The sequence below is a fragment of the Pseudomonas koreensis genome, from assembly GCF_024169245.1.
GTDB classification, from domain to species: Bacteria; Pseudomonadota; Gammaproteobacteria; order Pseudomonadales; family Pseudomonadaceae; genus Aquipseudomonas; species Aquipseudomonas koreensis_F.
Genome location: NZ_JALJWP010000001.1, coordinates 4,759,337 through 4,814,145, shown reverse-complemented (window position 1 = coordinate 4,814,145; position 54,809 = coordinate 4,759,337). Strand labels below are relative to the sequence as shown.

The following is a 54,809-nucleotide window of genomic DNA, read 5'->3' as shown; positions in this document are numbered from 1 at the left end:
CGCCGCCGAACTGGTGCCGCTGTTCCTCCATGCCTTGAAAGACGCCGGTATTGCGCGCGGCCAGGGCTGCAAATTGCACATCGTCGAAGGCAGTGAAAGTTGCCTGCCAAGCGAATGGCAGAACGCAACGGTCGAGGTGTATCGCGCCGAGGGTTACCGGACCGAGGCGCTGGCCGAATCCTTGCCCGAGGCGGATCTGGGTCGTGAGTGGGAATGGGAAGAAACCCCGGAAGTCAGCCTGATGGTTGTCGATGATCTGGATCAGGCGATTACGCTGTTCAACCGTTACAGCCCGCAATTCACCGTGTCGTTGATCAGCGAGGATGCGGCGGTTCAAGAGCGCTTTTATAACGCAGTGAATGCGCCGTTCGTGGGCAACGGCATCACCCGTTGGGTCGATGGCCAGTACGCGTTGAACAAGCCGGAACTGGGCCTTTCGAATTGGGAGAGCGGGCGCCTGTTTGCGCGCAGTGCGATTCTTTCCGGTGACGGCGTGTTCACCGTGCGCAGCCGAATGACTCAGGTAGATCTCACGGTAAAACGCTGATCTGTTGATCGTTCCCACGCTCCGCGTGGGAATGCAGCCCGTGACGCTCCGCGTCACTGGACGCAGAGCGTCCCTAGAGGCATTCCCACGCAGAGCGTGGGAACGATCACGGTGGGGAGTCAGGCAGCGTGGCTGGCTTGCGCGCTGATCGCGCAAGTCTCAGGCCGCTCGGCCAGCGGCACAAAGGTACGACGATCAGAAGAGAGCGCGTCGATCGAACCGCTCTCGATGTCATACACCCAACCATGCAGATTCAGTCGGCCTTGCTCCTGGGCCAGGCGCACGCTTGGATGCGTCTGGATATTGGCCAGTTGCGCAATCAAGTTCTCGCGCACCATTGAGCTCAACTTCGCCGCATCGCTGCCATGCGAGCGAGCTTCGTTCATCACCTTCGCCGACTCGGCATGCTGCAGCCAGCCACTGACGGCGGGCAGGTGATCCATGCATTTGCACTGGGCAATCGCGGTCATCGCACCACAATCGGAGTGGCCGCAAATCACGATATCGCTCACACCCAACACCGCTACCGCATATTCCACGGTCGCTGAGACACCACCCGGATGCGGGCTGTAGGACGGCACGATATTGCCGGCGTTGCGGATCACGAACAGCTCGCCGGGTTCTTGCTGGGTCAGCAGCTCGGGCACCACACGGCTGTCGGAACAGGTGATGAACAGCGTGCCGGGTTGCTGAGTAGTGGCCAGATGTTTGAACAGTTCACTGCGTTGCGGGAAGGCTTCGTTCTGGAATTTCAGGAAGCCATCGATCAGGGCTTTCATGGGCGTGTCCTCTTTGCAGAAATCGGCTGGCCCGCACGCAAGGCGCGGGCCGGGCGTATCAGAACGGGCGCAGCGGCAGGAACTTGCCGTCGAGGGTGACCACGGCGCGGGAGCCGCCTTCCGGGTCTTCGACTTTTTTGATGTCCAGTTTGAAGTTGATCGCGCTGATGATGCCGTCACCGAACTGCTCATGCACCAACGCCTTGAGCGTGGTGCCGTAGATCTGGATCATCTCGTAAAAACGGTAGATGGTTGGGTCGGTGGGCACGCCGCTGAGGCTGCCACGCAGAGGAATGATCTGCAGTGCGGCGACGTCATCGGCGCTCAGATCAAGCTTGTCGCCGACCACTTGAGCAGCGTTTTCTGGCAGAGGATGCTGGCCGAGCAGGGCGGCGGTGACATAAGCCAGGCTGAGGCCGGTGTCGTCGGCGAGATCCTGCCACGACAGATCTTTTTCCGCCTTCGCGTCGAGCACTCGGGTAGTAAGGGCCAGGCTGCTGTCGTTGTAGGCGTGGGATTGTTGCATGGTGTCACTCCTTTCAAGGGTTGAATTGCTTGTGTGGGAGCAATCTTGCGCCGGGCCATCCATAGCGTCCAAGACCGATATACAATGCTTCGCATAAGCCCTGCCTATAGATGGTGTCCTCATGCTGTTGCGACATTTGCGTTATTTGCTCGCCGTTGCCGATCACGGTGGCTTCACCCGCGCCGCCGAAGCACTGCACGTGTCGCAGCCGACCCTGTCGCAACAGATCCGGCAACTGGAAGAGACCCTCGGCGTGAGCCTGTTCGATCGCACCTCACGCACGGTGAAGCCGACGGATGCAGGCGGGGCTTACATTGAATGCGCACGGCGCGTGCTGGTGGAGCTGGAGGCCGGACAGCGCGCCTTGCACGATGTGAAGGATTTGTCGCGCGGAACCCTGCGCCTGGCGATGACGCCGACGTTCATGGCGTATCTGGTCGGGCCGTTGGTGCGTGATTACAGGGCACGGTTTCCCGGGATTCATCTGGAAATCTTCGAATTGTCGATGGACGACATCGAGGCCGGGCTGGCGGATGATTCGCTGGATGTCGCGATCGCGTTTACGCCGGTGCGCAATGCCGAGATTGAATGCATACCGGCGTTTACCGAGACGCTGGGGATCATGGTCGGGCTTGGGCATCCGCTCTATGGCAGCCCTTCGGTGTTGACGCCGGCGGAATTGGCTTCACTGGATTTCGCCCTGCTGGCGCCGGGCTTCATTACGCGGTTATTGGTGGATGAGTATTTTCGTGAGCACGGGATTACGCCGCAGGTGCGGATTGCAGTGAACTCGGTGAGTACGTTGCTGGAAGTGGTGCGGCATTCCCCGCTGGCAACAATGCTGCCTGAGCCGATTGCCAGCGAAGACCGGTCATTGCGCCGGTTGCGTGTCTACGGGGAGGCGCCACAGCGGGGCGCGGCGTTGTTGCGGCGCAGGAATAATTACCACAGTGCGGCGGCGCTGGCGTTTGTGGAATTGGTGCTCGGCATGAAAAGCCCCTCACCTTAACTCTCTCCCAGAGGGAGAGGGGGCTGACCGGGGTGTTTGGCCAAATTACGCAGACCTGAACGAGCTTCGTTGAGCTCATAATCGCCACGGTCTTTCAGGTCGACGGATGGCCTGAGACAACTCGGTCGGCTCCCTCTCCCTTTGGGAGAGGGCTGGGGTGAGGGGCTAAGGTTTCACTCACGCCGCATAAGTCGAGCGAATAAAAAAGGCCTGCTCCAAATGGCGCAGGCCTTTATTAACAATCATTAACTCAATAAAACCGATCAATCACCCGAACTTCATTCTTGTTCTGCATCGAGTCCCACGCCTGTTTCAGCGTCTGCAGCACATTGCCAATGAAGTCCTTGTCGGCCGCAGCCTTCTTGCCGACATAACCATGGCCGCGGCGGTACATCTTCAGGCGGGCCAGCAGGTTCTGATGGTTGCGGTCGAATTCTTCTTCGCCAGCGTGGGGCGACAGGCAGTCGATGTGCACCTGGCCCGATTTGCTGATCCAGAGAATATGGCTGTCGTGGCTGTCTTTCTGCGCCGCGAACATACGAGCCAGTTCTTCGATGGTGGGTTGATTGTTCAGATTCATTGTTATGCCCCTTGACCAGTCTGGTGATCTTTCAAAGTTGATTCGCTAATACAGGTAGCCCATCGGTTAGTTGATCCCTGGCACCGAAACCAGGACGTCAGCGCTCGCCCGTATGAAGTACGGGGTCATGCATCTGTTGCATGTAGTCGTGTTGAATAACTGCTACGCAATAGCGTCACAACGAGGAGAAGCAGCGAAAACCGGGAGGCTCCTTGCCGACATATCCAGTGTCGGCCACAAGCATCTTGAGAATTTTCGCCAGCGCTTCTCGTCCTTGTACTGGACGTTCAGGCCAGGTCAGCTTCTTCAATCTGCCTTGTGGGCAGCGTGTATCCGGAAAAAACAACTCGGCGGTCAGACGAGTTTGCTCAAGCGTGTTACCAGTGTTCCCGATCGGGGAACGTCTTCATCATGCAAAAGCAAAACGATGCCGTCAACGCTTTTGTAGTGATTATTTTCAAGCACTACATATTGTCGGACAAAGCCGTTTTGGCATGAGAAAAGATCTGCTTCAGCAACGCAGAGAAGGGAACCGCGAGGGATTTAGCGAGTCGCCGGACGCGCTGTGCGTTTGCGCGTAACGGCGGTTTTGCTGGCCGTCGACTTGCGTTTTTTCTTCCACGGCGCAGCGGCTTTGCCGGCGGGAGGCGGGCCGCTGATGGTCAGGCTGAGGGCAGAGCAGCGGTTGACTTGCTTGCTCATCCACGCAGCCTGTTTGGTGACGAATTCTTCCAGGCTCATCTCACCGCTTTGCACCATGTCGAGCGCCTGCTCCCAGATCGCTGTGGTGCCGGGGTCGGCGATTGCGCGTGGCACGGCATCGATCAAGCTGAAAGCGGCAGGCGTCGCCGCCAGTGCCTTGCCGTTCTTCACCAGATATCCGCGATCAAGCAAGCCTTGGATGATCGACGCGCGGGTGGCTTCGGTGCCGATGCCGGTGGTGTCCTTGAGTTTCTGTTTGAGCAGCGGATCCTCGACCAGTTTGGCGACGTTCTTCATCGCTTTGATCAGATCGCCTTCGGTGTAGGGTTTGGGCGGTTGCGTCCACAGATCCTTGAGATTTACCCGCGACACCGCGCATTCGACGCCCTGGCTCAGTGCCGGCAAGGTTTGCGGCGCGGGCGCTTCGCGGCCCTTGGCCGGGGCAAGGGCTTCGGGCAATGCGCGCTTCCAGCCCGGTTCGATGATCTGCTTGCCCACCGCGCGTAATGCTTGCCCGTTGCAATCGAAATCGGCCTGGGTGCGATCGTATTCGTGGTTGGGCAGAAACTGCGCAAGGTAGCGCGCGCGAATCAGCGTGTAGACCGCGCGATGCTTGCCGGTCAGGCGTTCGAGGTTCTTTGCGGCGATGGTGGGGATGATGCCGTGGTGAGCGCTGACCTTGGCGTCATTCCACGCCCGCGAGCGCCGTTGCGGTTCGAGATAACCCTGCAAAGCGTCGAGGCTCGGATCGGCTTGACGCAACGCTGTGAGGATCGATGGCGCCTCACTGTGTTGGCTCAACGGCAGAAAGCCGCAATCACTGCGCGGGTAGGTGATGACTTTGTGGGTTTCGTAGAGCGCCTGGGCGATGTCGAGGGTTTCCTGCGCGCCAAGGCCAAGTTTTTTCGAGCAGACTTCCTGCAAGGTGCCAAGATCGAAGGGCAGGGGCGCCACTTCGCGCATGCGCTCGGTTTTCAGCTTGATCACTTGGGCGCTCGCGGCACTGCTGAGCGCCGCTGCCGCTTGCTGCGCCAACGTCTGATTCAGGCAGCGATCCTGATCATCACAAACGTCCGATGGCGCGCGCCATTGCGCGGTAAACGCCGTGCCGTCGTGCAGCAGCTCCACGTCGATTGCCCAGAACGGTACGGGGACGAAATCGGCGATGCTGCGGTCGCGGTCGACCACCAGTCGCAGGGTCGGCGTCTGTACTCGTCCTACCGGCAACACGCCCTGATAACCGGATTGACGGCCCAGCAAGGTGAACAGTCGACTCATGTTCATGCCGATCAACCAGTCCGCCCGCGAACGGCCCAACGCCGAGTGATACAGGCTGAACGTTTCGGCTCCCGGCTTCAGCGCTGCCAGCGCCTTGCGAATCGACGCCTCGTCGAGTGCCGACAGCCACAAGCGGCGGATCGGCCCGCGATAGCGGCAGTGTTCGACCAGTTCCCGGGCGATCATCTCGCCCTCACGGTCAGCGTCGGTGGCAATGATCAGTTCGCTGGCTTCGCCGAGCAGGCGCTTTACCGCTTTGTACTGGCTGGCAGTGCGCGGCTTGACGGTCATTTTCCACTTGTCCGGAATGATCGGCAGATCGGCCAGCACCCAGCGTTTGTAGCGCGCGTCGTAGGCGTCCGGCGGCGCGGTTTCGAGCAAGTGCCCGATGCACCAGGTCACTGTGACGTCTGTCCCCAGCCAGCAGCCGTCGCCACGACGCCTGGCGCCGAGCACGGCCGCAATGTCTTTGGCCTGGGAAGGTTTTTCACAGAGGTACAGCCGCATGTCTGCCATCGCTGGTTGGTGTGTGGAGTGGGCACAGGATGGCCGGAGTTTGCGGCCGCGGCAACTTTTATCTGTATGGATATACAGATAAAGCGTTGCTGAAAGTTTGTACCGTTCGGCTGCACGGCCAGCCGGGCCCCGGCCCATCAGCTATACCTGATCCGGTCTCTTCGCTGTGTTCAGGAGAACCTCATGAAAAGCCCCAGTCCCGTAATCAGCCTCGAACAACTGCCGGGCTGCCTGCTGGTGAAATTCCACGGCATCCAGGTCGCCGCGTCCTCCCACGCGCTGATCCTCCAGGAGGCCAACTACCCGCCGGTCTACTACATTCCCCGCGAAGACATCGACGAGAAATATTTCGCCCGCACCGACCACACCAGCTATTGCCCATACAAGGGCGACGCCAATTACTTCAGCCTTCAGGTGCCCGGTCATGAGGGCGCGAACGCGGTATGGACTTACGAGAATCCAAAGGTTTCAGTCGCATCGATCCGCGACTACGTGGCGTTTTATCCGGATCAAGTGAAATTCGAGGTGATCAAAGCGGACGCCTGAAGCAAAAAATGGCGAGAGAATCACTTCCCTCGCCATCGCTGTCAGCGCGTTTATCAGTTCTTGTCGAGATCGATATTCTTGGTCTCACGCAAGCAGATCATTCCCACCACCAGACTCACTCCGGTGATCAGCACCGGATACCACAGCCCATAGAAAATGTCCCCGGTGTACACCACCAGCGCAAACGACACGGTCGGCAGGAACCCACCAAACCAGCCGTTGCCGATGTGATACGGCAGCGACATGGAGGTGTAGCGAATGCGTGTCGGGAACAGTTCGACCATCAGCGCCGCCAGCGGGCCGTAGCACATGGCCGAGATGATGATCAGCGCCACGATCAGGGCGACGATCATCGGTTTGTTGATCTGCTGCATGTCAGCTTGTTGCGGGTAGCCGGCGAGGGTGATCGCGCCGCGCAGTGCCGCCTCATCGAAACCATCCAGTTTCACGTCGCCGACACTCACTTGCACGGCGCTACCGGCAGGCGCAGCGACGCTGGTGTAGGGCAGGCCTTGTTTGACCAGGAAGGTCTTGACCTTGTCGCACGGGCTGTCGAATTTGGCCTTGCCCACTGGATCGAACTGGAAGGTGCAAGTGGCCGGATCAGCGAGGACGGTGATCGGTGCCTGACGGCTGGCCTGATCGATCGCCGGGTTGGCGTAATGGGCCAGGGATTTGAAGATCGGGAAGTACAGCGCGGTGGCCAGCAACAGGCCGAGCATCAGCACCGGTTTGCGCCCGACCTTGTCCGACAGCCAGCCGAAAAAGATGAAGAACGGCGCGCCGATCACCACGCTGATGATCAACAGACTGTTGGCCACCGCCGGGTCCATTTTCAGGAACTGGGTGAGGAAGAACAGCACGTAGAACTGCGCGGCGTAGAAGGTCACTGCTTGCCCGGCATTGATGCTGAACAGCGCGATCAGCACGACTTTGAGGTTCTCCCATTTGCCGAAGGATTCGCGGATCGGCGCCTTCGAGGTTTTGCCTTCTTCCTTCATTTTCAGGTAGGCCGGCGACTCGTGCAGGCTCAGGCGAATCCAGGTGGAAATACCCAGCAGGACGATCGACAGCAGGAACGGAATGCGCCAGCCCCAGACTTCAAACTGGTCGCCGGTGAAGTAGCGGCAGCCGAGCACTACCAGCAGCGACAACAGCAGGCCGAGGGTTGCGGTGGATTGAATCCAACTGGTGTGGAAACCGCGTTTGCCGATCGGCGCGTGTTCGGCCACGTAGGTCGCAGCGCCGCCATATTCACCGCCTAAAGCCAGGCCCTGAAGCATGCGCAGCACCACCAGAATGATCGGTGCGGCGATGCCGATGCTGGCGTATGTCGGCAGCAGGCCCACGCAGAACGTTGCCACGCCCATCAGAATGATCGTCGCCAGAAAGGTGTATTTGCGCCCGATCATGTCGCCCAGGCGGCCGAACACCAGTGCGCCGAACGGCCGCACGATGAAGCCGGCGGCGAACGCCATCAGCGCGAAGATGAACGCCGTGGTGTCGTTGACCCCGGCGAAAAACTGCTTGCTGATCACCGCCGCGAGGGCGCCGTAAAGGAAGAAGTCATACCACTCGAACACTGTCCCGAGTGATGAAGCGAAGATGACTTTCTGCGTTGCGTTGCTGGTCTCGGCGCTGCCCGCAGCGTCCAGCGGCTGAGCGTGGTCTGACATATCGGTATCCCTCACAGTGATTGTTTTTGTTGTTCCACTGGTGTTCGGTGTCCATGAATCGAACGCATATCCCTTGTAGGAGTGAGCCTGCTCGCGAAGGCGTCGTGTCATTCAACGACTATGTTGAATGGGCTACCGCATTCGCGAGCAGGCTCGCTCCCACAGGGGAAATATTTGCAGATCTGGACAAAATCAGTTGTGCCGCCTTCTCGGCAATCATCAGCGTAGGCGAACACGTGTTGCCCGAGGTAATTCTTGGCATGATCGACGCATCGGCAACGCGCAACCCCGGCACGCCGTGCACGCGCAGTTGCGCATCGACCACCGCGTCACCGTCGTTGCCCATGCGGCAAGTGCCGACCGGATGGAAAATCGTCGTGCCGATTTTCGCCGCCGCTTCGTGCAGTTGTTCTTCGCTTTGCAGGTCGGCGCCGGGCAGGTATTCCACCGGTTTGAACGCTTGCAGGGCAGGGGCGCTGACGATGCGTCGGGTCAGGCGAATCGCATCGGCGGCGACACGCAGGTCTTGCGGATGGCTGAGGTAATTGGGCTGAATCAGCGGCGCCGCTTGCGGATCGGCCGAGCGAATCTCGATGCGCCCCCGGCTCTGCGGGCGCAGGTCGCACACCGACGCGGTGAACGCCGGGAAGCTGTGCAGCGGTTCACCAAAACGCTCCAGCGATAACGGCTGCACGTGATATTGCAGGTTCGCCGAGGTTTGCTCGGGACCGGATCGCGCAAACGCGCCCAACTGACTCGGCGCCATCGACAGCGGGCCGCTGCGGTCGTACAGATAACGCAGGCCCATGCCCATCTTGCCCCACACGCTGCCGGCGATCTGGTTCAGGGTGCGGGCGTTTTCCAGCTTGTAGATCAGGCGCAGTTGCAGGTGATCCTGGAGGTTGCCGCCAACCCCCGGCAGCTCATGAATTACGCCGATACCCAAACGATCGAGCAGCGGCCGCGGACCGATCCCGGAACGCTGCAAGATGCTCGGCGAGCCGACCGAGCCGGCGCACAGAACAATTTCCTTGCGCGCCTTGAACTGCTTGATCTGGCCTTCATGCCGCGCGCTGACTTTCGCCGCGCGGCCGTTTTCCAGCAAGACACGATCAACCTCCACGCCGGTCAACACGGTCAGGTTCGCCCGGCCTCGGAGCGGTTTCAAAAACGCTTTCGCTGCGTTCCAGCGCACCCCGGCTTTCTGGTTGACCTGAAAGTAGCCGCAGCCTTCGTTGTCGCCCTGGTTGAAGTCGTCGATGCTGGCGATGCCGCTTTGCTCGGCAGCGCTGCGAAAAGCATCGAGAATCGGCCACGACAGGCGCTGTTGCTCGACCCGCCATTCACCCTGATCGCCGTGAAATTCAGCGCCGCCGGCAAAGTGGTTTTCGCTCTGTTTGAACAGCGGCAGCACATCCTTCCAGGCCCAGCCCGGATTACCCGCCGCCGCCCAGCCATCGTAATCGTCAGCCTGACCGCGCATGTAGATCATGCCGTTGATTGAAGAGCAACCGCCCAGCACCTTGCCGCGCGGATAACTCAATGCGCGGCCATTGAGACCCGGTTGTTCTTCGGTTTTGAAGCACCAGTCGGTGCGCGGGTTACCGATGCAGAACAGGTAACCCACAGGAATGTGAATCCAGGCGTAGTTGTCGCGTCCGCCGGCTTCGAGCAGCAATACCCGATGCTGAGGGTCTGCGGATAGCCGGTTGGCCAGCAAGCATCCGGCGGGGCCGGCGCCGACCACGATGTAGTCGAATTCATCCAGGGACGTGTACATGCCCTGACCTCACTTTTTGTTTTTATTGTCGGACACTCTAGTTGTTAGCTTTCGTTAAAAGAATGTTAGTTTTTGCGCAGCCGCTGTGCGTTTTCAAACAGCGTTTAGCGACGATAGCCGACAAGGACCCGCCATGTTCGACTGGAACGACCTGCGCTTTTTTCTTGAACTGCAACGCAGCGGCCGCTTGCTCACCGCCGCGCGCCGGCTCAACACCACCCACGCCACCGTGGCACGGCATATCGAATCGATCGAGAAAAGCCTCGGTACCGCACTGTTCGTTCAGCATGCCCAAGGCTATGAAATGACCCCGGCGGGGGAGGCGCTGCTCAAACACGCCGAAGCGATGGAAAACGTCGCGCTGCTGGCGCAGGAAGAAATCACCCAGTCCACGGCGCCGCTGGGCAAGATCCGCGTCGGCGTCACCGAAGGCCTCGGCATCAAGTTTCTCGCCAGTCGCATGATCGGTCTGTTCGAACGCTATCCCGGTCTGGAAGTGGAATTGGTCGCGGTACCGCGCTTTGTCAGCATCCTCAACCGCGAAGCGGAAATCAGCATCCACCTCGAACGACCGTCCGCTGACATGCTGGTCACGCGCAAGCTCACTGACTATCGACTCGCGCTGTACGCCAGCCAAAGCTACCTCGACAAAGCGCCGCCACTGCAAAGCCGCGAAGATTTGGGTCGACATTCGTGGATCGGCTACGTCGATGATCTGTTATTCAGTCAGGAACTGATGTTCCTCAACAGCTTCTGCCGCAGCCCGCGTGTGGTATTTCACAGCACCAGTGTCATTGCTCAACAGGAGGCGGCGCGCTCGGGATTGGGTATCGCGGTGCTGCCGTGTTACATGGCCGCTTCCGACCCTGAACTGGTGGCGCTGCTGCCGGATGAAAGCATCGAACGCAGCTACTGGATCAGCACGCGGCGGGAGTTGCACAAATCGGTGCGGCTGCGGGTGGTCTGGGATTATGTAGTGGGATTGTGCGAAGCAGAGCAGGGTCTATTGCGCGGTTAGTCCTGCATCACACAAATCTCCTGTAGGAGTGAGCCTGCTCGCGATAGCGGTGTGTCTGTGAAGCAAACTTTGACTCATACAGCGCTATCGCGAGCAGGCTCACTCTTACAAGGGATCGCATTTCAAGTTGATAAGTATATGGATATCCGTATATTCGGTTTCCCGCATATGGCGAGCCGATCACCATGATCACCCCCACCGAAGTCTTCAAAAGCCTCGCTGACGAGACCCGCGTCCGTGCCATTCTGCTCATCGCCGATCAAGGTGAACTCTGCGTCTGCGAGCTGATGTGTGCGCTCGGAGACAGCCAGCCGAAAATCAGCCGCCATCTGGCGCAACTGCGCAGTAATGGTTTGCTGCTCGACCGTCGTCAGGGCCAGTGGGTCTATTACCGGCTGAACCCGGAGCTGCCGGCATGGATCGGCGAAATCCTTCAGGTGACCGCGAAGGCCAATGCCGATTGGCTCAAGGACAACGCCGCGCGCCTGCAACATATGGATGGCCGCCCCGTGCGGGAACGCGTTTGTTGCTGAACTTTCATTTTTTACGGAGCGCATCGATGCGAGTCCTGTTCATGTGCACGGCCAACAGCTGCCGCAGCATTCTTTCCGAAGGCATGTTCAATCATTTGGCGACCGGCAGCTTCACAGCGGTGAGTGCCGGCAGTTTTCCCAAAGGCCAGGTGCTGCCACGCAGCCTGACGACTTTGCAAAAGTACGGTATCGCCACCGACGGGTTGCACAGCAAAGGCAACGACGCTTTCGAAAACGATCCACCGGATATTGTCATCACCGTCTGCGACAAAGCCGCCGGGGAAACCTGCCCGGTATATTTCGGCCCGGCATTGAAAGCGCACTGGGGACTGGAAGATCCGTCCGAAGTGCAGGGCGACGAAGCTGCAATCGACGCGGCATTCCAGGCCACTCTGATGCGCATCGGCGAACGCTGTCAGGCCTTCCTCGATCTGCCGTTTCACTCGCTCAGTCGCGAACAACTGAAGGCCGAACTCGACCGTATCGGTACGCTTTAAGGAGGCCCCATGTCAGACCATCTGCCCAACCTCGACGCAACCTTGTTCGACGCGGACAAGCCATCGTTAATGGGCGAACACAAGCCGCGCATCCTCTTGCTCTACGGCTCGACCCGTGAACGCTCCTTCAGCCGCTTGCTGGTCGAGGAGGCCGCACGCCTGCTCGAACATTTCGGCGCCGAAACCCGCATCTTCAATCCGTCCGGCCTGCCACTGCCCGATGACGTCCCGGTCGACCACCCGAAGGTCCAGGAACTGCGCGATCTGGTGCTGTGGTCAGAAGGCCAGGTCTGGTGCTCGCCGGAACGCCACGGCGCCATGTCCGCCGTTTTCAAAGCGCAGATCGACTGGATCCCCCTTGAATTGGGCGCCGTCCGCCCGACTCAAGGCAAAACCCTCGCGGTGATGCAAGTCTGCGGCGGCTCGCAATCGTTCAACGTGGTCAACCAACTACGCGTCCTCGGCCGCTGGATGCGCATGTTCACCATCCCCAACCAGTCCTCCGTACCCAAGGCCTACATGGAATTCGACGAAGCGGGGCGGATGAAACCCTCGCCGTTCTACGACCGCGTGGTGGATGTGATGGAGGAATTGGTGAAATTCACCGTGCTGCTGCGAGGGCAGCAGGCGCATCTGGTCGATCGCTATTCCGAGCGCAAGGAAAGTGCTGAACAGTTGATGGCGCGGGTGAATCAGCGGTCGATCTGAGTAGCGCTTTCGCAACATGACAAGGCCGGCTGCAAATGCTGGCCGATTCACCTAGGATACCGGCGCATCACCGTGTGACGGGCAAGCTCAAGGATGTGTGTTGGCATGAAATTCAAGGAATGGGTGGATTTGACGGCGCTGTACAAACGCAGCCGCAGACAGCCAAACAAATTGCTGTTCACGTGGAAGAATGCACGCCGGTTATGGCCGATGTGGGCGGTCGCCGTGTCAACATTTCCCTTGGTTGTCATGGCCGGTTTCGGGATCAAGTACCCGTTACTCGTTCCGATCTCGTATGTTTTTCTTGGATTGTGGACGGGCGGACTGTTCTTGACTCGACTCCACGCCCTTCGCACGGTTTATCCACTTCAGTTCGCTGAACATGCCATTGACCAGCAACCTTGGAGCGAACAAGAAAACATTCTTTGCTATGCGTTCTTTTTGCAGATTGTAAAGGATGAAGGCTACAGGGCAGCCAAACTCCGGGAACTGTCGGCATATTCCGACCTGACGGTCGCGCCGGCCAAACCTGCTCTTTCACAAAATCTGGGCTTCCTTTCACTCTTGGGTTTGATGATGGGACTGTCCGCTGAGCTGATCAAAACCACGGCATTTTTTTTAGGGCCAAAGGGCGCGCTCGTCCTTGTACCTATCGTCGGTACATTGATCATCTACTGGCCTACAGCATGAACGAAGACAAAAAAGTGAAAGGCCCGGCCTCCTGCTTTCTATCGCGCTGAGCACGGCGCTTCAAATGATTCATCAACATAGCGAACAAGAATGGACACTCTGAAAGACCGACCGCGAGCAAAAGAAGTGCATGCGGCATGGCAGTCACTCGTTGACCAGATGCTCAGCGCACAGGCGGTACACCGGATCGAACATCTGGTTTCCAGACATCACGCTGTCACCGTACCGCCGAATGCCGGAGTTTACGCATTCTGGTGGGTGGGATGCCGTGAGCGACTGATGAGCGCAAATCGGCATATTATTTTGAAGGGCCCCGGAGGTTCTGATGTCGATGTGCTTTACCACGATTGGTGGCCGGCAGACGCACCGTACCCGTGTTTGTACGTAGGCAAGGGGACCAATTTGAAACGTCGGCTGAGAGAGCACCTTTTACCCGGCACCGCTGGCCGCGCGCACCCACCGTTAACCCGAAACAATAAGGCCAAGCCTCGAACAACCTCCTGCCAATTGCGATTTGGCATCGAGCACGTATTTCCTACGGAAGCTGCACCCCTGACGTTGATAAATGACAATGTCGGGTTTTCCTGGTGCGATGACTTTCCAGATAACGCAGTGGCTGAACGTTTCTTCGCCGAAGACAGACTTGTGGGGCATCTTAGGCCGTGGTTCAACATCGATTCGGAGCGCTGATGTGCGACGAGGGGCTGGATTGCTAATTCGTGCTCGAGCCCGGTTTTGCCACATTTCAAAGGTTTTGATCATGTCAGATATGCCACCGCGCCTGATCTACAGACGCCCACAACCAGCAGACCTGCCCACCGTTTTCGCTATTTTCGGCGACCCGAAAACCAACCAGTTCAACCCCGCTGGTCCAATGACCGACATCGCCCAGGCCGAGGCCCTGCTTGATCGCTGGTTGCAACACTGGACAACCCACGGCTACGGATGGTGGGCAATCAGCAGCACCCAGGCCCCCGACAACATCCTCGGATTCGCCGGCATCGCTGCCCATGACTATTTGGGCAAACCGGTTATCAACCTCGGCTACCGCTTCGCCGTCGAAGCCTGGGGCCACGGCTACGCGACAGAAGCCGCCCAAACCGCGCTGACCCACGCGTTCCACTACCTCGGTTTACCTGAAGTATTCGGGCTGGTCAGACCCGACCATGTCGCCTCGATTCGCGTACTGGAAAAGATCGGCATGCACCGCTTCGGCGATCTCGACGACGTCCCCGGCAAAGCCCCAAGCCTCGTATTCCGTATCCAACGACAAGACGCCTGATCCAAAGCCAGACGCAAACCTGTAGGAGTGAGCCTGCTCGCGATGACGCCAGCCCAATCACCCTCTATCTAAACCAGACAAAACAACTGTGGGAGCGAGCTTGCTCGCGAAAGCGTCCGCCCAGTCACCCCTCATGCGCAGTACACCTTAGCGTGGGGGGGCCTAGTTACAGGTCTACCCACCCGCGTATGGCCGCGACCTTCGTTGGTGGCGAATGTGTTCGGCGAAATCGCCAGCTACCCCCCACCCCGACGAGGGGGCACACCCTGGCTGGCACACGGCCACAGCTTGCGTCTCCCAGTCTCGGCTGTCACCCTTCGGGCCGTTCTCAAGGATCAGAACCAGGAATCACGGATGAGTGGCTACGTACCCAACCCCCCGAAAAATTATCGTTACGAAGAAGCCAAGCCCGTCGATATTCATGCCGAGCGTTGGGCGGAATATGAGAAGTACGGGAAAGAACCTGCGCGCGAACCTGAAAAAATCGGCATTGCGTTGAGGATTGGGGTTTTCTTTGATGGTACTGGGAATAATGCGAACAACTCTGCTGCTGGGTTGTTGTGTGGCGCTCAGCATCCGATTGCGCCTGAGGATATTCCCGCCAGCTGCCAGCCTTACATGAGTGACCCGGACAGTAGTTATGGTAACGATGTCAGCAATGTGAAAAAGCTGAGCGAACTGTATGGGGCGACGCGACTCGCTGAGGGAGAGGGGCCACGAAAGAAAGCTTTCGGTATGGTCTACGTCGAAGGCATAGGTACCCGTTCGGGTGAAGAAGACAGTAAGTTCGGCGCCGGTACAGGACGTGGCGAAACCGGCGTTGCAGGGCGAGTGCAATCCTCTTTCGCAGTGATCGAGCAGCGTATCACTGAGGTATTGGACAAAAATCCTGGAAGTGAAATTGCTTCTTTGACGTTCGACACGTTTGGCTTCAGTCGTGGTGCCGCAGCCGCCAGACATTTCGCCAACGAGATCGTGCGTGGCAAACAAGGGCCTTTGGGTGACATTCTCCGCAGTATGTCCGATGCTCTCAGTTCGACCTTTGTTGATCAGTATCACAGCGACATCAACGTCGGCTTCATTGGGTTGTTCGACACGGTACCGTCGATTGCTGGATGGTCCAATCTGGGCAACATCAAAAGCGCAGTCGCAACGGGGGTCAAACTCTATCTCGACCGACGTTATTTCACCGACGTTGTGCAGTTGGCTGCGCGGGATGAATGCAGGGCTAACTTCGCTCTCAATCGAGTAGCGATGGATCATCCGGAAATCGTCTTGCCGGGTGTGCATTCGGATGTGGGTGGAGGTTACCTTGAGAACGCTGAAGAGTGTGTTCTCGTTAGCCCAATGCAGACGCTAGAGGTCGGTACTTATACTGACGTCGCTACCACATCGATCTACCAGGATGCGATCAATGTGAGAGATCAATGGCTAGCCAAAGGTTGGCCGCTTGAAAATCTCGAGATCGTTACGCCACCACCGTTACTGCTACCGATCAGCCCACAGGATCGACTGAGTCCTCGAGTTAAGCGAGTCTATGCGGCCGTCCAACTCAAGCGCCCGGTGAGTGGATTACTGTCGAGAGTGAGCCTGCGTGTGATGCATCAACTCGCCAAAGCCAAAGGCGTTCGCTTCGAAGACATTCCCGAGACGCCAGACTTCATCGTTCCTGAAGAACTTCAGCCCATGTGTGATCGTTTTGTCTCCGGTGACTACAGCACCACGCCAGAGGAAGAGCAAATGCTCAAACTCAAGTACATTCACACGTCCGCCAACTGGAACCATCCGCTTGGCAGGAGAGATGGAAGTGGGATTAGAGCTGTTTACATCAACGCCCCCACGGAAGACGCAATCCGAGTAAAGCACCCACACGTACCTGACTGGACGCTTTGGTAATGAAGTTATTTACAGCACTGCTGTGCTTGCTCGTTGTGGCTGGCTGCAATGCCGACCCGCTGTCGGCAAAAAACGACCCTAAATCCCCATGGTGGGAACTCGGTTTCACCGAACCCAACTACATGAAAGTCTGGGTTGAAGACACTGCTGTGGAAGATATAAAGGGAAAAACATTTCTGCGCACTGGTGGTGGATCCGCATCGGGCGGACAGCCAGAAGACGGCACCGAATCGGCCCGAGGTTGGGACGGAGTGGGCGCATCCGCAAAAGCGGTGGTAGGCGCTGATCTCCCAAAACGAATTTTCGTTCGCTGGCAGTCCATCGTAGAGCCTCAGACCTATCGCGCATGGGTGGACATACCCGAAGAAGCCCGACAATTGATGCTGACATCGGTTAACCAACGCTGCGCGAAAACTCCAGACCAGACAGCTACCTATATATCTTCGGTCTATCTGGGTTTAGCTCCCGGCGGGGCTATCCAGGTTTGGGTAAGGGATTCATGCCACCATCCGGTCGAAGTGGCGAAAGCGCAGGCCGAAATTGAACCGTTGGGGCCAAGTCAGGGAAAAACTCAAGGGCGCTACGCATATCCCGTAAGCGAAAAGTCCAAACGGTACATCGAGAAATTCGGCATCCCATACGGCAGTTGGTAACCCGCTGAAGCCGTAAGTCGTCCATTGTGCTGCCGCGCTCAATATCGAAGCACGGCCGCCAGTGCACTGATCCACTATCGACCCTTTGGGTCAATAAACACTCCTCAAATCAAAACCTCAAACCCCGCACTACCCAACACCTCTCCATTAACCATTACCTGAACCCCATGCCGTCCGGCAAAATGCTTGCGGGTTGTAAAATCCTTGATCACCTGATTCCGCCGCACCACCTCAGCCCCGAACCCCACTAATTCCAACGTCTTCAACTTGAAAACCTTCCTCGAAACCCCGCCATTCGCCTTCACATAGTCAATCGCGTAATCAATCACCAGCCGCTGCTCATGCGCCACCGTGGACTTCACCGTAAACGACAAAGTAATAGCCTCACCCAACCTCACCACCGCCGGCTCAACCTTCACGTCCAACAACTCAACCTCAGCCTTCGCGCCCGCGCCAATCACCGTCAACGCCCGCAAATCCCCCTGTTTGATCAAACTCCGCAACGCATGCCTGGCAATCCAGGCCGTGTGCCTGTTCTCCAACGACCAACCTTCAATCGTGTCCAACACCCACTTCGGATGCACCTTGGTCACGTCATTTAAATGATTCGCCACAGACTTGCGCACGTACAAACTCTCGTCTGCCTTCAACCGATCCAGTATCCCGGCGGCCAAGTGAGGATCCGCCTGCACCGCTTCCAACCGAAACGACCAAGGCAGGCGAGGGCGGCTGCCTTCGCTGGCTAATCTTCTTACGTGGTGGTTTTCGTCGCGAGTCCAGTCATGCATCCGTTCCAGCGAGCGTTCAAGGTCGGCGCGCAGAAAGTGGCGGATGGCAAACTCGGATGAGCCGAAGGTGGTGAAGTACTTCAGCGCGTCCATTGAGGTGTCGAACGCGTGGGCGCCGTAGCTCGCGACGTAGTGCGGCAGGCACATACTGACGAAGCCGCTGTTCAGACGAGGGGCAAGTTCACGTAATACCTCGAGCGTATCTTCATAATTCAGCGGCAGCACGGCATGCAGGCTTTCGGCGACGCGGGCCATGCGTTGCATCACCGACAGCTCGGCCAGCCCATGGTTGGCATGCTTGAGAAAAGCCTGGGCTTCGAATGCCGGGTACACGACGCTCATTTCATCAGCAATGTGCTGCAAACGCTCGGCGTTGAAGATTTCCTTTAACGCCGGGGCGGCGCTGTTGGTGGTGCTCATGGTCAGTTCATCGGTGTGCTGATGAAGGCGTCGGTGCCTTCTGCGTACGCGGTGTATTGGGCAATGCGCGGGTAGCGCGCGGCGTCAATCTGATCGGGCACGACGAGGCCGGTGAAGCTCCAGGCAACGGCCAGGCTGATGCCATCCTGGGCGAGCGAGCCGTCGACGGGTAATTCACGAAGCTCGAGTTCTTTTTCCAGAGCGGTAAACGCGGCGGCGAGTTGACCTTCAACGCGTTCAACCCAAGGTTGATATTGAATCTCGGCCGGGCGCAGGTGGCGTTCGTAATACAGCTGCACGGCTTTTTCGCAGGCGGCAAGGCTCAGGCCGATCAGGCGCAGGGCCTGGGCGCGCTGAGGCAATTCTTTCGGCAGAAGGCTTTTACCGGATGCGCTTTCGAGGTAGTCGAGAATCAGCGTCGAGTCCATCAACACCAGACCGTCGTCGAGGATCAGCGTTGGCGCCTTGACCACCGGGTTGATGTGCTGGAATTGCTCGAAGTGGCGGAACACCGAGACTGACTCGTGTTCAAGGGTGATCCCCAGGCATTTGGCAGAAATTGCCACGCGGCGTACGTAAGGGGAGTCGAGCATGCCGATCAGTTTCATGACGCGTTCCTTCAAGTCGAACCGGTGGGAACGCATAACCTAGCCGAGCCTGAGGCAATTGTCAGTCGTCGAATCCGGGCTGCTCGTGAATCTCATCGACGTTCAGTCCCAACCGATACGCCACCGCCACAAATAGCGCCTGACATAAACATAGCGTTGCACTCAGCGAACGAAAGGCCAGCGCGCTGCCTTCATCGACCAACAACACGCTGTCGGCGAGTTTCGCCAGCGGTGAGAGAGGACTGTCGGTGATGATCAGGGCGTTGGCGTTTTGCTGCCGGGCGAAACGCAGACAATGCTGGGTTTCCCTGGCGTAGGGCACGAAGCTGATGGCGAGCTGATAGTTTTGCACGGGCGTGGCTTTGTGCGTCCAGGCCTGGCGGAACAGCGCCTGCATTTCGCTGAAGCCGCTGAAACCGAAGCGTTGCGAAAAACGCACAATGGCGGACGGCTGCACTTGGCACTCACGAGCGATGTCGCTGATGCGCTCGACCATGATCCGCTCGCTTTGCTGGCTAACGTAACTGGCGATGCGTTTGAGCTGGCGCGGAAGGGCGTCATATTCGTCGCTAATCGTTTGCAGCAGACGCTCGGCAGTGATCGGGGGCTGGCGAGCGAAATTTTGTCGGCGGCCGGCAGATCGGGGCGGGGCATAAGGCATCCTTCGGGCGGGTTGATCACGCGGTAAGCCTGATAATAGAAGGGCTGTGCGGGCTCTACCGGGCTGAAACGATGCACCTTGCGAGAATAATTTTCGCTGTCCGTGGCGGGATGGTTAGCCGTTTGTCTTCTATATACAGCCGCTCGACTGAATTTCTTGCTATAAACGCACTCCGATGGCCGTGTGAAGCCTGTGTCAGAGCAGTTTCCAGGTCCTGTCGGACAAATTCCCTGTATTTACAGTTGCTGAGGTCTTGATCGGGCCTTAGACTGCCGCCCCTCGTAAATTGAGTGCCGGGTGGCGTTTGCAATAAAACGATGCCTTTTCGACGGCCCGACACGGTTCGCCGAAACGCTCCCTTATTCGCCTTAATGCACGTTTTTTTATAGAGATATCAATGACAAAGGACAAGTTGCTGGCCATGCCGGCAGATGACTACATGAATGCAGAGCAACACGCTTTCTTCACTGAGCTGTTGCAGAACATGAAAGTCGAAACCCACGAGCGCATTGAGCAAAATCGTATCGCCATCGAAAGCCTGGACACCCCGGCCGACCCGGCGGACGCGGCTTCGGTTGAAGAAGAGCGCACTTGGCTGGTCAACGCGATCGATCGCGACCAGCGCATGCTGCCGCAACTGGAACAAGCCCTTGAGCGCATCAAGGACGACAGCTTTGGCTGGTGCGACGACAGCGGCGAGGCCATTGGCCTGAAGCGCCTGCTGATCAGCCCGACCACCAAGTACTGCATCGAAGCTCAAGAACGTCACGAGCAGATCGACAAGCACCAGCGTCAGGCCTGATTCCGTGGCCGCCCCCTGAACGGGGGGCGCCTGCAAAAGATCGCAGCCTTCGGCAGCTCCAATAAGAGCTGCGGCAGGCTGCGATCTTTGCTTTTGCTCGTCTGCACTTTTCCCAAGCGGTTCCATTGACCTGCCACAGACCCCACGACTAACGGACCATGGATAATGGCGTTGTAGTGGCGTTTAATGCGGGTACAACAATGAGAACAAACGTGGGGTGATGAAGATGACGAGAGATGGATCTCTGGTTGCGGCGCTGCCTGCACCAGTGCTTTTGCCGAAAAACCGCTGGATCGCGCCGACCCTGCAAAGCATCGCCCTGATGCTGTTGCTGGCCGGCATGGCCATGGCCGACTGGTCGCTGTACCTTGGCATGCCGCTGGCGGTGCTGATTGTCTGGCTGCCGCGCCTGCGGTCGCGCACCGCTCCTGCCGCTGTTGCGGTCGATGGTGCGAGCGCATTGTCCGCACTGACCCGCGATCTTTCCTACACCACCAGTCACAACGCACTATCTGCAGCCGGCGTCGCATTTTCGGTGAAGGCGCTCGCAAGCAAACTTGAATCGCAACTCGACGCGGCGGCACAGATCGTCAGCAACGCCGAAGTGATGATCGCCACCGAACAGGCTACTTCACAGCTCAGCGGGGAGGCGCTCGATGCCGCCAGCGAAGCGCATCACAGCAGCGCGGCAGGGCGCAGTGAATTGCTTGATTCAATTTCGCGCATGCAGCAACTCAGTCAGCGCGCCAATGCCAGTCGCGAGATGATCGAAGCCTTGAGTGTGCGCAGTGACGACATTCAGCGCGTGACGCTGGTGATCCAGTCGATTGCTAGCCAGACCAATTTGCTGGCCTTGAATGCAGCGATTGAAGCTGCGCGGGCCGGCGAGCATGGTCGCGGTTTCGCCGTGGTCGCCGATGAAGTGCGTGGATTGGCCGCGCGCACGGCGGCGGCAACGGGCGAGGTTGGTCAGATGGTCGCTGACATTCAGCAGCGTACGGCCCAGGTGGTGGGGCAGATTCGCGAGTTGTCGAGCGACCTGCAGACCGGCGTCGAACAGGTCGAGCACACCGGCCAGCATCTGGACAACATCGCGCGCCTGGCCGCTGGCGTAGAAACCCAGGTCAGCGAAATCGCCCGTGGGGCGCAAACCAATCGTGAACAGCTTGATGCCTTGTTTACTGCGATCGAGCAAATGCGCAGCGACCTGGCGATCAGCGATCAACAGACCCGCCGTCTCGCCGATGCGGCGGTGCAAATGGAGGGACAGGCGGAAACCATCAGCGAGCGGCTGGCCGAAGTCGGTCTGGATGACTACCACCAGCGTATCTACGACCTGGCCCGCGAAGGTGCAAGCCAGATCGCGGCGCGCTTCGAAGCGGATGTCGAGCAGGGCCGGATCAGTATCGAAGACTTGTTCGATCGCACCTACCAGCCGATTCCCGATACCGAGCCAGCCAAGTATCAGACCCGCTTTGATCGCTATACCGATCAAGTGTTGCCGACGATTCAAGAGCCGCTGTTGTTGCGTCACGAGGGGCTGGTATTCGCGATTGCCTGCACGCAGCAGGGTTATGTGCCGACGCATAATCAGGCATTCAGTCAGCCGTTGACCGGTGACGTGCAGGTCGACACGGTAAACAATCGCACCAAACGCAAATTTGCCGACCGCACTGGCATCCGCTGTGGCAGCCATCAGCAACCGGTGCTATTGCAGACTTACACCCGCGACACGGGCGAGCTTATGCATGACTTATCGGTGCCGATCATGATCAGGGGCCGGCATTGGGGCGGATTGCGTCTGGGTTATAAACCGGAGAATCCGCGTTGAGATTGTTACTGTTGACGCAATGAATCTGTGCACGGCGGTTGCTGTTTCCTCTGGATGGAAAGCTTTAACCTGACGACTTAGTTAGGTAGCTAATCATTTCGGAGGGCACATGCAGTGCAGGGTGGATGTGGCAGTGATGATCGGCAGCGGGGTGCCGGCCGGTTTACGTGCAATGGGGCGTAGCGTGTGCTGGGTTGTCTTGCTCAATGGTGAGCGTCGCGGTACGGCCTTCGCCAGTCGCGACGAGGCTGAAGAGTGCAAGGCTGCCTGGCTCGAACAATTGAACATCGAGCCCGGCGACAGCCTGCACTGATCGCCCTTATTTACCGCGATGCAGGCGTACGTTCAGCTCATCGACAATTACCGCTTCTTCACCGTCAGCACGCAGCCACTCTTTGAGTAATTGCGCCTGTTGAGGCGACCAGAAACCGGCATCAATCAGTTTGGTGTCCGAGTCCAGCGGGTGAGCCTCGACAAAATCATTGATCGACGCTTCATCGGACGGCAAGCCCAGCTGGTCGAAAAGGGTGGTCAGGTTAAGCTCGGTTGGCAGTTCCATCATCTACTCCTTGGTGGGCGCCGGTATGGCTTGTTTGTTCACTCCTCTTATCTGAGGCAGTCGTCGGCGCGGAGTTCGATTTTTGATTCAAGCGAGCGGGCGAGGGCGCACGCCTCATTGTGATTACCGCGGAAACCTCTGACGCGTCCCGTGGATATCTCCTTGATGTGAAAGAAGGCGATGCCCGCTGGCACCACTTGAAAATGCGGGGTTTGGCGATTGTTAGAAGATGTCGGAAGGTGACTGAGGTCGGCAACCTGCACCGTCAGAGGTGTGCTGATTCCTGCGTCAGCCGACGTGGCGAAATGAGTCAAAGTGCACATATGAAGTCCTTTTCATCAGTCGGCCGGGATTTAGCGGCCGTTGCGGGTAGTCGTAATAAGCATCGCTGCTCTAGAATCGCCAGTACCTGTTGACGACCGGCCTTATCTAAAGCAATTTTTCGCCCGCGATATGTCGGAAAAGTGCTTTTTTTCGTGAGAAATTTCCCTAAAGTTCGTAGTCAGATTTGCTCCAGTCATGCTTGAAGCCTTTTCCTTCAACGTTTGGCGATTTCAGAGCGGGTTTCACTAATGACAATCCAGTAGTCTACGAACCTCGCGATTCACGAGCGTTTTGCTCGCTTCGGGTTTTTGAGTGATTTGGCAGTTTCCATCGGCTTGGCCGTTTCTTTGCCGTGCGCGTTTTTCGGTGCATGGTTTTTCAAATGTGGGGATGTTTCTTTGGCAGTCAGTAACCTCGATATGCATGCTTTGTTCGTGCTGGGTGATTTGCGCGCAAAGCTGGTCAAGCAATTTCAATCACGTTTTGTTTACATCACCGAGCAAAACGCCGAAGGCATTTACGTCGCTGAAATCGACACCGAAAGCGCATTGGTGGTCGATGACAAACCCGGACTCAAGCTCAAGGTAGGCGACCATTTCATAGCGTCGGTTTTGCCCAGCCGTGAAGGCGGCAAGATGGACATTCGTTTTCGTGAAATCAAAATGACGGTTTACGGTTTGGGCGACTACGCCTTCGTGAGCACGGCAGAAGGTCATGCGATTTTGTTCAAGGAAGGCCATAGCGTCGTTACGATATTCGCCGCCAATGAGCAACTGCAGGAAGGCCTGACCAAAACCTTGAAAGCCGTCACCGCCAAGGCCGCCAAATGGCGCAAAGGCGAACTGGTGACCTTCAAGGCCAGCGAGTGAGCCGCGCGGACTTCCATTCGCAGAATTGCGGCAGCGCGCGCGAAGAGGCGCAGCGATTGTTTGTCCGAAAAGCCGAACTGCAAGGCGCCTGGCTCGGTTGGGTGGCGTCGCAGATCTATGCATTGCAACCGGCGGCTTACGCCAGCATGGTCAGACGTGAGCTGCAAAGCTTGCAGGAAAAGTCTGAAAGATAGCCTCGTGTGTGACAGCCCCCGGAAAAAGCAGGAACCTCGGCTAAAGTCAGTGGACTGAGTCATTCAGAGGCTTGCATTTCTGTCAGGCCAACTGCCATTGCTGTGAACAGCACGAGGTGCGATGCATGAACGGATTTCGACGGTTACTGGCGGCCAGCGTGGCCACGTTCGGTTTGCTGACGTCAGCGCAATCTCTGCAGGCGGCACAAGCGCCGGTCCACTTTGCCGACCTGAACTGGGAAAGCGGCAGCCTGATCACCGAGGTGTTGCGGGTCATCGTCGAGAAAGGCTACGGCTTGCCGACCGATACATTGCCGGGCACGACCATTACCCTTGAGACCGCTCTGGCCAACAACGATATCCAGGTAATCGGCGAAGAGTGGGCGGGGCGCAGTCCGGTCTGGGTCAAGGCTGAGGCAGAAGGCAAGGTCGTCGGCCTTGGCGATACCGTGAAAGGCGCCACTGAAGGCTGGTGGGTGCCGGAATACGTGATCAAGGGCGATCCGGCCAAAGGCATCAAGCCGCTGGCGCCAGATCTGCGCAGTGTCACGGATCTGAAGAAATACAAGGATGTGTTCAAGGACCCGGAAAGCCCGGGCAAAGGTCGTTTCCTCAACAGCCCGATCGGCTGGACCTCGGAAGTGGTCAACAAGCAGAAGCTCACGGCGTATGGCTTGCAGGACGATTTCACCAACTTCCGCAGCGGCTCGGGTGCTGCGCTGGATGCAGAGATCAGCTCTTCGATTCGTCGCGGCAAACCGGTGCTGTTCTACTACTGGTCGCCGACGCCGCTGCTTGGCAAGTTCAAACTGGTGCAACTGCAAGAGCCACCATTCGATGCCGAGGCGTGGAAAACCCTGACCGACGCCGATAATCCCAATCCAAAACCGACCCGCTCGCTGGCATCGAAGCTGTCGATTGGCGTGTCTACGCCATTTCAGAAGCAGAATCCGCAAATTGCCGAGTTCTTCAGCAAGGTTGATTTCCCGATCGAGCCGTTGAACAAAGCGCTGGCGGATATGAGCGATAAACACACCGCGCCTCGTGAGGCGGCGGTGGCGTTCATGAAAGCGCATCCGGATGTGTGGCAGGCGTGGCTGCCCAAGGATGTGGCCGACAAGGTGACGGCTGGTCTGAAATAACGGGGTAAACCGACGTACCGCCGACCGGTCGTGCACGCGCAAAAAATCCGACTACGATGGTTTGTTCAAATCCCTTTGAAGGATTTCAACCATGACCTTTGTGTTGGCTCAATGGCTGGTGACGGTCTTCGCGGCAATCGGCTTGATGCATGTGTATTGGGCGCTGGGTGGGCAGTGGGCGGCAGCGGTGGTGGTGCCGCAAGTGCCGGTGTCGGGCTTCGTGGCCACAGTTCGCCCGGCCTTCAAACCCTCGGGCTGGCTGACGCTGGCAGTGGCGGCTGCGCTGCTGGTGATTGCGGTGCTGGTTTGCATGCGGGTCGGTTGGGGCATGCCGGCAGTGCAGCACAAGGCATTGCAATGGGTCATCAGTGCGATTGCGTTGCTGATGTTTGCCCGAGCTATCGGCGATTCCAATCTGGTCGGTTTTTTCAAGGAAGTGAAGGATTCGCGATTCGCGCGGCTGGATACCTGGGTGTATTCGCCGTTGTGTGCGGTGCTGGGAGCGGGGTTGTTGGCGGTGGCTTGGGTCTGAGCTGATCCGGAATTCGCAATGACCCGACCGGCCTCCTCGCGAGCAGACTCGCTCCCGAATGGGCACGCATTTCAGAGATGTAGGAGTGATCCTGCTCGCGATGGCGCCATCACAGGCGCCACAGGATCATCAGTTACCACTTTCAGTCTGACGACTGCTCACCTCGGCTGGCACATCATCTCCAGCCATACGCTTGCGGAACAACGCCGCCCGCGCCAGCAACAAGGTCGTCACCGGCACAGTGATCGCCAACAGCACCGGAATCAGCCAGGCATGTACCACCAGCCCGGATTTCAGTGCGGAAAAGCAGATGATCGACGCCAGTGCCACACACCACGCTCCGATCGTCGAAGCCAGCGCTGGCGGGTGCATGCGCTGAAAGTAATCCTTCATGCGCAGCAATCCGGTTGCGCCTAGCAGCGTGAATACGCCGCTGAGCACCAGCAGAATCGCCACTGGAATCTCGACCCACAAAGACAATTCGACATTCATTCGATCACCTCGCCACGCAGCAGGAATTTCGCCAGGGCAAACGAGCCGACGAAGCCGAACAGCGCAATCAGCAGCGCCGCTTCGAAGTAGGTGTCACTGGCGTAACGAATGCCCAGGGTCAGCATCATCAGCATGGCGACGATGTACAGGTAATCCAGCGCCAGTACCCGATCCTGAGCTGACGGGCCTTTGAACAGGCGCACCAGGGTCAACGCCATCGCCAGGCAGTACAGAAACAGCGTCAGCAGAATCGCATTCGACAGCAATGGGCTCATTCGAAAATCTCCATCAACGGTCGCTCGTAAGTGCTTTTGAAGTGCTCGATGAACTGCGCTTCGTCGTCCAGATCCCAGACGTGCAGCAACAGAACGCTGCGATCCAGCGCCAGTTCCGACCATACCGTCCCGGGCACCACGGTGCAGATCATCGCCAGTGCCGCCAGGCCATGAGCATCACGCAGGTCCAGTGGCACTTTGAGGAAGCACGAGCGCGGCGGACGACGACCGGCGTTGAGTACGCCCCAGGCGACGATCAGATTGGACATGATCACGTCGCGGCCGACCAGAAAGAACAGGCGCACGATGGCGATGGGGTTGCGAATGCGCGCGCGTTTCGGCCGTAGTTTGCGCATCATCAGCGGCGCGGCGAACCCTAGCGCGGCGCCGAGCAGCAGGTTGCCCGGGCTGACCGACAGGTTCAGGGTCAGCCACAGGATCCACAGGGCCAGCGATAACCACGGAGCCGGAAACAGTCGATTCATGGCTGCACCTCCAGCATGTCGGCTCTGGCTTGCGGGCTCGGCACGGCACGGGTGCCAAGGACGGCCAGCACGTATTGCTGCGGATTGTTCAGCGCATCGGCCGTGGCCTGGGTGTAGCGCAGCAGCGGTTCAGCCTTGAAAGTCAGGGCGATGCTCAACCCGAGCAGCAGGAAAATCGGCGCACATTCGAGTTTGCGCAGCAATGGCGAAGGACGCTCTTCCGGCGTCCAGAACCGCTGAATGCCCAAGCGCGAGAAGGCCATAAGCGAGGCCAGGCCGGTCAGGATCAACAGCGCCAACAGTCCCCACGCGCCAGGAGACAACGGCGCCTCGGTGCCAAGCCCCACCGGGTTGAGCAATGCGCCGATCAGGCTGAGCTTGCCGATGAATCCGGACAACGGTGGCATGCCGATGATCAACAGTGCGCAGGCAATGAAGCTCAAACCGAGAAACGCCATGGTCCACGGGATGACTTGGCCGACCACAGCTTTCTGCTCGTCGTCGAGGTTGATGCCCTTGGGCGGTTGCAGCGATTCCTGCGGACGCGGCAGCAGTTCGCTTTCGTCTTCCAGCGGGATTTCGTTGGCCGAGCGCGAGCGCTCGATCAGTTCGGCCAGCAGGAACAGTGCGCTCAGCGCCAGGGTCGAGCTGACCAGATAGAACAGCGCGGCGCCGATCAGGTTCGGTTGGGCGAAACCGATTGCCGAGAGCAGGATGCCGGCCGACACCAGAATGCTCAGGCTGGCCATGCGCTCCAGACGCTGTGCGGCGAGGATCGCCAGCCCTGCGCAAGCCATGGTCGCCATGCCGCCGTAGATCAGCCAGTCGCCGCCGAAGAACGCCGAGGCGCCGGCCTGACCGGAAAACAGCAGCGTCCACAGGCGCAGCAGCGTGTAGACGCCCACTTTGGTCATGATCGCGAACATCGCTGCCACTGGCGCGCTGGCCGAGGAGTAGGCCGGCACGAGCCAGAAGTTCAGCGGCCACATACCGGCCTTGGCCAGAAACGCTACGGCGAGAATGCCGGCACCGGCGTGCAGCAAACCACGATCGGCTTCCGGCACCAGCGGGATCTTCATCGCCAGATCGGCCATGTTCAGCGTGCCGGTCACCCCATAGATCAACGCCGCGCCGATGAGAAAAAGCGACGAGGCCAGCAGGTTGATCGAGATGTAATGCAATCCCGACGACACCCGCGCTCGGCCCGAGCCGTGCAGCAACAAGCCGTAGGAGGCGGCGAGCAACACTTCGAAGAACACGAACAGGTTGAACAGATCCGCCGTCAGGAAGGCGCCATACAGGCCCATCAACTGAATCTGGAACAGTGCGTGGAAACTCGACCCGGCGCCATCCCAGCGGGCCATTGCGAACAGCAAAGCGCTGACGCCAATGATGCCGGTCAGCACCAGCATCAGTGCCGACAGGCGATCGACTACCAGGACGATCCCGAAGGGTGCCTGCCAGTTCCCAGGCAAGTACACGCCGATAGAGCCGGGAACGCCGGTGGTCTGTGTCCATTGCAGCAGCATCACCGAAATGAACAGGCCGACGAGGCTGGAGAACAGATTGATTTTTGCCTTCAGTGGCCGGTGCTTTTCTCCCAGCAGCAGCATGATCGCGGCGGTCAGCAGCGGCAGCAGGATCGGTGCGGCGATCAGGTGAGTCATTGCCATCATTCTTTGGGCTCCCGGCCGTCGACGTGGTCGGTGCCGGTCAAGCCGCGCGATGCGAGCAATACGACGAGAAACAGTGCGGTCATGGCGAAGCTGATGACGATTGCCGTCAGTACCAGCGCCTGGGGCAGCGGATCGGTGTAGTGCAGCAGATCCTGGGTCACGCCGTCCTTGATTACCGGCTCCTTGCCGATGAACAGACTGCCCATGCTGAAAATGAACAGGTTGACTGCGTACGACAGCAGGCACAGGCCCATGACCACCTGAAAGGTTCGCGGCCGCAGGATCAGCCAGACTCCGGACGCGGCGAGAATGCCGATGGCGATTGCGATGACTTCTTCCATCAGACGGCTCCTTTGCTGGCGACGGACTTGGGCAGCGCTGCCGTTTTGTGGCCGCGCACCGATTGGTGGGCGAGGGCGGTGAGAATCAACAGCGTCGAACCGACCACTACGGCGTACACGCCGATGTCGAAGAACAACGCGCTGGCGATATGAATGTCGCCCACCAGCGGCACGCTGATATGCCAGGTGTGGGTGGTCAGAAACGGATAACCAACCAGCATCGCACCCAGACCAGTGGCGGTGGCGAACAGCAATCCGGTGCCCATCCAGCGCAGCGGCCGCAGGCTCATCTGCGCCTCGACCCACTGCGTACCGGCAACCATGTATTGCAGGATAAAGGCCACCGACATCACTAGCCCGGCGACAAAACCGCCGCCTGGTTGATTGTGCCCGCGCATGAACAGATAGAACGACACCACCAGCGCGATCGGCAGCAACAGGCGCACCAGTACTGCCGGCACCATCATGAAACCGAGCGCGGTGTCACTGGCTGAACGCGGGTTGACCAGATCGGTGACCACGTCCGGTGCCAGTAGACGTTGCTGCGCCGGCAATTGCAGGCTTTCTTTCGGCGGGCGGAAGCGGCGCAACAGGGCGAACACGGTGAGCGCCACGGCAACCAGCACGGTAATTTCGCCGAGGGTATCGAAGCCACGGAAATCCACCAGCATCACGTTGACCACGTTGCTGCCGCCGCCCTCGGGCAGGGCGCGGCTGAGGTAGAACGAGGAGATGTGGTTCGGCGTCTGCCGGGTGAGCATGGCGTAGGACAACAGCGCCATACCCGCACCGACAGCGATCGACAGCAGCAAGTCGCGCAAACGACGAATGCGCGCCTTGCGCAGGCTGCTCGGCAGTGGCGAGACCTCTTCGATGCGTCGCGGCAACCAGCGCAGGCCGAGCAGGATCAACACCGTGGTCACCACTTCGACCGCCAGTTGCGTCAGTGCCAGATCGGGCGCCGAGAACCAGACAAAGGTCACGCAGGTCATCAGGCCACAGACGCTGACCATGGTCAGGGCGGCGAGACGGTGATACTTGGCTTGCCACGCCGCACCCAGCGCACAGGCAATCGCCAGCAGCCACAGGGTCACGAAGACAATCGAACCGGGGATTTTCGGCCGGTCGCCCCAGCTCAGGCTGCTGTGCAGCATCGGGATCAGACCGGCGAGCACGGCGGCAGACACCATCAAAAACAGCTGCATCTGCAAACGCTTGGTGCCGAGTCGGCGCTCGACGCGCCGGGCGATGCGCATCATCACTACCAGACTGCGCTCGAACAATCGCTTGCCATTGAAGCGGCCCACCAGCGGCGGGTACTTGAAGCGGCCCAGCTTGAACTGCTTGCGCAGCAGCAGGTACAGGACGATGCCGCCGGACATGGCGATCAGGCTCATGATCATCGGCGCGTTCAAGCCATGCCAGATGGCGAGGCTGTATTCCGGCAACTCACCACCGACAACCGGCAGTGCGGCAGCGGCGAGCAATGGCCCGACGATCTGCGCCGGGAAAATCCCCACCAGCAGGCAGGTGAAGACCAGCAGTTCCACCGGCGCGCGCATCCAGCGCGGCGGTTCGTGCGGAGTGTGCGGCAGATCGGTAGCGGTGGGCCCGAAAAACACATCGACAGTAAAACGCAGGGAGTAGGCAACGCTGAACATGCCGGCGATGGTCGCGACGATCGGAAGACTGGTTTCAACCCACGCCGTGGCGTTGATGAAGACGGTTTCGGCGAAGAACATTTCCTTCGACAGGAACCCATTGAGCAGTGGCACCCCGGCCATCGACGCACTGGCGACCATGGCCAGCGTCGCCGTGTACGGGATCAGTTTGATCAGACCGCTGAGTTTGCGGATGTCACGGGTGCCGCTTTCGTGGTCGATGATGCCGGCGGCCATGAACAGCGAGGCTTTGAAGGTAGCGTGATTGAGAATATGAAAAACCGCGGCGACCGCTGCCAATGAACTGTTCAAACCCAAGAGCAAAGTGATCAGGCCGAGATGGCTGATGGTCGAGTAGGCCAGCAAGCCTTTGAGATCGTTCTGGAACATCGCGCAGTACGCGCCAAGCAACAGCGTACAGGCGCCGGCACCACTGACGATGTAGAACCATTCTTCACTGCCGGACAGCGATGGCCACAGACGTGCAAGGAGGAAAACCCCGGCCTTGACCATGGTCGCCGAGTGCAGGTATGCCGAGACGGGCGTCGGTGCCGCCATTGCATGGGGCAGCCAGAAATGAAACGGGAATTGCGCGCTTTTGCTCAGCGCGCCAATCAGGATGAGTGGCAAAAGAACAGGGTAGAGGGCATGTGCGCGAATCAGATCGCCGGCGGCCAGGACCTTGTCCAGGTCATAGCTGCCGACGACATGGCCGAGGATCATGACCCCCGCCAGCAGGCATAAACCGCCGGCACCGGTGACCATCAGCGCCATATAGGCACCGCGCCGCGCATCGGCGCGGTGATGCCAGTAGCCGATCAGCAGGAACGAGAAAAGGCTGGTCAGCTCCCAGAAAAACACGATCTGAATCAGGTTGCCGGAAATCACCAGGCCAAGCATGGCGCCCATGAACGCCAGAAAAAACGCGAAAAAACGCGGGACCGGATCGTCCGGCGACATGTAATAACGGGCATATAAAGAGACGAGGCTGCCGATGCCGAGCACCAGCATCGAGAACAGCCAGGCGAAGCCGTCCATGCGCAGAATGAGGTTCAGCCCGAGGCTAGGCAACCACATGAATTCTTCGCGAATGACCCCGCCGTGGGCAATTTGCGGGTACAGCATCGCGACCTGAACGGTGCCGATCGAAGCGATCAGCCCCGCCAGCAGGGATTCGGCATTACGCGCGTTGTGCGGCAGCACCGCTGCCAGACAGCTGCCAATGAATGGCAGAAGCAGTAGAACTATCAGGGACATAGGCTTCTAATCTGCGGAAGTTTGTAAAGCATCATACGTGCCAGCTCCCCGATCACCAAACGCGAGGATGTCGCAGAATCCTACAAAGTAGTCTGGAATTTTGTGTTTGGCGTTGTTTCTACGAGAGCAGGTTGCTGCAGATGGCCTCATCGCGAGCAGGCTCACTCCTACAATTTGAAACGCATCCACCCTGTAAGGAGTGAGCCTGCTCGCGATAGCCCTAGGGCAGACGCAGCCTAGCCAAGGAGCTCCCGCTCCAGTTCATCTTGCGGTTGATCACTCTTTCCCTTGGTCTTCAACTCACTGACAATCACCGCCGCAACGATCAACCCCGCGCCCACCAGCGCAATTGCTGGCAAGCGCTCCCCGGCAATCCGTCCGACAATCCCGGCCCACACCGGTTCACCGGCATAGATCAACGTCGCCCGAGTCGGCGAAACGCTCTTCTGCGCCCAGTTCATCGCCACTTGAATCGCCGCACTCGCCGCGCCCAGGCCCAAAGCCGTGGCCAGCAACAACCAGGAAAAATCCGGTATCGCTTCACCGGTGGGTACCACCAGCAAGAACGACAACATCGCCGTGACCGCCAATTGCACCACCGTCACTCGCCGCACATCGACCTGCCCGGCGAACGTGCTGATCAGGATAATCTCGGCCGCGATTGCAACTGCGCTGATCAGCGTGACAATCTCACCGGGACTGAAATTCAACGCCGCCCCCGAGGGACCCGACAACAGCATCAATCCGGTGAACGCCAGCATGATCCCGATGCTCGGCATCAATCCTGGGCGACGGCCAAGTACCAGCCATTGCAGCAGCGGCACAAACGGCACATACAGCGCGGTAATGAACGCCGACTGGCTGCTCGGAATACTTTGCAGTCCGACCGTCTGCAAGCCGTAACCGAGCATGATCGCCACGCCGATGAACGATCCTGCCTTCACTTCGAACAAGGTCAATTCACGCAGGTGACGCCAGGAAAACATTGCGACGATCGCTGCCGCTGCGGCAAAGCGCAGGCCGACGAAAAACATCGGCCCACTGACTGTCATGGCATGCTGCACCAGCAGGAACGTGCCGCCCCAGATCATGGTGATCAGCACCAGCACGCACTCGGCTTTGCTGAATCGGGAGAAGCGGATTCGGGTAGAAGAATTGTTCGGCGACATCATGACCTTGCGCACTGTAAAAGGGAGGCCGCACAATGCCGCCAACGTTGCGCAGTATACTGCCCAACCCCACCGAGTGAGCAATATAGTGCACAAAGATTCGACTCAGCGAGCCTCCGTCCTGCAACACGTCAGCCAGAATGTCCGACGTCTACGCCATGCTGCGGACATGAGCCAGGCCGCGCTGGCGGAAAAATCCGGGGTCAGCCGACGCATGCTGGTGGCGATCGAGGCCGGCGAGAAGAATGTCAGCCTGACCACGCTTGATCGCGTCGCCGAAGCCCTCGACGTGGCCTTCAGCGATCTGATTCAAGCGCCCGATGCGCGCGACCCGAGCCGGATCAACGAGGTTGCCTGGGCGGGCACGATTCCAGGCAGCAGGGCGGTGCTACTGTCCAAGGCCATCGCGACCCGTGAAGTCGAGCAATGGGAGTGGTGTCTGCAACCGGGCGAAGTCTACCCGTCGCAACCGGACGCCGATGGCTGGAGCGAGCAGATCTACGTATTCGAAGGCTGTTTGACGCTGATGCTCGGCGATCAGCCGCAGCACATCAATAAAGGAGAGTTTTTCATGTTCGCCAGCAATCAGCCGCATTCCTATCGCAACGATGGTGAAGTCGCAGCGTGGTTCGTGCGTAATGTGGTGATCTGAATGGAGCAGCCTGCGGACATCCTGATCATCGGCGGCGGCCTGAGCGGCACCATGCTGGCGGTGCAGTTGTTACGCCTGCCTGGGCAACGAAGGATTCTGATCATCGAGCCGCGTGCGGAACTGGGACGGGGTGAGGCTTACAGTGCGGTCGAGTTGGGCCATACGCTGAACGGCAACGCGGCGCGAATGAGTGTTGATCCAGATAATCCTGATGATTTGACGCAATGGCTGACCGAGCACATTGCTGACGGCGGCTGGCCGGAGTCCGCTGAGCAGGATGTGCCAATTAGCGAGCTGTTCCCGCCTCGCGGCTTGTTCGGCGTCTATGTGCAACAGCGTCTTGCCGAGGCCAAGGCGGTGGGTGCGCGGCAAGGTTCGACGGTTGAACATATCTGTGCTGAGGTCGTCGACCTGCAGATCGAGTCCGGTTCAGTGCAACTCACCTTAAGCGATGGCCAGTATTTGTGGGGTTCCCGCGCAGTTCTGGCCACCGGCATGTTTCCCGCCGCGCGCACGCCGCAGACGCAATCCAGTGGCCTCAACGCCGCCGCGCTCGATCCCTGGGATGTGGCGGCCATGCGCGAACTCGACCCGCAATCCTCCGTGCTGATCATCGGCTCCGGCCTGACCATGGTCGATGCCGTGGTGTCGCTGGAACAGGCCGGGCATCGCGGGCCGATCGAGGTGTTTTCACGGCATGGTTTGCTGCCCCATGTTCGTCGGCAACCGCCAGCCTGGGTGGATTTTCTGGCAGCAGATCACAGCATCCGCACGCCCCGCCAGTTATTGCACGAATTGCGTCGACACTGTCGCGACGCCGTAGCTCAAGGCGTTGATTGGCAGGCGCCACTCGATACCGTTCGCGCGCATATCGCTCGGTTGTGGAGTCAGGCGACTGACGTGCAGCGTCGACAATTCGTACGCCATGTGCGGCCGTGGTGGGAGAGTCATCACCATCGCTCGCCACCGCTGAGCGCCGAGTTGATCGAGCGACTGCATGACGAAGGGCGGTTGCGCATTCATGCCGCGTCGTTCAACGGGCTCGAACCCGGCACGGGCGAGGCTGTGAGCATTCGCATTCGTCTGCGCGGTGAGACTGAAACACGCGTCGTGAGCGGTGCGGCGCTGATCAACTCAAGCGGCATCGAATACGACTGGCGGCGGGTCGCCCGGCCGTTGCCACAGCAATTGCTGGCGCGGGGACTGGTGCAGCCGGGGCCGTTGGCGTTGGGCATCGCAGCAGTGGACGGCGCTGTGGTCGATGCCGAAGGGCGCGTGAGTGCTCAGCTGTTTGCCATGGGCCCGCCGTTGCGCGGGATGTGGTGGGAGAGTACGGCGGTGACGGATGTGGCAGCGCAGGCTAAAGCGTTGGCAGGGCGGTTGGTGAATAGCCTGAGAGATTGATGTGTTCTCCGGGGCCTCTTCGCGAGCAGGCTCGCTCCCACAGGGTACTGAGGTTGTGAAAACAATTTGCGCCACACCGCAGCCCCTGTAGGAGTGAGCCTGCTCGCGATCGCGGTCTATCAGTCAGCTTTTATTGACTGAACCACCGCTATCGCGAGCAGGCTCACTCCTACATTCGTTATGTGGTGGTCGGAAGAGTTATGCAACCACGCGATAACAAGGCACATACGCCGCGCCACCCGGCAACTTCATCCGGTGCTGGGCGACGAAGGCTTTCAATAGTGCATCGAGCGGCTGCATGATCGCCGCGTCACCACGGATCTGATACGGGCCGTGCTCCTCGATCAGACGAATGCCCTTGTCCTTGACGTTGCCAGCGACGATGCCAGAGAACGCCCGGCGCAGGTTTGCCGCCAGTTCGTGGGGTGGCTGGTCGCGGTGCAGTTTCAGGTTGGCCATGTTTTCGTGGGTCGGATCGAACGGACGCTGGAAACCCTCGTCGATCTTCAACAGCCAGTTGAAATGAAACGCATCGTTCCGCTCGCGGCGGAACTGCTTCACCGCTTTCAGGCCTTGAGTCATCTGCCGCGCCACTTCGGCCGGGTCATCGATGATGATCTCGTAATGCTGCTTCGCCGCTTCGCCCAGGGTCGCGATGACGAAGGCATCCAGCTGTTCCAGATACGGTGCAGCGTTCTTCGGCCCGGTGAGGATCACCGGGAATGGCAGACCTTCGTTGCCTGGGTGCATCAGGATGCCGAGCAGGTAGAGGAACTCTTCAGCAGTACCGGCGCCGCCCGGGAAAATAATGATGCCGTGGCCCACACGGACGAAGGCTTCCAGACGCTTTTCGATGTCCGGCAGGATCACCAGCTCATTGACGATCGGGTTCGGTGCTTCGGCAGCGATGATGCCCGGCTCGGTCAAACCGAGGTAGCGACCGCCATGAATGCGCTGTTTGGCATGGGCGATAGTCGCGCCCTTCATCGGGCCTTTCATTACGCCCGGGCCGCAACCGGTGCAGATGTCGAGGCTGCGCAGGCCCAGTTCGTGGCCGACTTTCTTGGTGTATTTGTATTCTTCGGTATTGATCGAGTGGCCGCCCCAGCACACCACGATTTTCGGCTCGACGCCTGGGCGCAGGGTACGCGCGTTGCGCAGCAGGTGGAACACGTAGTCACTGATGCCCTGGGAGTTGCTCAGGTCGATGCGCTGGCTGTCGAGTTCGTTTTCGGTATAGACGATGTCGCGCAAGGCACTGAAAAGCATTTCGCGGGTGCTGGCGATCATCTCGCCATCGACGAACGCGTCGGCCGGAGCGTTCAGCAGCTCCAGGCGCACACCGCGATCCTGTTGGTGAATGCGGATTTCGAAGTCCTTGTAGGCTTCGAGGATGGTCTTGGCATTGTCGACATGCGCGCCAGTGTTGAGGATGGCCAGGGCGCACTGGCGGAAGAGGGTGTAGGTGCTGCCGGATCCGGCTTCGCTCAGTTGCTGGACTTCACGTTGAGAAAGGGTTTCCAGACTGCCTTTCGGGCTGACCGAGGCATTGATTACGTGTCGTTGGGTCATGCAGTGATCCTTAAAACGATGTCATCCACAACGCAGCGGATGGCATCCGAATAGTGTGTATCCATGAATGAAGATGGCACGATCTGCGCTGTACCGCCATGTCCCCGTTGGACGCTGAAAAGATGAAAAGGAGCCCCAGCATAGCTAAAACGCGATGCGATGCGATAATGCGCCGGCGAGTTTTTTCCGTTGCGCCTTTTGTCAATCAGGGAAGTCATTTCGATGTTCGAGATTCAGCCGATGGACCCCGCTACCTTTCGCCAGCAGACCCGCCGCAGCACAGTCATTATCGCTGTGCTGTTTTTGCTGCTGGCGATGCTGTTTTCGTCCGTCGCGGTGGCAGTGTTCGGTGAGCCCGACGGGGATAATCTGCGCTTCAATGTTGGCGGCGTGTTCGTGGCGTTTCTGCTGACAGCAGCGCTGTTGCGCGGACGCTTCTGGCATCAGACCTGGATGGCCCCGGCGGTGTATGGCTGGCGCCTCAAGCGCAATCTGATGAGCATCACCAATGTGATGCATCAGGTCACAGCGGCGGTGCAAAACAACGATACGACGGCGATGAAGGTGTTGCGTTTCTATCACTTGGGATTGCTGCAGATGCACGAGCTGGATGGCAACTCCAGCGATCACGGGCAATTGCGTGACGAGGTCGAACAGCACAAGGCGCGGATGCAGGCGCTGGACCTTGACCCTGACCAGCCACGCTTCGATCCGCAGTGGCTGGAGGCGTTGAAACCGGCCTCGCGCTAAAACGGAATGCGCCGGGCACGGCGCAGTTTCCACGAGCGCAGCACTCGCGTGTATACGATCAAGTTGATTGCCAGTACCACGCTGCCGAGCGCCAGCTGAATCTGCGGGGTCAGACCTGCCGGATAGATGATCGGCCAGATGTAGTGCTCGATGAAGCCGCCGGCGTATTCGGTCTGCCCGGCCGCGTGGCGCATCAGGTTTTCCCAGTAAGTCAGCGGACAGGTCAGGTGCAATACCTCGACCGCCACGCCCCAGGCTGCAGCAGGCAAGTGCAGCCACATCAGCCGTGGCCAGCGCAGCACCAGCAGCCCGCCGAACAGCACGAACAGGATGAAACACAAGTGAAACAGCACCAGCCCGTCGGCGGCGATTCGGTACAGCATGGCGTCTTCCTGACGTAAGGGTCGATGGCGCTATGGTACGCCGCGCGGCACATACTTCGTTGGTGAATTCGGCCGAGGAAAAGTGTTCTACCCTTTGACAATAATCAACTTGTTCTGAGGTGAGATGCACATGGCGAACGAGCAAACGCGTCCCGATGAAGATGAGCCAACAGAGGATGAGATCGAGCGACAGAAGAGAAGGGAGGAGAAAACCTGGAAGCACGATGACAGTCGCGAGCTGTCGGAGCGCGATCAGGAGCGTCCTCTGAAGCCTTGAAAAACGCATACGAAGAGCCCCGCATCAGCGGGGCTCTTCGCGTTTCAGAGGTCTTCCAGCTGCGTGAAGTCCGGGTAGGTCGCCCGATACCCCAACGTTCGATCGATCCACGCATTGAGCTCATTGACCATCACCGGCGGATGGCCGGGATATCCCTCGAGGGTGCTGCGCAGGGTGCGTTCGATGTCGGGCACGCTGTGCAGGTTTCGGGTCTTGATGTAATGGCCGATAAAACAGTCGAGTTCCAGGCGTTCTGTCTTGGACAGATGGACACACTTCAGGCCGCTGACCTGTTTGATTGCAAAATCGTCGCTCACTTATTTCTCTGCAAGGCTTGAAAGTTGTTGATGGATTCCTGATTTCTTTGACTCTTTGGTCAACTGGTATACCAATCGGAAAGGCGGCGCGCATGCTATCCGCAGCGCGTGAAAATGTATGTATGACAGTCGAAATGTCAGACAGGCGGTTGATTCGCTCAAACGGCTGTTTTATCGAGGTTGTTTCGCCGTTGAAACACTTTTTGTAACGCTGGGGAATCAACGAATCGCATGTTCGGATAACGCGCCCAATCGGCAAATATTTAGTCGGTCCGGTCGTATGGCGTCGCCAGGCCAACCCGCCTCGACGTGCGTAATACAGTGATTACCTTATGCGAAATTAGAATTTAAAAATTAAAATCAAGAGCGTTATGGTCTATGCATACCTCACCTGCAGGACTCGCCATGAAGCTTTCTCGTTTCCTACGCCGCGCGCTGACCATTGCCTTGTTGACCTCGCCACTGGCCTACGCCGCGGAGCCTTTAGTCCTGCACGTGGGCGATCAGAACTACTACAACATCCGCGCTTCGATCGAAGCCTCCGGCGTGTTGAAAGACGCACCTTACACAGTCGACTGGAAACACTTCCAGGCTGCCGCGCCGCTCGCCGAAGCGTTGCAAACCGGCTCGCTGGATCTGGGGTTTCTCGGCGACTCCGGTTTCCTTTTCCTTGCTGCCAAACAGGCACCAGTGAAACTGATTGGCGTATCGCGGCAGAATCCGGACACCATCGCGCTACTTGTACCAAAGGATTCGCCGGTGAAGACCATCGCCGACCTGAAAGGCAAGAAAGTCGCTTACTGGCCCGGGGCCTGGAGTCAGCAACTGACCCTGCGCGCATTGGAGCAGGGCGGTCTGCCGGAAAACTACGTCGACTTCGTCAAGTTGATGCCGATCGACGCAGCCGCCGCTTTGCCGCAGGGCAGCATCGATGCCTTTCCGGTGTGGGAACCGTATATCTCGCAACAGATCGTGTTCTCTGGCGCTCGGCCGATTCTGACGGCGAAAAACCTGATGCCAGGCCTCAGTGCCATCGCGGCGTCGACTCCTTCCATCGACAGCAAGCGGGCGGCGATCGCCGATTTTCTCGGGCGTTTGAAACAGGCGAGAGCCTGGGTTGATCACCATACCGACGAGTACGCTGACCTCTGGGCAAAAAAAGCCAACCTCGATCAGCAGGTCTCGCGGCATTGGTTGCGCCAGGCGCACATGAGCGTCGGGCCGGTGGATCAACAGGCGGCAGCCGATTTGCAGAGTACGGCGGACTTTCTGTTCAAAGTCAAAGCACTGCCGGCACCACTGGCCACCGCAGGCATCATCGACACTTCCTTTCAACAAGCCTTGACGCACTGAAAGCCAGCACCGGAACCAAACCCTGTGTACCTTATCCAACCTGCGCTCGCAGATAACAGCGCAGGATGGATAAAGGCGAGGGAGTTTTGCCATTCGACAACACGACGGCCGTGGCCGGGCTCAGGGCAAAACATGACATCCGGATGCAAACTTCTTTGTGCTGCGCTCATCGCGTTGGGTCTGGCCGGCTGCATCGCCGCGCCGATCGAAATGACCGCGCAAACCGAAACTCGTCTGCAGGCCCAGGCGCCCGTGCGTTTTTTGCTGACGTTCGATGACGGTCCAAGTGCCTCGGGATTATGGAATCCGACGGCTACCGTACTCGACAGCCTCAAAGCCAATCCTGTGCAGGCAAACATCAAAGCAGTGTTTTTCGTGCAGACTCGCGCCCCCAGGGCCGGCGACAGCGAGATTGGCCGCAGTCTGATGCGTCGTGAACACGCAGAGGGACATATTCTCGCGTTTCACACGGCTACTCACTGGCACACCAACCATCGCTTGCTCAGCCCGCAGGAACTGGAGCAATCGCTGACCGACGGCAGCACTGACATCGCTACCATCACCGGTGCACCGCCCAAGCTCTTGCGTCCGCCGTTCTGGAATTATGACAAACGCACATTCACGGCCTACCGGCAACATGGTCTGCACGTTTTGCTCACGGATTTGAGTGCCAACGACGGCAAGATCTGGGGCTTCAATGCCAGTCCACGACGGCGCGCGAATATGCTGCGTCAGTTGTCCGAAGTGCGCGAACGCATTGCTCTTGGTCAATTGCCGACGGTGGATGGCGTAATCCCGGTGGTGGTCACGTTCCATGATCTCAATCGCTACACCGCGCGGCACACTCGCGAATATTTGCAGATTCTGCTCGATAGCGCGGCGGTGACCGGGGTCAAGCTTTCAGCCACGCCGTTTTATGACGACCAGGCCGCGCTGGAAAAGGCCGCGCTCGGACGTACCGTTGAGCAGAGTACCCAACCGGTGACTCTACCGGGAATGTGGAATTGGATCTGGGATCACGACGCGCATTGAGTGCTGAGAGTTGCGCTCGGAAATGAGCGTGGGACGTCGAGCGTTGGACGGTTGACGCCTATAAACGCCGTTGAAAGGCTTGCACGATGCGCCGGGTCGCGTCGTTGGTGTCGAGGTTTTTCACGGCATCCAGTGGATACCAGATGTAATCGATGATCTCGTTCTGTGGGCGCACGTCTTCTATATTGACCACCGAAGCCTCGTAGACGTGGTGTCGCGTGCTGCCGGCTTGCAGGTCCATCAAGTACAGAACTTCATCGGCATTCAGACCGGTTTCTTCTTGTAACTCGCGCACGGCAGCGGCCGCGCGGGTCTCGCCGGGCTCGACCTTGCCACCTGGCAATGACCAGGGATGGTGGGGTTTGCGCACCAGGAGGATATGTCGATCCTGTTCGCAAATGACGGTAGCGCGTACTTTCATGAATGCCCTGTTTATGTCTGTCACAAAAATGTAATTGAACTGCAATATTCGAGCCGTGCCCAGATTTAAAGGTTCCATCCGAGTTGAGAGCTGCTGGAAAGCGCAAAAGTGCCACAGGGTCTGGTGGACTGAGCGAGTCGGGCGCGATATCCGGTCGACATCGGGGCTTGAACCGGGTGTAAGGTGAACGCGTACACCGGAACTGCCTTTGCAAGCTGGAGGTGCTCATGAGTATTCCAATGTTGAACAAGCTGCACATGAACGGTTACGACGTACTCAGCGTCAATAACGGGCCATGGCGCGTCTGCACCCAGGGTGACCGGCTGGCGTCATTTACCAGCCGAGAGGAGGCGATGGCCTATGCCGCGGCGCTTCCCGCTTACAAGCATCGCTCCAAGCGGGAACAAGGCCAAAACGTCGGTTGATGCGTTGTAACGAAAGAGCCCCGGTTTCGACCGGGGCTCTTGTTGAAAGGAGTCGCTCGTGCTCAGTGAACCTTGGTTCGGCTGATGGCTCGGGCTTTTACCTCCCGGGCATAACCCTGCAATCTTTCCTCGTCGCTTTGCAGAATTTCGCAAGAGCGCAACACCGTCCGGGCGTCAGCCTCGTTACCGGATTTGCGCAGCTGTTCGGCAATGCGCTTGAGGTCGACTGCCGACCATCGAAGATCCGACGCCACGCTTTGCAAATCCCGTTGAAGTTCGTGTTCGTATTCATTGAGCCGCATGATCACCTCCAGAACATTCTCGGTAGAACAGAGTAGTCGCATTTTTCCGGATGGGGCCAGGTCATCTGACGCCCGGCTGAATGTATGTGAAAAATTGTCCAATCGCCGCTAACAATGGGGTGCCACGATGGATGTGCGAGCGGTTAAACGGTACATTCACGTTTTTTCATTACAGGTAAACAGCATGCGCGTATGGATCGGCAGTTTGACCCTGGCCCTGTTGTCGGGTTGCTCGTTACCGGCGTCGTTGGTGCCGGGCGAGCCAAACCTCAGCAAGACCAGTGACAAGCCTCCCAGGGAATATGCCGCGTGTTTGTTACCGTTGTGGCAGAAGGACGTTGCCAGGACGTCGCAGATGTCGATTTCCAACGGCTACCGGATCACCGCGCCGAGCATCATCACCGCAGACGAGATTCTCGATATCGTCAAATACAAGGACGGCAGCAAGGTCTCGCTGTATCAAGGCCCGCCATGGGCCAAGTCCGGATCGCTACGCCAATCGGTGCGCGACTGCCTGTAACCAGGCGCCTGTATCGCAAAAAGGGCAGATACCTTGTAATGGTGTCTGCCTTTTTTTGCATGGAGAGTCCAGCTAAACGCTTGCAATGGGCTGTGACAGTTGCCCGGGAGGCGCTGCAGGATCCTCGACTAGGCTTTGAATGTCGGCCCGTGACGGGATCGGCATGACGAAAAGGAGCCTCGGATCATGGATGATCTGGTCAAGGAAATCATTCCGCTGTTGCAGTACCTCATCCCCGGTTTTTTATCGACCTGGATCTTCTATTCACTCACCGTGTTCAAGCGACCGGATACGTTTGGGCAGATCGTGCAGGCGCTGATATTCACGTTTGTGATTCAGGGCGCGGTGCTGGCGCTGGGCAACCTCTGTCTGTGGATTGGCTCGAAGGGGTTTTTGATAGGAAGCTGGGATGCTCGGGTACAAACGCTTTGGGCTTTCGTGTTTTCGCTGATGCTGGGGTTGTTTGCCTGTTACCTCGCTACGAGTGACAAGTTGCACGGCTGGTTGCGCAGGCGAAACGTAACGAAACAATCTTCTTTTCCCAGTGAATGGTTCTGCGCTTTTGCGCAGCATGAGCGCTTCATAACCCTGCATTTAAACGACGAAAGGCGCGTATTTGGCTGGCCGGTCGAGTGGCCACGCGAATCAGCCAATGGTCAGTTCGTGATGAAATATCCGCGTTGGCTCACGGATGATGGCCAACCTGCATCTATTGGTGCGGAGTTTTTATTGATAGATTCCGCGAAAGTCAAATGGGTCGAGTTCAGCCCAAAATCAGAGGGATCAACATGCCAACTGCCAGAGCACCACAACCCATGCCAAAGCATTTAGAGCGACTCTTTGTCGGGCCGGACGGAAAAATGCTGGACGTGCCCTTGATCAAAGGACCCACTGCGCCGCCGCCTCTGAAACCTCGGCCTACACGATAAACTTCTTCAGCCCCAACCCTCCACCACCGCCCGGCGAATCGCCTCCAGCAACATCGCGAACGCCGGGTTGTCATTGTTCTCTCGCCAGATCAGATGCAGCTCGCTCTGCACCCCCTCGCCGAGATCGATCTCGCGAAACACCACATTCCGGAACACCACGCTGGTCGCGCAACGTGGTACCAGCGCCAGCCCCATGCCGGCGTTGACGAGCGCCAGAATCGTCAGCGATGAGCCCAGCCATTGCACGTAATCCGGTGCCACCCGCGCTGAGCGTAGCGTGCCGGTCAACAGTTCGTTGAACGGCGGATAGGCTTCATGGGAGTACATCAGGAACGGTTGTTTATCCAGATCCACGACTGACACTTCAGCCGAGTCTGCCAGCCGATGTCCGCTCGGCACTGCCAGCACAAACGGTTCGCGCACCAGGCATTCGGTGGCATAGCCCGGTTCCTGCAAGGGCGCCCGGGCAATGCCCAAATCGATACGGCGGGCGCGCAAGGCCTCGTGTTGCTGATAGGTGTTCATCTCTGCCAGATCAATCTTTACCTGCGGCTGTTTCAGCCGCGCTTCGGCGATCACCTTGGGCAGAAACTCATACACCGCGCTGCCGACGAACGCGATGTTCACCGAGCCGATGTCGCCCTCGGCAAACCGCCGTGCGGTGACCGCCGCTTGCTGCGCGCGCTCCAGCAGATTCTGCGCTTCGACGAAAAATGCCCGGCCTGCCGCCGTCAGCGCAACGCTGCGGGTGCTGCGGGTGAACAGCTCAACGCCGAGGTGATGCTCCAGCAACTGAATCTGCCGACTCAGCGGCGGCTGGGTCATGTTCAAGCGTTCGGCAGCGCGGCGAAAGTTGAGTTCGGTGGCGACCGTGGTGAAACAGCGCAGTTGAGTGAGTTCGAACATTGATCTAATCCAGGTATCAATCGAATGCCAGTTTAGATTAGACGGGATCAATGCGTGACGTCCATGATCGGCTTACCGCTTCAAGTCATCCCTAAAAAAACAAGATCGGGAGTCGCCCCTTGAAAACCCTCCAGAGTCCGCCGGACATCACGGTACTTGCCCGCGCCGCCGCCAAGGTCAAACGCCATGTGCTGCCGCTGTTCGTGGTGATGTTCATCGTCAATTACATCGACCGGGTCAACATCGGTTTCGTGCGCAGCCATCTGGAGACCGATCTGGGCATCGGCGCAGCGGCGTATGGACTGGGTGCCGGCCTGTTTTTCATCGGTTACGCGTTGTTCGAGGTGCCGTCCAACATGCTGCTGCAGCGCTACGGCGCACGAGTGTGGCTGACCCGGATCATGTTCACTTGGGGCGCCGCTGCCATGGCCATGGCGTTTGTTCAGGGCGAAACCAGTTTCTACGTGCTGCGCTTTATTCTTGGCGCGGCTGAGGCCGGGTTCTTCCCGGGCATCATTTATTACTTCACCCAGTGGCTGCCAGCGTCCGAACGCGGCAAAACCATGGCGGTGTTTCTCAGCGGCTCAGCGATTGCCTCGGTCATTTCCGGCCCGGTGTCCGGTGCGCTGTTGCATATCAGCGGCTTGGGCATGCACGGCTGGCAGTGGATGTTTCTGATCGAAGGCGCAGCTTCGGTGGTGTTGTGCGCATTCGTCTGGTTCTGGCTGCAATCGCATCCGCGGCAAGCGAAATGGCTGAGCGAGGAAGAGCGAGACGCACTGGTCGCGGCGATTGCCGAGGAACAGCGTGCACGCGAGGCGGCGCAAGTGGCCAAGCCGTCGATCTTCAAACTTTTGGCTGACCGGCAGATCGCGCTGTTCTGCTTCATCTATTTCTCCATCGCCCTGACCATTTACGGCGCGACCTTCTGGCTGCCGAGCATGATCAAGAAGATGGGCAATCTCGGCGACTTCCAGGTCGGGCTGCTCAACTCGATCCCGTGGATCATTTCGATTGTCGCCATGTACGGCTTCGCGGCGATGGCCGGCAAGTGGAAATTCCAGCAGGCATGGGTGGCGCTGACGCTGGTGATCGCGGCCATCGGCATGTTCATGTCGACCACCGGCGGGCCGGTGTTTGCCTTCGTCGCCATCTGTTTCGCGGCCATCGGCTTCAAAGCGGCGTCGGCGCTGTTCTGGCCGATCCCGCAAAGCTATCTGGATGCGCGCATCGCCGCTGCGGTCATTGCGTTGATCAACTCCATCGGCAACCTCGGTGGCTTCGTCGCGCCCACCGCGTTCGGCATTCTCGAGCAAACCACCGGCTCCATCGAGGGCGGCCTGTATGGCCTGGCCGCGACATCGCTGGTCGCCGCCGTGGTGATCTTCTTCGCCCGCACGGCGCCCGGCGCCAAAGGCCAAATCCCGGCAAAGCCAAGTGACGAAGCCGCCGTTGTGGCGCCGGTTCGTCCGGCTGCGAGCCACTGAATCGATTGTTGATCTGTCAGGAGCGTCATCTTGAAAATCACCCGTGTCAGCGTCACCCCGATTGCCTTTCGCGATCCGCCACTGCTCAACGCCAGCGGCATCCACGAACCTTTTGCTCTGCGCTCGATCATCGAGATCGAGAGTGACAACGGCTACATCGGCCTCGGCGAAAGTTACGGCGATGCCCCGGCGCTGGCGATCCAGCAACAATTGCAGAGCCAGTTGATCGGCCTTGATCCGTTCAATCTCAATCAATTGCGCGCGATCGTGCAAGCCACCGTGGCGGCGAATAAACCCGCAAGCATCGCTGGCGCCGAACTGGCGCCCGGTTCCCACGCCAGCAAAGCGGTGAGCAATGCCTACTCGGCATTCGAAGTGGCGTTTCTGGATTTGCAGGCGCACTACCTGAATGTGCCGCTGGTGGACCTGCTCGGCGGGGCAATCCGCGATGAAGTGCCGTTCAGCGCTTACCTGTTTTTCAAATACGCCGAACACATCGACTCGCCCTACAAACCGGACAATTGGGGCGAGGCGCTGAGCGAGCAGCAGATCGTCGCGCAGGCAGCGCGGATGATTGAGGCGTACGGGTTCAAGAGCATCAAGCTCAAGGCCGGCACTTTGCCGCCGGAGCATGAAGTGGCGTGCATCAAGGCGCTGAAAAAAGCCTTTCCGGGATTTCCGCTGCGCATCGACCCGAACGGCAACTGGTCGCTGGAGACGGCGATTCGCATGGCCGAACTGCTTGGGGATGATCTGCAGTATTACGAAGACCCGACCCCGGGGCTTGATGGCATGGCCGAACTGCACAAGCGCACCGGTCTGCCCCTGGCGACCAATATGGTGGTCACCGATTTCGACGAGTTCCGCCGCAGCGTTGCGCAGAACAGCGTGCAGATCGTCCTTGCCGACCACCATTACTGGGGTGGCCTGCGTGACACGCAGATGCTGGCGAAAATGTGCGACGTGTTCGGGCTCGGCGTGTCGATGCATTCCAACTCGCACCTGGGTATCAGCCTGATGGCCATGGCCCACGTCGCGGCGGCGGTGCCGAATCTGGATTACGCCTGCGACACCCATTACCCGTGGCAGGAGCCGGATGAGGAAGTGATCAAGGGCGGCAAACTGCCGATTGTCGATGGCTGCGTGAAGATCACTCGCGCGCCCGGGCTGGGGCTGGAACTGGACCATGAGCAACTGGGCAAGCTGCATGATCAATATCTGACCTGCGGAATTCGCCAGCGCGATGATGTGCGGCAGATGCAGCGGTACAAGGCGGATTGGCGGGCGGTCAAACCAAGGTTTTGAGATCGTTGTGACTGGCCTCTTCGCGAGCAGGCTCGCTCCCACAGGTAAATGCATGCCAAATGTGGGAGCGAGCCTGCTCGCGAAGGGCCGCGACTCGGTCCTTCAGAGGGTATGAACCAGCCAATCCCTGAACGCCTTCAACGAAGGCAGATTCTCATTGCGCGGCGGATACACCAGGTAATAGCTGCGCCGGCTGGTAATCGGCTCGCCCAGTTGCAGCAACTCACCCTTGGTCAGCTCGTCTTCGACCAGAATCCGCGGCACCAGGCCCACGCCGATATTGGCGCGCACCGCCTGAATCAAGTGCGAAGTCATTTCAAAGCTCGGCCCGATCCTCATGCTGCGATGTGGCAGTTGGTGTTGGCTGAACCATTCCGCCCACGCCTGGGCATTGCTGCTGACATTGAGCAGCAACTGCCCGGCCATGTGCCGCTCGGCCTCGTCGCGTTCAGTGGCCGACAGCTGCGCGCTGGCAATTGCCACCAGTTCTTCGGTGTGCAAGGGCAGGGCGGTCAGGCCTGGCCATTCACCGCCGCCGACACAGATGGCGGCGTCGATTTCACTGGTGTCGAAGTCGATGGTTTCGATCCGCGAATGCAAGTGCACGGTCATGCCCGGATGCGCCGTGTAGAAATCCTTCAGCCGGGGCAGCAACCATTTCGAGCCGAAGGTCGGTAATGTCGCCAGACGCAGGCTGTGAATGCCCGAACCAAACGCCATCGCTTGCAACGTCGCGCTGCGGATCTGCCCGAGGGCTTCCGTGAGTTCGCGCTGGTACATGCGCCCGACATCCGTCAGCACCACTTGCCGGCCTTCGCGGCTGAACAGGCGCATGCCGAGCATCTTCTCGAGAATCTGTACCTGGCGGCTGACCGCGCTCTGCGTCAGTGACAGCTCATGGGCGGCGCGGGTGTAGCTCTCGTGGCGAGCGGCGGCCTCGAAAGCCAGCAGCAGCGACATGGACGGCGTGAGGGTGCGCGGATTCATTCGTAAAACTCATCGATAACGGGTCGAAATTACGCTTGTTCCAGGTTTCGCCAGCAATGAACATGGGCGCAATCAGATGGCGGAGCCTGACGCAATCATTCGTCGCGTACAAGTGTTCACCGCCACGCAGCCCGATTTGTCCGAGATGACCTGACCGATGATTGCCCAACTGTCGCCCGCCAAAGCCCTGACCGGCGATTACCAACAATTCCTCGCCGCCCTGAAAGACATCGGCTTTCGCGGGGAAATCAGCGCCGATTACGCCAGCCGCGTGGTGCTCGCCACCGACAACTCGATCTACCAGCGCCTGCCGCAAGCGGCGGTGTTTCCACTGGATGCGGACGATGTGGCGCGGGTGGCGCGGCTGATTGCCGAACCGGCGTACGAGAACGTGGTGATCACCCCGCGTGGCGGTGGCACCGGCACCAACGGCCAATCGCTGACCGACGGCATCGTCGTCGACCTGTCGCGGCACATGAACCGCATTCTGGAAATCAATGTTGAACAGCGCTGGGTGCGCGTGCAGGCCGGGGTGGTCAAGGATCAGCTCAATGCCGCGCTGAAATCCGCCGGGCTGTTCTTCGCCCCGGAACTGTCGACCTCCAATCGCGCAACGGTCGGCGGCATGATCAATACCGACGCCAGCGGCCAGGGCAGTTGCACCTACGGCAAGACCCGCGACCATGTGCTGGAACTGCAGATGATCCTGCGCGGCGGCGAGCGTTTGCATGGCCTGCCGCTGGCGGAGGATGAGCTTGACGCGCAGTGCGCGCGCGATGATCGGGTCGGCGCAGTCTATCGCTGCGCGCGGCAGATCATTGATGAGCAGGGCGAGCTGATCAAGGCACGCTTCCCCGATCTCAACCGCTGTCTGACCGGTTATGACCTGGCGCACCTGCGCGAGGCCGATCAGCGCTTCAACCTCAACAGCGTGCTCTGTGGCGCTGAAGGCTCGCTGGGTTTCGTTGTCGAAGCGCGACTCAACGTGCTGCCGATTCCCAAACATACGATGCTGGTCAATATCCGCTACGCCGGGTTCATGGATGCACTGCGCGATGCGCGGGCGTTGATGGCGCTCAAGCCGTTGTCGATTGAAACCGTTGATTCAAAAGTGTTGCTGCTGGCGATGCAGGACATCGTCTGGCACGGCGTTGCCGAATATTTTCCCGAAAACGCTGAGCGGCCGACTCTGGGCATCAACCTGGTCGAGTTCTGCGGCGACGATCCTGAAGACTTGCAGCGGCGCGTCGAAGCGTTCCTCGAACACCTGCAAAACGACCGCACGGTGGAGCGCCTCGGGCATACACTGGCAGTCGGTCAGGCAGCGGTGAACAAGGTCTACGGCATGCGCAAACGAGCGGTGGGCCTGCTCGGCAACGTCGCCGGCGAAGCCCGCCCGCAACCTTTTGTCGAAGACACCGCCGTGCCGCCGCAGCACTTGGCCGAATACATCGCCGAGCTGCGCGATCTGCTCGACAGCCATGGTTTGCAGTACGGCATGTTTGGCCATGTCGACGCCGGCGTACTGCACGTGCGGCCGATCCTCGACATGAAAGACCCGCAGCAAGCGGCGCTGGTGCGCCCGGTTTCCGATGGCGTCGCCGCTTTGACCCAGCGCTACGGCGGCCTGCTCTGGGGCGAGCATGGCAAGGGCCTGCGTTCGGAATACGCGCCGGCATTCTTCGGCGAGTTGTACCCGGCGCTGCAAGCCTTGAAAGCCGCGTTCGACCCGTTCAACCAGTTCAATCCGGGCAAAATCGCCACGCCGGCCAACAGCGGCGCGGCACTGCTGAAGATCGACGAAGTGACCCTGCGCGGTGAGCTGGATCGGCAGATCGACGAAAAAGTCTGGCAAAGCTACGGCGCCGCCATGCACTGCAATGGCAACGGCGCCTGCTACAACTTCGATCCTGACGACGCCATGTGCCCGTCGTGGAAAGCCACCCGCGAACGCGCGCAGTCGCCCAAGGGCCGCGCTTCGCTGATTCGCGAATGGCTGCGGTTGCAGGGCGAGGCGGGGGTCGACGTGCTTTCGGACGCGATACGCAAACCGGCGTTTTTCCGCACGGTGTGGCAGCGCTGGCGCAACAGCCGCGATCCGTCGGCAGACTTTTCCCATGAGGTGTACGACGCCATGGCCGGTTGCCTGGCCTGTAAATCCTGCGCGGGGCAATGCCCGGTCAAGGTCAACGTGCCGGAATTCCGCTCGCGCTTTCTCGAGCTCTATCACAGCCGTTACCTGCGCCCAGCGCGGGACTATCTGATTGCCTCGCTGGAATACACCATTCCCTACATGGCGCGGATTCCGGCGCTGTACAACGGTGTGATGGGCGCTGGGTGGGTACGTGGCGCACTGGCGCGTGTGGGCGGCATGATCGATGTGCCGTTGCTCAGTCGTTTTGATTTCTACGCGGCGATGCGTCGTTGGCAGGTGCAGCCAGCGACGGTTGCGACGTTGTCGGCACTGACCCCGGAGCAACGCGAACGCAGCGTGGTCATCGTGCAGGACGCCTTCACCCGCTACTTCGAAGCGCCGCTGTTGGCGGATCTGGTCGAGCTGACTTCGCGTCTGGGTTATCAGGTGTATCTGGCGCCGTTCAGCGCTAACGGCAAACCGCTGCATGTGCAGGGCTTTCTCCCGGCGTTCAATCGGACGGCGTTGCGCAACGCTGAGCAATTGCAGGCGCTGGCGCAGACTGGCGTGCGGTTGCTGGGGCTGGATCCGGCGATGACGTTGGTGTATCGCCAGGAATACCTGAAAGTGCCGGGCTTGCAGGCATGTCCGCAGGTGGCGCTGGTGCAGGAATGGTTGCTCGAAGTCATGCCGGAGCAGACGCCTCAGGCCCAGGCCAAAGCGTTCCGTCTGCTCGCCCATTGCACGGAGAAGACCAACGCGCCGGCCGCGACCCGGCAGTGGGAACAGGTTTTCGAACGTGCCGGTTTACAGCTGGCGACGCAAGCCACTGGTTGCTGCGGCATGTCCGGCACCTATGGCCACGAGGCACGCAATCGCCAGACGTCGGCGTTGATTTACGAGCAGTCCTGGGCGCGTCAGGTGCAGGCGCCAGTGGAGCAGGGCGAGGCGTTGGCGACCGGCTATTCCTGCCGCAGCCAGGTCAAACGCCAGTCGGATCAGGCGTTGCGCCATCCGCTGCAGGTGTTGCTGGAGGCTCTGCGTCGCTGATCGTGTCGCTGGTGTCCTGGTCCCAGATCAGGCGCGGGTCGAAACTCATCGCCGCGAGCATGGTGAACACCACGACCAGGCCGAAGAACAGGATGCCCGGTCGTGGCTCGATATCGCCCAGCGCCTGGAATTTCACCAGTGCCGCTACCAGCGCGACCACCAGCACGTCGAGCATCGACCAGTAACCGATCAGCTCGACGAAGCGGTACAACTTCGAACGCTCCCTGCGCGCCCAGTCGCTGTTGCGCTGGACGGTGATCAGCAGCAGGGTCAGGGCGACGAATTTGATCCCCGGCACCGCGATGCTGGCGATGAAAATGATCAAGGCAATGTCCCACGCTCCGGCTTCCCAGAACTCCAGCACGCCGCTCATGATCGTGCTGTCGGCGCCGTTGCCGAGCATCACCGTGTTCATCACTGGCAGCAGATTGGCGGGCACATAAAAGGCCAGCGCGGCGAGCATGTACGCCCAGGTGCGCGCCAGCGAATTGGTCTTGCGTCGATGCAGTGGCGCATCGCAGCGCGGGCACTCGTGTAGCTCGTCGGTCATATCGCAGGCCAGCCCACAACTGTGGCACAGGCACAGGTTGAGCTCGCTGGCGGTCGGTGGACGTTTCATAAAATGTCCCACAGGTCGCGGATGTCACGGCCGGCAATGCGGATCATCATCAGGCTCAGCACGGCAAGGGCGAACAGGCCGATCCCGGGCAGCACATCCAGCAGGCCGGCGAGTTTGAACACCGCGACCATCGCCCCCAGCAGGCACACTTCAAGCATGCTCCACGGGCGCAGGGTTTCCAGCCAGCGCATGCACAGATTGAACCCCGGCGCCCGACGCAGACCGAGGGCAAAACCCAGCACCCAGACCAGCAACACCAACTGAAAGGCCGGGGCGATGATGATCGCAATCGCCGCGACCATGGCGATAAACGTAATCGGTCCCTGGCTCAGCGCCAGCACCGAATCCCACAGGGTTGCGCTGTTTTTCATGCCTTTGAGGCTGATGCTCATCACCGGATAGAAATTGGCGAACAGCCACAGCATCGCCGCCGTGAACGTCAGCGCCAGGCGTTGCTCGATGGTCAGGCCGTTGAAGCGCTGCAGCACGCCACCGCAGCGCACGCACAGGGTTTTCTGGTGTTTGCCGAGCACGACTTTTTCGTACACGCAATCGCAGTGCTCGCAGATGATCAGGTGTTCGGTGTTGACCATGAACAATGCTCGACAATAGGCCGCGACGGTGAGGCGGACCTGTTCACTATAGAAGGCTGAGGCCGATGAGCAACCTGTTTGGGTTTTGCTTTTTTGATGTTATAAGATAACGCAGAATTTGCGGGCGTCGTTGTGGCTGCCCGGTGTTATCCCTCTCGATTGCGAACGTTCCATGACCCCTGTGCTTCCCCGTTCTGCCCCATTGACGACTGGCCGGCTGCTCTCCATTGATGCGCTCAGAGGCCTGGTGATCCTGTTCATGCTGCTCGATCACGTGCGCGAAACCTTCCTGCTGCACCGCCAGGTGTCTGACCCGATGGACATCGCCAGCACCGAGCCGGCGCTGTTTTTCAGCCGTACCCTGGCGCATTTGTGTGCGCCGGTGTTCGTGTTGCTGACCGGGTTGTCGGCCTGGCTGTACGGTGAAAAATATGCCGGCAAAGCCGACGTCAGCGGGTTTCTGTTCAAGCGCGGATTGTTCCTCGTGGCGCTGGAATTCACTCTGGTCAACTTCGCCTGGACGTTCCAGTTACCGCCGAGCGTGATTTACCTTCAAGTGATCTGGGCGATCGGCTTGAGCATGATCGCGCTGGCATTGCTGGTCTGGTTGCCGCGCGCGGTGCTGCTGACGCTGAGCCTGGCGATCATCGCCGGGCACAACTTGCTTGATACGCTGCACTTCCCGGTGGAGTCGGCGCTGCATGTGCCTTGGGCGATTCTGCATGACCGAGGCTGGATCGAAGTCAGCGAAACCCTGCGCCTGCGTACTTCATACCCGCTGCTGCCGTGGATCGGTGTAATTGGCCTGGGCTATGCGCTGGGGCCGTGGTTTGCCCGAGGCATGGATGGGGCGGTGCGTCAGCGTCGTTTGCTGATTGCTGGAGCTGGCGGGTTGCTGGGGTTTATGGCGCTGCGCTTGATCAATGGCTACGGCGAGAAGCCGTGGGCGGTCAGCGATTCGCTGGTGCAGACGCTGATGAGCTTTTTCAACATCACCAAATACCCGCCGTCGCTGCTGTTCATCACGCTGACTGTGAGCACAGGCCTGTTGCTGCTGCTCGCCTTCGAGCGCGTGCAGAGTCGCCGCTGGATTGGCTGGCTGACCGTATTCGGTTCGGCGCCGATGTTTTTCTATCTACTGCATCTGTACGTGTTGAAAGTGTTGTACCTGATTGGCGTGGCGCTGTTCGGGCTGAATCAGGGCAGCTATTTCGGCTTTTCGACGGTGGCGGCGGTGTGGCTGGCGGCGGTGGTTCTTGCCGTGGTGTTGTTCCCGGCAGTGCGCTGGTTTTCGGCACTGAAAGCACGGCGCCGGGACATCGGCTGGTTGAAATATCTGTAAATCGAAGCAGAGCTTGGGGGGAGCGAGCCTGCTCGCGAAGAGGGTGTGTCAGTCGATGCCGCGGTGACTGACAGGACGCTTTCGCGAGCAGGCTCGCTGCCACAATGGAAGGGTGACGTGCCCCAAATCATCTGCGCAGCCGTGCCCCTGTGGGAGCGAGCCTGCTCGCGAAGAGGGTGTGTCAATCGATGCAGCGGTGACTGACAGGACGCTTTCGCGAGCAGGCTCGCTCCCACAGTTTTCAGGGCGTCTGGCTTATTTGCGATCCATCCACACGGTCTGGGCGTTGCAGAATTCGCGTACGCCGAAGTGCGACAGCTCACGACCGAAGCCGCTCTTCTTCACGCCACCGAAGGTCACGCGCGGGTCGCTGGCGGAGTAGCCGTTGATGAACACACCGCCGGTTTCCAGTTCGCTGGTCAGTTGCTCGGCCAGCGCGACGTTGGCGGTGTAGATCGTGGCGGTCAGGCCGAAATCGCTGTCGTTGGCCAAGGCGACGGCGTGCGCGCAATCGCGGGCGGTGATGATCGAGGCGACCGGGCCGAACAGCTCCTGCTTGAACGAGGTCATGCGGTCGGTCACGTCGGCCAGCACGGTCGGTTCGTAGTAGTTGCCAGCGCCCTCGGCTTTGCTGCCACCGAGCAACAGGGTCGCGCCTTCTTCAAGGGTGTCGCGCACTTGTTGATCGAGTTCGTCGCGCAGATCGAAACGCGCCATCGGCCCGATGTAAGTGTCGGCGTTCAGCGG

At 59.2% G+C, this 54,809-nt stretch carries 61 protein-coding genes (2 of these 61 running past the window's edge); 32 read left to right on the top strand and 29 right to left on the bottom strand.

The window, feature by feature from the left end:
- On the top strand, positions 1–547 hold the end of the coding sequence (locus J2Y90_RS21180) for an aldehyde dehydrogenase family protein (RefSeq protein WP_253502745.1). Its footprint begins 956 nt before the window's first position; the window shows 547 of its 1,503 coding nt (coding positions 957–1,503); its start codon lies beyond the left edge, outside the window; it ends in the stop codon at positions 545–547.
- Positions 548–666: 119 nt separating this feature from the next.
- Here the strand turns inward: J2Y90_RS21180 and J2Y90_RS21175 are convergent, their stop codons facing one another.
- Positions 667–1,326: a carbonic anhydrase gene (locus J2Y90_RS21175; RefSeq protein ID WP_253502742.1), complete on the bottom strand. Its 660-nt coding sequence runs from the start codon at positions 1,324–1,326 to the stop codon at positions 667–669.
- Positions 1,327–1,384: 58 nt separating this feature from the next.
- Complete coding sequence (gene cynS / locus J2Y90_RS21170) at positions 1,385–1,852, bottom strand: cyanase (protein ID WP_253502740.1); 468 nt, start codon at positions 1,850–1,852, stop codon at positions 1,385–1,387.
- Positions 1,853–1,973: 121 nt separating this feature from the next.
- Here cynS and cynR point away from each other — a divergent pair, with 121 nt between their 5' ends.
- A complete protein-coding gene (gene cynR, locus J2Y90_RS21165; protein WP_253502737.1) occupies positions 1,974–2,861 on the top strand; it encodes a transcriptional regulator CynR in 888 nt (295 codons plus the stop codon).
- A 250-nt stretch (positions 2,862–3,111) separates the two neighbouring features.
- Here cynR and J2Y90_RS21160 read toward each other — a convergent pair whose 3' ends face one another.
- Together J2Y90_RS21160 and J2Y90_RS21155 are read right to left on the bottom strand one after the other, a co-directional pair.
- The gene (locus tag J2Y90_RS21160) at positions 3,112–3,441 is read right to left on the bottom strand and encodes a hypothetical protein (RefSeq protein WP_056789230.1); all 330 of its coding nucleotides are present in this window, start codon (positions 3,439–3,441) and stop codon (positions 3,112–3,114) included.
- 543 nt (positions 3,442–3,984) lie between these two features.
- Entirely contained in the window at positions 3,985–5,928 is a 1,944-nt protein-coding gene (locus tag J2Y90_RS21155) for a DNA topoisomerase III (protein WP_253502735.1), read from the bottom strand.
- 192 nt (positions 5,929–6,120) lie between these two features.
- On the opposite strand from J2Y90_RS21155, the gene J2Y90_RS21150 reads away from it, so the two are divergent.
- Positions 6,121–6,483 carry a DUF427 domain-containing protein gene (locus J2Y90_RS21150; protein WP_253502732.1) on the top strand — a complete coding sequence of 121 codons (363 nt, stop codon included), beginning with the start codon at positions 6,121–6,123 and terminating at the stop codon, positions 6,481–6,483.
- 53 nt (positions 6,484–6,536) lie between these two features.
- On the opposite strand, the gene J2Y90_RS21145 is transcribed toward J2Y90_RS21150, so the two are convergent.
- Positions 6,537–8,159, bottom strand: a complete 1,623-nt coding sequence (locus J2Y90_RS21145) for an MFS transporter (RefSeq protein WP_253502729.1) — start codon at positions 8,157–8,159, stop codon at positions 6,537–6,539.
- 118 nt (positions 8,160–8,277) lie between these two features.
- Positions 8,278–9,939: a GMC family oxidoreductase gene (locus J2Y90_RS21140; protein ID WP_253502726.1), complete on the bottom strand. Its 1,662-nt coding sequence runs from the start codon at positions 9,937–9,939 to the stop codon at positions 8,278–8,280.
- Between the two features lie 133 nt (positions 9,940–10,072).
- Here J2Y90_RS21140 and J2Y90_RS21135 point away from each other — a divergent pair, with 133 nt between their 5' ends.
- The 9 genes from J2Y90_RS21135 (at position 10,073) to J2Y90_RS21095 (ending at position 17,216) form a co-directional block, all read left to right on the top strand.
- Positions 10,073–10,957: a LysR family transcriptional regulator gene (locus tag J2Y90_RS21135; RefSeq protein WP_253502723.1), complete on the top strand. Its 885-nt coding sequence runs from the start codon at positions 10,073–10,075 to the stop codon at positions 10,955–10,957.
- Positions 10,958–11,142: 185 nt separating this feature from the next.
- On the top strand, positions 11,143–11,490 hold the full coding sequence (locus tag J2Y90_RS21130; RefSeq protein ID WP_253502720.1) for a metalloregulator ArsR/SmtB family transcription factor: 348 nt from the start codon (positions 11,143–11,145) through the stop codon (positions 11,488–11,490).
- A 26-nt stretch (positions 11,491–11,516) separates the two neighbouring features.
- The gene (locus J2Y90_RS21125) at positions 11,517–11,987 is read left to right on the top strand and encodes an arsenate reductase ArsC (RefSeq protein WP_253502718.1); all 471 of its coding nucleotides are present in this window, start codon (positions 11,517–11,519) and stop codon (positions 11,985–11,987) included.
- Between the two features lie 9 nt (positions 11,988–11,996).
- Positions 11,997–12,695 (top strand): arsenical resistance protein ArsH, encoded by a 699-nt coding sequence (gene arsH / locus J2Y90_RS21120; protein ID WP_253502715.1) that lies wholly within the window; start codon positions 11,997–11,999, stop codon positions 12,693–12,695.
- 105 nt (positions 12,696–12,800) lie between these two features.
- Complete coding sequence (locus J2Y90_RS21115; RefSeq protein ID WP_253502712.1) at positions 12,801–13,385, top strand: hypothetical protein; 585 nt, start codon at positions 12,801–12,803, stop codon at positions 13,383–13,385.
- Positions 13,386–13,475: 90 nt separating this feature from the next.
- The gene (locus tag J2Y90_RS21110; RefSeq protein WP_253502709.1) at positions 13,476–14,075 is read left to right on the top strand and encodes a GIY-YIG nuclease family protein; all 600 of its coding nucleotides are present in this window, start codon (positions 13,476–13,478) and stop codon (positions 14,073–14,075) included.
- 70 nt (positions 14,076–14,145) lie between these two features.
- Positions 14,146–14,667: a GNAT family N-acetyltransferase gene (locus J2Y90_RS21105; RefSeq protein WP_253502706.1), complete on the top strand. Its 522-nt coding sequence runs from the start codon at positions 14,146–14,148 to the stop codon at positions 14,665–14,667.
- A 354-nt stretch (positions 14,668–15,021) separates the two neighbouring features.
- Positions 15,022–16,563 (top strand): T6SS phospholipase effector Tle1-like catalytic domain-containing protein, encoded by a 1,542-nt coding sequence (locus J2Y90_RS21100; protein WP_253502703.1) that lies wholly within the window; start codon positions 15,022–15,024, stop codon positions 16,561–16,563.
- The gene (locus J2Y90_RS21095; RefSeq protein ID WP_253502699.1) at positions 16,563–17,216 is read left to right on the top strand and encodes a DUF2931 family protein; all 654 of its coding nucleotides are present in this window, start codon (positions 16,563–16,565) and stop codon (positions 17,214–17,216) included. The genes J2Y90_RS21100 and J2Y90_RS21095 overlap by 1 nt, the downstream gene beginning before the upstream one ends.
- Before the next feature lie 104 nt (positions 17,217–17,320).
- Here the strand turns inward: J2Y90_RS21095 and J2Y90_RS21090 are convergent, their stop codons facing one another.
- The 3 genes from J2Y90_RS21090 to J2Y90_RS21080 all read right to left on the bottom strand — a co-directional run bounded on the left by J2Y90_RS21090 (position 17,321) and on the right by J2Y90_RS21080 (position 19,693).
- Positions 17,321–18,424, bottom strand: coding sequence for a DNA alkylation repair protein (locus tag J2Y90_RS21090; protein ID WP_253502697.1), 1,104 nt, complete (start codon positions 18,422–18,424; stop codon positions 17,321–17,323).
- Between the two features lie 2 nt (positions 18,425–18,426).
- Positions 18,427–19,032 (bottom strand): glutathione S-transferase, encoded by a 606-nt coding sequence (locus tag J2Y90_RS21085; protein WP_253502692.1) that lies wholly within the window; start codon positions 19,030–19,032, stop codon positions 18,427–18,429.
- A gap of 61 nt (positions 19,033–19,093) precedes the next feature.
- Complete coding sequence (locus J2Y90_RS21080; protein WP_253502689.1) at positions 19,094–19,693, bottom strand: MurR/RpiR family transcriptional regulator; 600 nt, start codon at positions 19,691–19,693, stop codon at positions 19,094–19,096.
- 397 nt (positions 19,694–20,090) lie between these two features.
- On the opposite strand from J2Y90_RS21080, the gene J2Y90_RS21075 reads away from it, so the two are divergent.
- From J2Y90_RS21075 to J2Y90_RS21065, 3 genes are all read left to right on the top strand, one after another.
- Positions 20,091–20,495, top strand: coding sequence for a TraR/DksA family transcriptional regulator (locus J2Y90_RS21075; protein ID WP_016775095.1), 405 nt, complete (start codon positions 20,091–20,093; stop codon positions 20,493–20,495).
- A 220-nt stretch (positions 20,496–20,715) separates the two neighbouring features.
- A complete protein-coding gene (locus J2Y90_RS21070) occupies positions 20,716–22,326 on the top strand; it encodes a methyl-accepting chemotaxis protein (protein ID WP_437180696.1) in 1,611 nt (536 codons plus the stop codon).
- 109 nt (positions 22,327–22,435) lie between these two features.
- Entirely contained in the window at positions 22,436–22,639 is a 204-nt protein-coding gene (locus J2Y90_RS21065; RefSeq protein ID WP_016775093.1) for a hypothetical protein, read from the top strand.
- A 6-nt stretch (positions 22,640–22,645) separates the two neighbouring features.
- Here J2Y90_RS21065 and J2Y90_RS21060 read toward each other — a convergent pair whose 3' ends face one another.
- Positions 22,646–22,885 (bottom strand): DUF2789 family protein, encoded by a 240-nt coding sequence (locus J2Y90_RS21060; protein ID WP_253502686.1) that lies wholly within the window; start codon positions 22,883–22,885, stop codon positions 22,646–22,648.
- Positions 22,886–22,932: 47 nt separating this feature from the next.
- The gene (locus J2Y90_RS21055; protein ID WP_253502683.1) at positions 22,933–23,208 is read right to left on the bottom strand and encodes a hypothetical protein; all 276 of its coding nucleotides are present in this window, start codon (positions 23,206–23,208) and stop codon (positions 22,933–22,935) included.
- A gap of 399 nt (positions 23,209–23,607) precedes the next feature.
- On the opposite strand from J2Y90_RS21055, the gene J2Y90_RS21050 reads away from it, so the two are divergent.
- The 4 genes from J2Y90_RS21050 (at position 23,608) to J2Y90_RS21035 (ending at position 25,946) form a co-directional block, all read left to right on the top strand.
- Positions 23,608–24,078, top strand: coding sequence for a hypothetical protein (locus tag J2Y90_RS21050; RefSeq protein WP_253505279.1), 471 nt, complete (start codon positions 23,608–23,610; stop codon positions 24,076–24,078).
- The gene (locus J2Y90_RS21045; RefSeq protein WP_253502680.1) at positions 24,075–24,272 is read left to right on the top strand and encodes a hypothetical protein; all 198 of its coding nucleotides are present in this window, start codon (positions 24,075–24,077) and stop codon (positions 24,270–24,272) included. Before J2Y90_RS21050 ends, J2Y90_RS21045 begins: the two co-directional genes overlap by 4 nt.
- 125 nt (positions 24,273–24,397) lie before the next feature.
- On the top strand, positions 24,398–25,414 hold the full coding sequence (locus J2Y90_RS21040) for an ABC transporter substrate-binding protein (protein WP_253502677.1): 1,017 nt from the start codon (positions 24,398–24,400) through the stop codon (positions 25,412–25,414).
- 91 nt (positions 25,415–25,505) lie between these two features.
- On the top strand, positions 25,506–25,946 hold the full coding sequence (locus J2Y90_RS21035; protein ID WP_253502674.1) for a DUF3995 domain-containing protein: 441 nt from the start codon (positions 25,506–25,508) through the stop codon (positions 25,944–25,946).
- 129 nt (positions 25,947–26,075) lie between these two features.
- Here the strand turns inward: J2Y90_RS21035 and J2Y90_RS21030 are convergent, their stop codons facing one another.
- The 7 genes from J2Y90_RS21030 to J2Y90_RS21000 all read right to left on the bottom strand — a co-directional run bounded on the left by J2Y90_RS21030 (position 26,076) and on the right by J2Y90_RS21000 (position 33,305).
- Positions 26,076–26,438: a Na+/H+ antiporter subunit G gene (locus tag J2Y90_RS21030; RefSeq protein ID WP_253502671.1), complete on the bottom strand. Its 363-nt coding sequence runs from the start codon at positions 26,436–26,438 to the stop codon at positions 26,076–26,078.
- Positions 26,435–26,713 (bottom strand): K+/H+ antiporter subunit F, encoded by a 279-nt coding sequence (locus J2Y90_RS21025; RefSeq protein WP_071172757.1) that lies wholly within the window; start codon positions 26,711–26,713, stop codon positions 26,435–26,437. The genes J2Y90_RS21030 and J2Y90_RS21025 overlap by 4 nt, the downstream gene beginning before the upstream one ends.
- Complete coding sequence (locus tag J2Y90_RS21020; protein ID WP_253502669.1) at positions 26,710–27,198, bottom strand: Na+/H+ antiporter subunit E; 489 nt, start codon at positions 27,196–27,198, stop codon at positions 26,710–26,712. Before J2Y90_RS21020 ends, J2Y90_RS21025 begins: the two co-directional genes overlap by 4 nt.
- Complete coding sequence (locus J2Y90_RS21015; RefSeq protein ID WP_253502666.1) at positions 27,195–28,874, bottom strand: monovalent cation/H+ antiporter subunit D; 1,680 nt, start codon at positions 28,872–28,874, stop codon at positions 27,195–27,197. The genes J2Y90_RS21020 and J2Y90_RS21015 overlap by 4 nt, the downstream gene beginning before the upstream one ends.
- On the bottom strand, positions 28,871–29,215 hold the full coding sequence (locus tag J2Y90_RS21010; RefSeq protein ID WP_016775082.1) for a Na+/H+ antiporter subunit C: 345 nt from the start codon (positions 29,213–29,215) through the stop codon (positions 28,871–28,873). The genes J2Y90_RS21015 and J2Y90_RS21010 overlap by 4 nt, the downstream gene beginning before the upstream one ends.
- Positions 29,215–32,133: a monovalent cation/H+ antiporter subunit A gene (locus tag J2Y90_RS21005; protein ID WP_253502662.1), complete on the bottom strand. Its 2,919-nt coding sequence runs from the start codon at positions 32,131–32,133 to the stop codon at positions 29,215–29,217. Before J2Y90_RS21005 ends, J2Y90_RS21010 begins: the two co-directional genes overlap by 1 nt.
- A 236-nt stretch (positions 32,134–32,369) precedes the next feature.
- Positions 32,370–33,305, bottom strand: a complete 936-nt coding sequence (locus J2Y90_RS21000) for a DMT family transporter (RefSeq protein WP_253502659.1) — start codon at positions 33,303–33,305, stop codon at positions 32,370–32,372.
- Positions 33,306–33,390: 85 nt separating this feature from the next.
- Here J2Y90_RS21000 and J2Y90_RS20995 point away from each other — a divergent pair, with 85 nt between their 5' ends.
- Positions 33,391–33,954: a helix-turn-helix domain-containing protein gene (locus J2Y90_RS20995; protein WP_253502655.1), complete on the top strand. Its 564-nt coding sequence runs from the start codon at positions 33,391–33,393 to the stop codon at positions 33,952–33,954.
- Complete coding sequence (locus tag J2Y90_RS20990; protein ID WP_253502652.1) at positions 33,955–35,358, top strand: FAD/NAD(P)-binding protein; 1,404 nt, start codon at positions 33,955–33,957, stop codon at positions 35,356–35,358.
- Between the two features lie 198 nt (positions 35,359–35,556).
- Here J2Y90_RS20990 and ppnN read toward each other — a convergent pair whose 3' ends face one another.
- Complete coding sequence (gene ppnN / locus J2Y90_RS20985; protein ID WP_133336521.1) at positions 35,557–36,930, bottom strand: nucleotide 5'-monophosphate nucleosidase PpnN; 1,374 nt, start codon at positions 36,928–36,930, stop codon at positions 35,557–35,559.
- Complete coding sequence (locus J2Y90_RS20980; RefSeq protein ID WP_253502649.1) at positions 36,927–37,148, bottom strand: hypothetical protein; 222 nt, start codon at positions 37,146–37,148, stop codon at positions 36,927–36,929. The genes ppnN and J2Y90_RS20980 overlap by 4 nt, the downstream gene beginning before the upstream one ends.
- Positions 37,149–37,152: 4 nt before the next feature.
- Between J2Y90_RS20980 and J2Y90_RS20975 the strand changes: the two genes are divergently transcribed.
- The gene (locus J2Y90_RS20975; RefSeq protein WP_253502646.1) at positions 37,153–37,680 is read left to right on the top strand and encodes a DUF3087 domain-containing protein; all 528 of its coding nucleotides are present in this window, start codon (positions 37,153–37,155) and stop codon (positions 37,678–37,680) included.
- Here the strand turns inward: J2Y90_RS20975 and J2Y90_RS20970 are convergent.
- Positions 37,677–38,063 (bottom strand): DUF2784 domain-containing protein, encoded by a 387-nt coding sequence (locus tag J2Y90_RS20970; RefSeq protein ID WP_253502643.1) that lies wholly within the window; start codon positions 38,061–38,063, stop codon positions 37,677–37,679. The genes J2Y90_RS20975 and J2Y90_RS20970 overlap by 4 nt on opposite strands.
- Before the next feature lie 130 nt (positions 38,064–38,193).
- On the opposite strand from J2Y90_RS20970, the gene J2Y90_RS20965 reads away from it, so the two are divergent.
- Entirely contained in the window at positions 38,194–38,340 is a 147-nt protein-coding gene (locus tag J2Y90_RS20965) for a hypothetical protein (protein ID WP_253502640.1), read from the top strand.
- Positions 38,341–38,384: 44 nt separating this feature from the next.
- On the opposite strand, the gene J2Y90_RS20960 is transcribed toward J2Y90_RS20965, so the two are convergent.
- On the bottom strand, positions 38,385–38,657 hold the full coding sequence (locus J2Y90_RS20960) for a hypothetical protein (protein WP_042606722.1): 273 nt from the start codon (positions 38,655–38,657) through the stop codon (positions 38,385–38,387).
- Between the two features lie 405 nt (positions 38,658–39,062).
- Between J2Y90_RS20960 and J2Y90_RS20955 the strand changes: the two genes are divergently transcribed.
- Both J2Y90_RS20955 and J2Y90_RS20950 read left to right on the top strand, forming a co-directional pair.
- Positions 39,063–40,010, top strand: a complete 948-nt coding sequence (locus tag J2Y90_RS20955) for an ABC transporter substrate-binding protein (RefSeq protein ID WP_253502638.1) — start codon at positions 39,063–39,065, stop codon at positions 40,008–40,010.
- Between the two features lie 132 nt (positions 40,011–40,142).
- Entirely contained in the window at positions 40,143–41,042 is a 900-nt protein-coding gene (locus J2Y90_RS20950; RefSeq protein WP_253502635.1) for a polysaccharide deacetylase family protein, read from the top strand.
- A gap of 58 nt (positions 41,043–41,100) precedes the next feature.
- Here J2Y90_RS20950 and J2Y90_RS20945 read toward each other — a convergent pair whose 3' ends face one another.
- Entirely contained in the window at positions 41,101–41,463 is a 363-nt protein-coding gene (locus J2Y90_RS20945) for an NUDIX hydrolase (RefSeq protein WP_253502632.1), read from the bottom strand.
- Positions 41,464–41,690: 227 nt separating this feature from the next.
- Between J2Y90_RS20945 and J2Y90_RS20940 the strand changes: the two genes are divergently transcribed.
- The gene (locus J2Y90_RS20940) at positions 41,691–41,888 is read left to right on the top strand and encodes a DUF2188 domain-containing protein (protein ID WP_253502629.1); all 198 of its coding nucleotides are present in this window, start codon (positions 41,691–41,693) and stop codon (positions 41,886–41,888) included.
- Between the two features lie 62 nt (positions 41,889–41,950).
- On the opposite strand, the gene J2Y90_RS20935 is transcribed toward J2Y90_RS20940, so the two are convergent.
- Positions 41,951–42,190, bottom strand: coding sequence for a hypothetical protein (locus tag J2Y90_RS20935; RefSeq protein WP_253502626.1), 240 nt, complete (start codon positions 42,188–42,190; stop codon positions 41,951–41,953).
- A 184-nt stretch (positions 42,191–42,374) separates the two neighbouring features.
- On the opposite strand from J2Y90_RS20935, the gene J2Y90_RS20930 reads away from it, so the two are divergent.
- Positions 42,375–42,710 carry a hypothetical protein gene (locus tag J2Y90_RS20930; protein ID WP_253502624.1) on the top strand — a complete coding sequence of 112 codons (336 nt, stop codon included), beginning with the start codon at positions 42,375–42,377 and terminating at the stop codon, positions 42,708–42,710.
- A gap of 186 nt (positions 42,711–42,896) precedes the next feature.
- Entirely contained in the window at positions 42,897–43,541 is a 645-nt protein-coding gene (locus J2Y90_RS20925) for a DUF6338 family protein (protein WP_253502621.1), read from the top strand.
- A gap of 104 nt (positions 43,542–43,645) precedes the next feature.
- On the opposite strand, the gene J2Y90_RS20920 is transcribed toward J2Y90_RS20925, so the two are convergent.
- Entirely contained in the window at positions 43,646–44,545 is a 900-nt protein-coding gene (locus tag J2Y90_RS20920) for a LysR family transcriptional regulator (RefSeq protein WP_253502619.1), read from the bottom strand.
- Between the two features lie 119 nt (positions 44,546–44,664).
- On the opposite strand from J2Y90_RS20920, the gene J2Y90_RS20915 reads away from it, so the two are divergent.
- A complete protein-coding gene (locus J2Y90_RS20915) occupies positions 44,665–46,032 on the top strand; it encodes an MFS transporter (protein WP_253502616.1) in 1,368 nt (455 codons plus the stop codon).
- Positions 46,033–46,062: 30 nt separating this feature from the next.
- Entirely contained in the window at positions 46,063–47,337 is a 1,275-nt protein-coding gene (locus tag J2Y90_RS20910) for a glucarate dehydratase family protein (RefSeq protein ID WP_253502613.1), read from the top strand.
- Positions 47,338–47,439: 102 nt separating this feature from the next.
- Here the strand turns inward: J2Y90_RS20910 and J2Y90_RS20905 are convergent, their stop codons facing one another.
- The gene (locus tag J2Y90_RS20905; protein WP_253502610.1) at positions 47,440–48,324 is read right to left on the bottom strand and encodes a LysR substrate-binding domain-containing protein; all 885 of its coding nucleotides are present in this window, start codon (positions 48,322–48,324) and stop codon (positions 47,440–47,442) included.
- A 157-nt stretch (positions 48,325–48,481) separates the two neighbouring features.
- On the opposite strand from J2Y90_RS20905, the gene ydiJ reads away from it, so the two are divergent.
- Positions 48,482–51,508, top strand: coding sequence for a D-2-hydroxyglutarate dehydrogenase YdiJ (gene ydiJ, locus J2Y90_RS20900; RefSeq protein ID WP_253502607.1), 3,027 nt, complete (start codon positions 48,482–48,484; stop codon positions 51,506–51,508).
- Here ydiJ and J2Y90_RS20895 read toward each other — a convergent pair.
- Both J2Y90_RS20895 and J2Y90_RS20890 read right to left on the bottom strand, forming a co-directional pair.
- Positions 51,441–52,127, bottom strand: coding sequence for a paraquat-inducible protein A (locus J2Y90_RS20895; protein ID WP_253502604.1), 687 nt, complete (start codon positions 52,125–52,127; stop codon positions 51,441–51,443). The genes ydiJ and J2Y90_RS20895 overlap by 68 nt on opposite strands.
- Positions 52,124–52,720, bottom strand: a complete 597-nt coding sequence (locus J2Y90_RS20890) for a paraquat-inducible protein A (RefSeq protein WP_253502601.1) — start codon at positions 52,718–52,720, stop codon at positions 52,124–52,126. Before J2Y90_RS20890 ends, J2Y90_RS20895 begins: the two co-directional genes overlap by 4 nt.
- A 172-nt stretch (positions 52,721–52,892) precedes the next feature.
- On the opposite strand from J2Y90_RS20890, the gene J2Y90_RS20885 reads away from it, so the two are divergent.
- A complete protein-coding gene (locus tag J2Y90_RS20885; RefSeq protein ID WP_253502598.1) occupies positions 52,893–54,062 on the top strand; it encodes a DUF1624 domain-containing protein in 1,170 nt (389 codons plus the stop codon).
- Between the two features lie 255 nt (positions 54,063–54,317).
- Here J2Y90_RS20885 and J2Y90_RS20880 read toward each other — a convergent pair whose 3' ends face one another.
- Positions 54,318–54,809, bottom strand: partial view of an aldehyde dehydrogenase family protein gene (locus J2Y90_RS20880; protein ID WP_253502594.1) — the 3' portion only. Its footprint extends 900 nt past the window's final position; only the last 492 of its 1,392 coding nucleotides appear in the window; the start codon falls outside the window, past its right edge — the gene reads right to left on this strand; the stop codon is at positions 54,318–54,320.

Bases quoted from the DNA above. Each gene is read 5' to 3' on its own strand.
- J2Y90_RS21175 (WP_253502742.1), bottom strand. From the start codon at position 1,326: ATGAAAGCCCTGATCGATGGCTTCCTGAAATTCCAGAACGAAGCCTTC.
- cynS (WP_253502740.1), bottom strand. From the start codon at position 1,852: ATGCAACAATCCCACGCCTACAACGACAGCAGCCTGGCCCTTACTACC.
- cynR (WP_253502737.1), top strand. From the start codon at position 1,974: ATGCTGTTGCGACATTTGCGTTATTTGCTCGCCGTTGCCGATCACGGT.
- J2Y90_RS21160 (WP_056789230.1), bottom strand. From the start codon at position 3,441: ATGAATCTGAACAATCAACCCACCATCGAAGAACTGGCTCGTATGTTC.
- J2Y90_RS21155 (WP_253502735.1), bottom strand. From the start codon at position 5,928: ATGCGGCTGTACCTCTGTGAAAAACCTTCCCAGGCCAAAGACATTGCG.
- J2Y90_RS21150 (WP_253502732.1), top strand. From the start codon at position 6,121: ATGAAAAGCCCCAGTCCCGTAATCAGCCTCGAACAACTGCCGGGCTGC.
- J2Y90_RS21145 (WP_253502729.1), bottom strand. From the start codon at position 8,159: ATGTCAGACCACGCTCAGCCGCTGGACGCTGCGGGCAGCGCCGAGACC.
- J2Y90_RS21140 (WP_253502726.1), bottom strand. From the start codon at position 9,939: ATGTACACGTCCCTGGATGAATTCGACTACATCGTGGTCGGCGCCGGC.
- J2Y90_RS21135 (WP_253502723.1), top strand. From the start codon at position 10,073: ATGTTCGACTGGAACGACCTGCGCTTTTTTCTTGAACTGCAACGCAGC.
- J2Y90_RS21130 (WP_253502720.1), top strand. From the start codon at position 11,143: ATGATCACCCCCACCGAAGTCTTCAAAAGCCTCGCTGACGAGACCCGC.
- J2Y90_RS21125 (WP_253502718.1), top strand. From the start codon at position 11,517: ATGCGAGTCCTGTTCATGTGCACGGCCAACAGCTGCCGCAGCATTCTT.
- arsH (WP_253502715.1), top strand. From the start codon at position 11,997: ATGTCAGACCATCTGCCCAACCTCGACGCAACCTTGTTCGACGCGGAC.
- J2Y90_RS21115 (WP_253502712.1), top strand. From the start codon at position 12,801: ATGAAATTCAAGGAATGGGTGGATTTGACGGCGCTGTACAAACGCAGC.
- J2Y90_RS21110 (WP_253502709.1), top strand. From the start codon at position 13,476: ATGGACACTCTGAAAGACCGACCGCGAGCAAAAGAAGTGCATGCGGCA.
- J2Y90_RS21105 (WP_253502706.1), top strand. From the start codon at position 14,146: ATGTCAGATATGCCACCGCGCCTGATCTACAGACGCCCACAACCAGCA.
- J2Y90_RS21100 (WP_253502703.1), top strand. From the start codon at position 15,022: ATGAGTGGCTACGTACCCAACCCCCCGAAAAATTATCGTTACGAAGAA.
- J2Y90_RS21095 (WP_253502699.1), top strand. From the start codon at position 16,563: ATGAAGTTATTTACAGCACTGCTGTGCTTGCTCGTTGTGGCTGGCTGC.
- J2Y90_RS21090 (WP_253502697.1), bottom strand. From the start codon at position 18,424: ATGAGCACCACCAACAGCGCCGCCCCGGCGTTAAAGGAAATCTTCAAC.
- J2Y90_RS21085 (WP_253502692.1), bottom strand. From the start codon at position 19,032: ATGAAACTGATCGGCATGCTCGACTCCCCTTACGTACGCCGCGTGGCA.
- J2Y90_RS21080 (WP_253502689.1), bottom strand. From the start codon at position 19,693: ATGCCTTATGCCCCGCCCCGATCTGCCGGCCGCCGACAAAATTTCGCT.
- J2Y90_RS21075 (WP_016775095.1), top strand. From the start codon at position 20,091: ATGACAAAGGACAAGTTGCTGGCCATGCCGGCAGATGACTACATGAAT.
- J2Y90_RS21070 (WP_437180696.1), top strand. From the start codon at position 20,716: ATGAAGATGACGAGAGATGGATCTCTGGTTGCGGCGCTGCCTGCACCA.
- J2Y90_RS21065 (WP_016775093.1), top strand. From the start codon at position 22,436: ATGCAGTGCAGGGTGGATGTGGCAGTGATGATCGGCAGCGGGGTGCCG.
- J2Y90_RS21060 (WP_253502686.1), bottom strand. From the start codon at position 22,885: ATGGAACTGCCAACCGAGCTTAACCTGACCACCCTTTTCGACCAGCTG.
- J2Y90_RS21055 (WP_253502683.1), bottom strand. From the start codon at position 23,208: ATGTGCACTTTGACTCATTTCGCCACGTCGGCTGACGCAGGAATCAGC.
- J2Y90_RS21040 (WP_253502677.1), top strand. From the start codon at position 24,398: ATGAACGGATTTCGACGGTTACTGGCGGCCAGCGTGGCCACGTTCGGT.
- J2Y90_RS21035 (WP_253502674.1), top strand. From the start codon at position 25,506: ATGACCTTTGTGTTGGCTCAATGGCTGGTGACGGTCTTCGCGGCAATC.
- J2Y90_RS21030 (WP_253502671.1), bottom strand. From the start codon at position 26,438: ATGAATGTCGAATTGTCTTTGTGGGTCGAGATTCCAGTGGCGATTCTG.
- J2Y90_RS21025 (WP_071172757.1), bottom strand. From the start codon at position 26,713: ATGAGCCCATTGCTGTCGAATGCGATTCTGCTGACGCTGTTTCTGTAC.
- J2Y90_RS21020 (WP_253502669.1), bottom strand. From the start codon at position 27,198: ATGAATCGACTGTTTCCGGCTCCGTGGTTATCGCTGGCCCTGTGGATC.
- J2Y90_RS21015 (WP_253502666.1), bottom strand. From the start codon at position 28,874: ATGATGGCAATGACTCACCTGATCGCCGCACCGATCCTGCTGCCGCTG.
- J2Y90_RS21010 (WP_016775082.1), bottom strand. From the start codon at position 29,215: ATGGAAGAAGTCATCGCAATCGCCATCGGCATTCTCGCCGCGTCCGGA.
- J2Y90_RS21005 (WP_253502662.1), bottom strand. From the start codon at position 32,133: ATGTCCCTGATAGTTCTACTGCTTCTGCCATTCATTGGCAGCTGTCTG.
- J2Y90_RS21000 (WP_253502659.1), bottom strand. From the start codon at position 33,305: ATGATGTCGCCGAACAATTCTTCTACCCGAATCCGCTTCTCCCGATTC.
- J2Y90_RS20990 (WP_253502652.1), top strand. From the start codon at position 33,955: ATGGAGCAGCCTGCGGACATCCTGATCATCGGCGGCGGCCTGAGCGGC.
- ppnN (WP_133336521.1), bottom strand. From the start codon at position 36,930: ATGACCCAACGACACGTAATCAATGCCTCGGTCAGCCCGAAAGGCAGT.
- J2Y90_RS20980 (WP_253502649.1), bottom strand. From the start codon at position 37,148: ATGACTTCCCTGATTGACAAAAGGCGCAACGGAAAAAACTCGCCGGCG.
- J2Y90_RS20975 (WP_253502646.1), top strand. From the start codon at position 37,153: ATGTTCGAGATTCAGCCGATGGACCCCGCTACCTTTCGCCAGCAGACC.
- J2Y90_RS20970 (WP_253502643.1), bottom strand. From the start codon at position 38,063: ATGCTGTACCGAATCGCCGCCGACGGGCTGGTGCTGTTTCACTTGTGT.
- J2Y90_RS20965 (WP_253502640.1), top strand. From the start codon at position 38,194: ATGGCGAACGAGCAAACGCGTCCCGATGAAGATGAGCCAACAGAGGAT.
- J2Y90_RS20955 (WP_253502638.1), top strand. From the start codon at position 39,063: ATGAAGCTTTCTCGTTTCCTACGCCGCGCGCTGACCATTGCCTTGTTG.
- J2Y90_RS20950 (WP_253502635.1), top strand. From the start codon at position 40,143: ATGACATCCGGATGCAAACTTCTTTGTGCTGCGCTCATCGCGTTGGGT.
- J2Y90_RS20945 (WP_253502632.1), bottom strand. From the start codon at position 41,463: ATGAAAGTACGCGCTACCGTCATTTGCGAACAGGATCGACATATCCTC.
- J2Y90_RS20940 (WP_253502629.1), top strand. From the start codon at position 41,691: ATGAGTATTCCAATGTTGAACAAGCTGCACATGAACGGTTACGACGTA.
- J2Y90_RS20935 (WP_253502626.1), bottom strand. From the start codon at position 42,190: ATGCGGCTCAATGAATACGAACACGAACTTCAACGGGATTTGCAAAGC.
- J2Y90_RS20930 (WP_253502624.1), top strand. From the start codon at position 42,375: ATGCGCGTATGGATCGGCAGTTTGACCCTGGCCCTGTTGTCGGGTTGC.
- J2Y90_RS20925 (WP_253502621.1), top strand. From the start codon at position 42,897: ATGGATGATCTGGTCAAGGAAATCATTCCGCTGTTGCAGTACCTCATC.
- J2Y90_RS20920 (WP_253502619.1), bottom strand. From the start codon at position 44,545: ATGTTCGAACTCACTCAACTGCGCTGTTTCACCACGGTCGCCACCGAA.
- J2Y90_RS20905 (WP_253502610.1), bottom strand. From the start codon at position 48,324: ATGAATCCGCGCACCCTCACGCCGTCCATGTCGCTGCTGCTGGCTTTC.
- ydiJ (WP_253502607.1), top strand. From the start codon at position 48,482: ATGATTGCCCAACTGTCGCCCGCCAAAGCCCTGACCGGCGATTACCAA.
- J2Y90_RS20895 (WP_253502604.1), bottom strand. From the start codon at position 52,127: ATGAAACGTCCACCGACCGCCAGCGAGCTCAACCTGTGCCTGTGCCAC.
- J2Y90_RS20890 (WP_253502601.1), bottom strand. From the start codon at position 52,720: ATGGTCAACACCGAACACCTGATCATCTGCGAGCACTGCGATTGCGTG.
- J2Y90_RS20885 (WP_253502598.1), top strand. From the start codon at position 52,893: ATGACCCCTGTGCTTCCCCGTTCTGCCCCATTGACGACTGGCCGGCTG.